Annotated in this window: 47 protein-coding genes (1 of these 47 only partly in view); 29 read left to right on the top strand and 18 right to left on the bottom strand. The window is 59.6% G+C overall.

Annotated features, from left to right (window positions below; translation table 11 throughout):
• Together ACRER8_RS07085 and ACRER8_RS07080 are read left to right on the top strand one after the other, a co-directional pair.
• Window positions 1-230 (top strand): hypothetical protein (locus ACRER8_RS07085; RefSeq protein ID WP_431745634.1); only part of this gene is annotated, 230 nt, incomplete at its 5' end.
• A gap of 175 nt (window positions 231-405) precedes the next feature.
• Window positions 406-1,743, top strand: a complete 1,338-nt coding sequence (locus ACRER8_RS07080) for an MATE family efflux transporter (protein ID WP_431745633.1) — start codon at window positions 406-408, stop codon at window positions 1,741-1,743.
• A gap of 173 nt (window positions 1,744-1,916) precedes the next feature.
• Here the strand turns inward: ACRER8_RS07080 and ACRER8_RS07075 are convergent, their stop codons facing one another.
• The 6 genes from ACRER8_RS07075 to ACRER8_RS07050 form a co-directional block, all read right to left on the bottom strand.
• Window positions 1,917-2,801 (bottom strand): alpha/beta hydrolase, encoded by an 885-nt coding sequence (locus ACRER8_RS07075; protein ID WP_431745632.1) that lies wholly within the window; start codon window positions 2,799-2,801, stop codon window positions 1,917-1,919.
• A gap of 126 nt (window positions 2,802-2,927) precedes the next feature.
• Window positions 2,928-4,148, bottom strand: coding sequence for a contractile injection system protein, VgrG/Pvc8 family (locus ACRER8_RS07070; RefSeq protein WP_431745631.1), 1,221 nt, complete (start codon window positions 4,146-4,148; stop codon window positions 2,928-2,930).
• Window positions 4,149-4,449: 301 nt separating this feature from the next.
• Complete coding sequence (gene speA, locus ACRER8_RS07065) at window positions 4,450-6,363, bottom strand: arginine decarboxylase (RefSeq protein WP_431745630.1); 1,914 nt, start codon at window positions 6,361-6,363, stop codon at window positions 4,450-4,452.
• 184 nt (window positions 6,364-6,547) lie between these two features.
• A complete protein-coding gene (locus ACRER8_RS07060; protein ID WP_431745629.1) occupies window positions 6,548-6,919 on the bottom strand; it encodes a translation initiation factor Sui1 in 372 nt (123 codons plus the stop codon).
• Window positions 6,920-7,107: 188 nt separating this feature from the next.
• A complete protein-coding gene (locus ACRER8_RS07055) occupies window positions 7,108-7,653 on the bottom strand; it encodes an NUDIX hydrolase (RefSeq protein ID WP_431745628.1) in 546 nt (181 codons plus the stop codon).
• A 3-nt stretch (window positions 7,654-7,656) separates the two neighbouring features.
• Window positions 7,657-8,751, bottom strand: coding sequence for a DUF2333 family protein (locus tag ACRER8_RS07050; protein WP_431745627.1), 1,095 nt, complete (start codon window positions 8,749-8,751; stop codon window positions 7,657-7,659).
• Between the two features lie 460 nt (window positions 8,752-9,211).
• Here ACRER8_RS07050 and ACRER8_RS07045 point away from each other — a divergent pair, with 460 nt between their 5' ends.
• On the top strand, window positions 9,212-10,870 hold the full coding sequence (locus tag ACRER8_RS07045; protein WP_431745626.1) for a diguanylate cyclase: 1,659 nt from the start codon (window positions 9,212-9,214) through the stop codon (window positions 10,868-10,870).
• Window positions 10,871-11,018: 148 nt separating this feature from the next.
• Here ACRER8_RS07045 and ACRER8_RS07040 read toward each other — a convergent pair whose 3' ends face one another.
• Window positions 11,019-11,390 (bottom strand): hypothetical protein, encoded by a 372-nt coding sequence (locus ACRER8_RS07040; protein ID WP_431745625.1) that lies wholly within the window; start codon window positions 11,388-11,390, stop codon window positions 11,019-11,021.
• Window positions 11,387-12,358 carry a hypothetical protein gene (locus ACRER8_RS07035; protein ID WP_431745624.1) on the bottom strand — a complete coding sequence of 324 codons (972 nt, stop codon included), beginning with the start codon at window positions 12,356-12,358 and terminating at the stop codon, window positions 11,387-11,389. Before ACRER8_RS07035 ends, ACRER8_RS07040 begins: the two co-directional genes overlap by 4 nt.
• A gap of 320 nt (window positions 12,359-12,678) precedes the next feature.
• On the opposite strand from ACRER8_RS07035, the gene ACRER8_RS07030 reads away from it, so the two are divergent.
• From ACRER8_RS07030 to ACRER8_RS06975, 12 genes are all read left to right on the top strand, one after another.
• A complete protein-coding gene (locus tag ACRER8_RS07030; protein WP_431745623.1) occupies window positions 12,679-14,520 on the top strand; it encodes a protein-disulfide reductase DsbD in 1,842 nt (613 codons plus the stop codon).
• A gap of 153 nt (window positions 14,521-14,673) precedes the next feature.
• Complete coding sequence (gene aroQ, locus ACRER8_RS07025) at window positions 14,674-15,126, top strand: type II 3-dehydroquinate dehydratase (protein ID WP_074751988.1); 453 nt, start codon at window positions 14,674-14,676, stop codon at window positions 15,124-15,126.
• A gap of 80 nt (window positions 15,127-15,206) precedes the next feature.
• Entirely contained in the window at window positions 15,207-15,665 is a 459-nt protein-coding gene (gene accB / locus ACRER8_RS07020; protein WP_431745622.1) for an acetyl-CoA carboxylase biotin carboxyl carrier protein, read from the top strand.
• Between the two features lie 17 nt (window positions 15,666-15,682).
• On the top strand, window positions 15,683-17,032 hold the full coding sequence (accC, locus tag ACRER8_RS07015) for an acetyl-CoA carboxylase biotin carboxylase subunit (protein WP_431745621.1): 1,350 nt from the start codon (window positions 15,683-15,685) through the stop codon (window positions 17,030-17,032).
• Between the two features lie 313 nt (window positions 17,033-17,345).
• Window positions 17,346-18,224: a 50S ribosomal protein L11 methyltransferase gene (gene prmA / locus ACRER8_RS07010; RefSeq protein WP_431745620.1), complete on the top strand. Its 879-nt coding sequence runs from the start codon at window positions 17,346-17,348 to the stop codon at window positions 18,222-18,224.
• Between the two features lie 49 nt (window positions 18,225-18,273).
• Window positions 18,274-19,644, top strand: a complete 1,371-nt coding sequence (locus ACRER8_RS07005) for a DUF3426 domain-containing protein (protein WP_431745619.1) — start codon at window positions 18,274-18,276, stop codon at window positions 19,642-19,644.
• 291 nt (window positions 19,645-19,935) lie between these two features.
• The gene (gene dusB, locus ACRER8_RS07000) at window positions 19,936-20,949 is read left to right on the top strand and encodes a tRNA dihydrouridine synthase DusB (protein WP_431745618.1); all 1,014 of its coding nucleotides are present in this window, start codon (window positions 19,936-19,938) and stop codon (window positions 20,947-20,949) included.
• On the top strand, window positions 20,946-21,266 hold the full coding sequence (gene fis / locus ACRER8_RS06995) for a DNA-binding transcriptional regulator Fis (RefSeq protein ID WP_007907419.1): 321 nt from the start codon (window positions 20,946-20,948) through the stop codon (window positions 21,264-21,266). The genes dusB and fis overlap by 4 nt, the downstream gene beginning before the upstream one ends.
• 70 nt (window positions 21,267-21,336) lie before the next feature.
• Entirely contained in the window at window positions 21,337-22,944 is a 1,608-nt protein-coding gene (gene purH / locus ACRER8_RS06990) for a bifunctional phosphoribosylaminoimidazolecarboxamide formyltransferase/IMP cyclohydrolase (RefSeq protein ID WP_431745617.1), read from the top strand.
• Window positions 22,945-23,146: 202 nt separating this feature from the next.
• Window positions 23,147-24,442: a phosphoribosylamine--glycine ligase gene (gene purD / locus ACRER8_RS06985; protein WP_431745616.1), complete on the top strand. Its 1,296-nt coding sequence runs from the start codon at window positions 23,147-23,149 to the stop codon at window positions 24,440-24,442.
• Window positions 24,443-24,536: 94 nt separating this feature from the next.
• A complete protein-coding gene (locus ACRER8_RS06980; protein ID WP_431745615.1) occupies window positions 24,537-27,332 on the top strand; it encodes a response regulator in 2,796 nt (931 codons plus the stop codon).
• 65 nt (window positions 27,333-27,397) lie between these two features.
• Window positions 27,398-27,994, top strand: a complete 597-nt coding sequence (locus ACRER8_RS06975) for a MarC family protein (protein ID WP_431745614.1) — start codon at window positions 27,398-27,400, stop codon at window positions 27,992-27,994.
• Window positions 27,995-27,997: 3 nt separating this feature from the next.
• On the opposite strand, the gene ACRER8_RS06970 is transcribed toward ACRER8_RS06975, so the two are convergent.
• The 10 genes from ACRER8_RS06970 to ACRER8_RS06925 form a co-directional block, all read right to left on the bottom strand.
• On the bottom strand, window positions 27,998-28,642 hold the full coding sequence (locus tag ACRER8_RS06970) for a hypothetical protein (protein ID WP_431745613.1): 645 nt from the start codon (window positions 28,640-28,642) through the stop codon (window positions 27,998-28,000).
• Entirely contained in the window at window positions 28,639-29,367 is a 729-nt protein-coding gene (locus tag ACRER8_RS06965; protein ID WP_431745612.1) for a hypothetical protein, read from the bottom strand. The genes ACRER8_RS06970 and ACRER8_RS06965 overlap by 4 nt, the downstream gene beginning before the upstream one ends.
• Window positions 29,368-29,419: 52 nt before the next feature.
• Entirely contained in the window at window positions 29,420-30,190 is a 771-nt protein-coding gene (locus ACRER8_RS06960; protein WP_431745611.1) for a hypothetical protein, read from the bottom strand.
• A 334-nt stretch (window positions 30,191-30,524) separates the two neighbouring features.
• Window positions 30,525-32,237, bottom strand: coding sequence for a precorrin-3B C(17)-methyltransferase (cobJ, locus tag ACRER8_RS06955; RefSeq protein WP_431745610.1), 1,713 nt, complete (start codon window positions 32,235-32,237; stop codon window positions 30,525-30,527).
• Window positions 32,237-32,971, bottom strand: coding sequence for a precorrin-2 C(20)-methyltransferase (locus tag ACRER8_RS06950; RefSeq protein ID WP_431745609.1), 735 nt, complete (start codon window positions 32,969-32,971; stop codon window positions 32,237-32,239). Before ACRER8_RS06950 ends, cobJ begins: the two co-directional genes overlap by 1 nt.
• Complete coding sequence (locus ACRER8_RS06945; protein WP_431745608.1) at window positions 32,968-33,594, bottom strand: precorrin-8X methylmutase; 627 nt, start codon at window positions 33,592-33,594, stop codon at window positions 32,968-32,970. Before ACRER8_RS06945 ends, ACRER8_RS06950 begins: the two co-directional genes overlap by 4 nt.
• A complete protein-coding gene (gene cobG, locus ACRER8_RS06940) occupies window positions 33,587-34,939 on the bottom strand; it encodes a precorrin-3B synthase (RefSeq protein ID WP_431745607.1) in 1,353 nt (450 codons plus the stop codon). Before cobG ends, ACRER8_RS06945 begins: the two co-directional genes overlap by 8 nt.
• A gap of 225 nt (window positions 34,940-35,164) precedes the next feature.
• Entirely contained in the window at window positions 35,165-35,539 is a 375-nt protein-coding gene (locus ACRER8_RS06935) for a hypothetical protein (protein WP_431745606.1), read from the bottom strand.
• 266 nt (window positions 35,540-35,805) lie between these two features.
• Entirely contained in the window at window positions 35,806-36,180 is a 375-nt protein-coding gene (locus ACRER8_RS06930) for a hypothetical protein (protein WP_431745605.1), read from the bottom strand.
• The gene (locus ACRER8_RS06925) at window positions 36,173-37,147 is read right to left on the bottom strand and encodes a hypothetical protein (protein WP_431745604.1); all 975 of its coding nucleotides are present in this window, start codon (window positions 37,145-37,147) and stop codon (window positions 36,173-36,175) included. Before ACRER8_RS06925 ends, ACRER8_RS06930 begins: the two co-directional genes overlap by 8 nt.
• Window positions 37,148-37,378: 231 nt before the next feature.
• On the opposite strand from ACRER8_RS06925, the gene cbiE reads away from it, so the two are divergent.
• From cbiE to urtE, 14 genes are all read left to right on the top strand, one after another.
• Window positions 37,379-38,581, top strand: coding sequence for a precorrin-6y C5,15-methyltransferase (decarboxylating) subunit CbiE (gene cbiE, locus ACRER8_RS06920; RefSeq protein ID WP_431745603.1), 1,203 nt, complete (start codon window positions 37,379-37,381; stop codon window positions 38,579-38,581).
• On the top strand, window positions 38,581-39,678 hold the full coding sequence (locus ACRER8_RS06915; protein WP_431745602.1) for a cobalt-precorrin-5B (C(1))-methyltransferase: 1,098 nt from the start codon (window positions 38,581-38,583) through the stop codon (window positions 39,676-39,678). The genes cbiE and ACRER8_RS06915 overlap by 1 nt, the downstream gene beginning before the upstream one ends.
• Window positions 39,675-40,397, top strand: coding sequence for a cobalt-precorrin-6A reductase (locus ACRER8_RS06910; protein WP_431745601.1), 723 nt, complete (start codon window positions 39,675-39,677; stop codon window positions 40,395-40,397). Before ACRER8_RS06915 ends, ACRER8_RS06910 begins: the two co-directional genes overlap by 4 nt.
• Before the next feature lie 108 nt (window positions 40,398-40,505).
• Window positions 40,506-40,808: a type II toxin-antitoxin system RelE/ParE family toxin gene (locus ACRER8_RS06905; RefSeq protein WP_431745600.1), complete on the top strand. Its 303-nt coding sequence runs from the start codon at window positions 40,506-40,508 to the stop codon at window positions 40,806-40,808.
• 2 nt (window positions 40,809-40,810) lie between these two features.
• Complete coding sequence (locus tag ACRER8_RS06900; RefSeq protein ID WP_431745599.1) at window positions 40,811-41,098, top strand: addiction module antidote protein; 288 nt, start codon at window positions 40,811-40,813, stop codon at window positions 41,096-41,098.
• An 86-nt stretch (window positions 41,099-41,184) separates the two neighbouring features.
• Window positions 41,185-41,601 (top strand): DUF2946 domain-containing protein, encoded by a 417-nt coding sequence (locus tag ACRER8_RS06895; RefSeq protein ID WP_431745598.1) that lies wholly within the window; start codon window positions 41,185-41,187, stop codon window positions 41,599-41,601.
• Window positions 41,602-41,654: 53 nt separating this feature from the next.
• Complete coding sequence (locus ACRER8_RS06890; protein WP_431745597.1) at window positions 41,655-42,128, top strand: copper chaperone PCu(A)C; 474 nt, start codon at window positions 41,655-41,657, stop codon at window positions 42,126-42,128.
• Between the two features lie 38 nt (window positions 42,129-42,166).
• Complete coding sequence (locus tag ACRER8_RS06885; protein WP_431745596.1) at window positions 42,167-42,613, top strand: DUF2946 domain-containing protein; 447 nt, start codon at window positions 42,167-42,169, stop codon at window positions 42,611-42,613.
• An 85-nt stretch (window positions 42,614-42,698) separates the two neighbouring features.
• The gene (locus ACRER8_RS06880) at window positions 42,699-44,072 is read left to right on the top strand and encodes a PepSY-associated TM helix domain-containing protein (RefSeq protein ID WP_431745595.1); all 1,374 of its coding nucleotides are present in this window, start codon (window positions 42,699-42,701) and stop codon (window positions 44,070-44,072) included.
• A gap of 523 nt (window positions 44,073-44,595) precedes the next feature.
• Window positions 44,596-45,861, top strand: coding sequence for an urea ABC transporter substrate-binding protein (gene urtA, locus ACRER8_RS06875; RefSeq protein ID WP_431745594.1), 1,266 nt, complete (start codon window positions 44,596-44,598; stop codon window positions 45,859-45,861).
• Window positions 45,862-46,035: 174 nt separating this feature from the next.
• Window positions 46,036-47,625, top strand: a complete 1,590-nt coding sequence (gene urtB / locus ACRER8_RS06870; RefSeq protein ID WP_431745593.1) for an urea ABC transporter permease subunit UrtB — start codon at window positions 46,036-46,038, stop codon at window positions 47,623-47,625.
• Window positions 47,625-48,704, top strand: a complete 1,080-nt coding sequence (gene urtC / locus ACRER8_RS06865; RefSeq protein ID WP_431745592.1) for an urea ABC transporter permease subunit UrtC — start codon at window positions 47,625-47,627, stop codon at window positions 48,702-48,704. Before urtB ends, urtC begins: the two co-directional genes overlap by 1 nt.
• Window positions 48,701-49,555: an urea ABC transporter ATP-binding protein UrtD gene (gene urtD, locus ACRER8_RS06860; RefSeq protein ID WP_431745591.1), complete on the top strand. Its 855-nt coding sequence runs from the start codon at window positions 48,701-48,703 to the stop codon at window positions 49,553-49,555. Before urtC ends, urtD begins: the two co-directional genes overlap by 4 nt.
• A 144-nt stretch (window positions 49,556-49,699) precedes the next feature.
• A protein-coding gene (urtE, locus tag ACRER8_RS06855) for an urea ABC transporter ATP-binding subunit UrtE (RefSeq protein WP_431745590.1) crosses the window boundary here: on the top strand, window positions 49,700-50,371 show its 5' portion. Its footprint extends 27 nt past the window's final position; 672 of the gene's 699 nt are visible here — the first part of the coding sequence; it begins with the start codon at window positions 49,700-49,702; its stop codon lies beyond the right edge, outside the window.

Genomic DNA, 50,371 nt, shown 5'->3' with positions numbered 1-50,371 from the left:
CGGTGGGTCAGTCGCCGTCTTCGTCGCTGAACCGCCGCATTCGCCAGCAAGCCGGCTCCTACACAGTTGATACTCGTCACAGCCTCTCGATACGGCGCAAAACCCTGCAAGCGACGTCGGAGGTTACGACGGCAGCGAACTCGGTGGGTCGGGCGCCATCTTCGTCGCTGAACCGCCGCATTCGCCAGCAAGCCGGCTCCTACACAGTTGATACTCGTCACAGCCTCTAGGTACGCCGCAAAACCCTGCAGGCGACGTCGGCGGTTACGACGGCAGCGAACTCGGTGGGTCAGTCGCCGTCTTCGTCGCTGAACCACCGCATTCGCCAGCAATGCCGGCTCCTACAGTTTGACTGCGCTGTGGTCGGCATATCGCTACAATGCCGCCCCTTGCCCAGGAGTCTACATGTCCAACTTCTTCACTGACTGGCGCCAGCGCGTCACTCATCGACAGGTGTGGGCGCTGGCAGCGCCGATGATTCTGTCGAATATCTCAGTGCCGCTGGTTTCGCTGGTAGACAGTTCGGTGATAGGCCATCTACCTCATGCCCATCAACTCGGTGCGGTGGCAGTGGGCGGCACGCTGTACAGTTTTCTGGCCTGGGCGATGAGCTTTCTGCGCATGGGCACCACTGGTTTCGCAGCTCAGGCGGCGGGGCGTAACGATGGTGCAGCGCTGCGTCAGGTGCTGTTGCAGGGGCTGTTGCTGGCATTGGGTTTTGCGATGTTGCTCGGGCTGATCGGTTTGCCGTTCCAGCATCTGGCCCTGCAAATGATGCAGCCCTCCCCCGACCTCAATGACCTGACCCGTGACTTTTTCCACACCCGTCTGCTTGGCCTGCCCGCGGCGTTGGCGAGCTACGCGCTGGTGGGATGGTTTCTGGGCCTGCAGAACGCACGAGCGCCGCTGGCCATTCTGCTGACAACCAACCTGATCAACGTAGCGCTCAATCTGTGGTTCGTGCTCGGGCTTGATTGGGGCGTAGTCGGCAGCGCTCGCGCGTCAGTCATCGCCGAATGGACCGGTGCTCTGCTGGGCCTGTTCCTGACCCGCAAAGGCCTGCTCGATTATCCTGGGCAACTGGCGCTGGTCGCCCTCAAACGCTGGCACAGCTGGAGGCCGCTGCTGGCGGTCAACCGCGATATCTTCATTCGCAGTCTAGTACTGCAATCAGTGTTCTTTCTGATCACGGTGCAAGGTGCGCGGCTGGGCGATGCCACCGTGGCGGCCAACGCGCTGCTGCTCAACGGCCTGCTGCTGACCGCCAACGCACTGGACGGATTGGCGCACGCAGTAGAAGCGCTGTGTGGACACGCAATTGGTGCGCGAGATCGTGAGGCGCTGCGTCGCTCGTTGAATGTCGCCACAGGTTGGTCGTTGATCTGCAGCGTGGCGTTTGCGGTTTTCTTCCTGCTTGCCGGGCATTTGTTCGTCGAGCTGCAGACCGACATTGCCGAAGTTCGCGACATCGCCTTCGTCTACCTGCCTTACCTGGCCGTGCTGCCCTTGGTGGCAGTCTGGAGTTATTTACTGGACGGCCTGTTCATCGGCGCCACCCGCGCTCGCGAAATGCGCAATGCGATGGTGGTGACTGCGCTCATCACCGCGCCTCTTGCCTGGTTGGCCAACGGGTTTGGCAACCATGGGCTGTGGGTGGCGTTTCTGCTGTTCATGGCGTTGCGGGCGCTGACACTGGGGTATATCGCCAGGCGGTTGAATCGCGGTGGTGGGTGGTTTCAATAGTGGTGAGAGGTGCCGCAATTCGGAGCATGCGCCCACAGTTTTTTGCCAAATCATCAAAGCTGCAACACCCGAGATCCATTGTAGGAGCCGGCTTGCTGGCGAACAGGGGGGCAGTCGCAGATGAGGCGCCTGACACCCTGTTCGCCAGCAAGCCGGCTCCTACAGGTTTCACATCAATCCTTTGCAGTCAACCGCGCCTGATCCTGCGCATGAATGAAATCCACCACCTCATCCAGCACCGGCGCCAGCCCGCGCATTGGGCGGGAGAATGCCGCTACCAGTGTTGCGTGCCCTGGCTTTGAGAAATACAACTCGCGCACCGGCACACCCAACGCTCTGAGGCGCCTGGCCATCCCACCGGTATTACGTTCGGGATTGACCACCGTGTCGTCTCTGGCAGCGATCAACAATGCAGGCGGCGATGCCGCGTCGACATGGTTGATGGGTTGAGAATCAGGTGGTGAATCCGGGAAGAAGAACACCGGCTTCACTTCCGGGTTTTCGATCGGCAGAAAGTCATAAGGCCCGGCCAGACCAATCCAGCCGCTGAGCATCGAAGGTTTCATGCTCACCGCCGCAAGCCATTTGGGGTCAAGCGCCAGCATCGCCGCGTTGCAGCCACCGGCGCTGTGCCCCATCACATAAAGCCGACTCGGATCGCCACCGTATTGACCGATATGATCGCGGGTCCAGCTCACTGCTTGTGCGCTGTCTTCGAGAAAGCCCTGGTAATGCACCTGTGGATAAAGCCGGTAGTCCGCCAGTACCGCAACAATGCCACGGGACGCCAGCGCCTCGCCGACGAAACTGTAATCACTGCGCGAGCCGCTGTTCCAGCTGCCACCATAAAAGAACACCACCACCGGGGCATCCGCTGGCGCATCGATCGGGGTGTAGACGTCCAGGCGGTTGCGCGGATCGCTGCCGTAGCTCAAGTCCGCGTTCTTGTTGAATGTGCCGCCCGGCGTGAAGGCATTAAGCACCTTCAGCGGCGAGCAGCCCATCAACAGCCCCAGCAGTCCACCTGCGACAAGTATTCGAAGTGCAATCCTGATCATGATCGCTCGCTTGGGTATGTGAGAAAACGGTCGGTAAGCATGTGTCTGTGGCTGTACGGCTCGGCGGCGGTAATGACCTCAACAGCGCATTCACCGGCGAGCCGTACAGTGCAAATCCACCTGGTTTTACGACTGTGGACCACCACCCGAATTCAGGACGTTTCTCTCAGCGCCATCACTTTCGGCCTCGGCGATGGAGGAAAGCATGATCCTCAAGCCGCTGAGAGAAATGCTTTTCGAGTCGATGGTCACCAGACTGGCCCCGACGCGGAAATGCATTTCATTGTGCTCGGCCATGCGAACAATCATTTGATCGTCGATCGAGAACTGCTGCGACTCGTCCAGGAACAGCTTCTTGTCGATTCGCGTAGTGAGCACCCGACGAGAAAGACAAGCAGGATCAGGCAGTGCGCGGGGGTTGATGTCCGGATCCCACAATCGATCACTGATGTAGGGCGAGCTGGGGTTGCCGTCACGGAAGTTCACCACCACCTCCATTCCCCCCCACCATGACTGTTCACGTTGGCTCAGGGCAGGATCGATGGGGATCCAGCAGTCATTGAAGCGCGCGCCGTCACCCTGATTGCTCCATTCGAAACGCACTTTGATCCGGCCTCTGTCGTCCAGCCTGGCAGGCTCGAACAGACCGCCGACCACACAGGCCCGCTGCATGCACATCCTGGGCGCCAGGGGTGGTATCGACGCTTTCAGTCTGGACACGGGCTCTGACACCGCTTCCTCGGCTTGCTCGATGTCCACGTCGTTTGGCAATTCGTCGGTGAAAACCACAACGTGCCGGGTGCGCGTGTGCAGGAAGTAATAGTGCATGTCCTCCTCCTTGCACAAACGCTGCACCAGTTGTAGATCGCTCTCGCAATACTGGGCGCAGTAGTCGCGCTCGATACAAGGCTGCTTGCGGTGCCAGAAGAAGGCGCCATCGTCGATGCCGTGTTCGCCAAGCACCTGAGTGATGATCTGTTCGGCACACATCCCCTGAAAGATTCGTTGGTTGTGTCGGTACGCCATCAGACCGAGCCGCGGTCCGAGGGTGATCAGATAGCGCATCGGCGTGCTCTGCGACAGGTTGCTCGTGGCAGGCTCGGTGGTACTGCGCACGATGCTCTGGATATGGCCGTGGATACCTGAATTCGAACCCTTCACGTGCAGATAACCGGCGCTGAATAGCAACTCGTGAGCATCCAGCGACCCGGCTGGACTCAGGATCTCGAGCTGGAAGGTGTACGGGCGATCAGCCGCTTCGCGCCCCTCACAGGTCAACACCTCGAATGATCGTTTGGGGCGGCTGATGTCCAGACGCAGGTGCAGGGCGTTGTCGAACGGGTGCATGGCGCGGAGTTCCTCGGCAGGGCAGTTTCAGGCGGGCCGGGGATTCTGTAACAGAAGATGCGCGAAGTAGAGGGGGTAAATGCAGAACAGGAATTGACCTACACAAAGGGCTGGAAGCCTTCGGTAAATCTGTAGGAGAGCGGCGAGAGCATCCGATAAGACAAATGTCCTCGGCCTTGCAGGAGCCGGCTTGCTGGCGAAGGCGGTGGTTCAGGCAATTTGATGCTGATTGACCCAACACGTTCGCCAGCAAGCCAGCTTCTACAGGTTTTGTGTCATGCCGGACGGGCCGGCACTTGAATCAAGACGACAGATAAGACGACCGCGTCAGCCCCAGACGCAGCGCATCCAAATACTGGGTACGTTCACGCGGGCTGATTCGGGCGCTGGCGACCTTATCCCGATAGTGCGTCATCAGTTCTTCCGGCGACAGGTGCACGTAACGCAGCATGTCCTCGATGGTGTCGTGGGTTTCAATTCCCGCCGAATATGCGCTGCCGTCCTGGTTCTGGTAGATGTTCACCGAGTCGGTATCGCCGAACAGGTTGTGCATGTCGCCCAGGATTTCCTGATACGCGCCGACCAGGAACACACCCAGCAGATAATCCTCGCCTTCGTTCAGGGCGTGGACCGGCAGGCTGGTTTCGATGCTCTGTTCGTCGACGTATTGGTTGATCTTGCCGTCGGAATCACAGGTCAGGTCTTGCAGCACGGCGCGGCGCAGCGGCTCTTCATCCAGACGATGCAGCGGGATGATCGGCAGCACCTGATCGATCGCCCAGGTGTCCGGCAGGCTTTGGAACACCGAGAAGTTGCAGATGTACTTGTCGGCGAGCTTGTCGTTGAGCTCGTCCAGCACCTGGCGGTGAGAACGCTGACGCGCTTTCAGAGAGTTGTGCAGGCGACGGCAGACCGCGAAGTAGCACTGCTCGCCCAGGGCTTTCTGCGCGAGGGTGATCTTGCCATCCGAATATTGAGCAGCGATGTCACTCATGTAGTGAGTGGCACGCCAGTAGGTCTCGGTGACCATCTCGATGTCGGTCGGACCAAGCAGGTCGACCATCCATTGCAGCGTTTCCGGCAGGCTTTCCTTGTCTTCGATGACCGGCACTTCGTCGTTGTGGCGCTCGACATCGGTGACCTGAATCACCAGCATCGCGTGGTGCGCGGTCAGCGAACGGCCGCTTTCCGAGAAGATGTGCGGATGCGGCAGACCTTGCGCGTCACAGAATTCCTTGAGCATGCCAACCACGACACCGGCGTAATCGTCCATGTCGTAGTTGATGGAGCTGGCGTTACGAGAATGAGTACCGTCGTAGTCGACGCCCAGACCGCCACCCACGTCGATGTGATCCACCGGCAGGCCCAGATTGCGCAATTCGCCATAGTAACGAATCGCTTCCTTGAAACCGTGCTGATAGTCCGCCAGGTTGGCGATCTGCGAGCCCATATGGAAGTGCAGCAGACGAATGCCCTGATCCAGACCGGCTTTGGTAAAGCGCTCGACCACCGATAGCAACTGCGCGGCAGATAGACCGAATTTGGACTTCTCGCCACCGGTATCGGCCCACTTGCTCGATGCCAGCGACGACAGACGCACACGCAGGCCGACCTGTGGCGCGACCTTCAGCTCAGCGGCCTCTTCGATCACCAACGCGACTTCGGATTCTTTCTCGATAACGATGAAAACGTTGTGGCCCAGCTTCTGGCCCATCAAGGCCAAGCGAATGAATTCGCGATCCTTGTAACCGTTGCAGACGATAGTGCCGCCTTTCGGAGCCAATGCCAGCACGGCCATCAGCTCGGGCTTGGAGCCGGCTTCCAGGCCGATGGACACGTTCTGCGTGGCGATGATGTTCTCAACCACCGCTTCCTGCTGGTTGACCTTGATCGGGTACAGCGCGGTGTATTTGCTCTGGTATTCCAGACGCGCGATGTTTTCGTCGAACGCACCGGTCAACTGACGCACGCGGTCCTGCAGGATGTCCGGGAAACGCACCAGCAAAGGCAGGGACAAGCCGCTCTTGCGTAGCTGATCTACCTGCTCGTAGAGGTCGATGGGCGAGCTGCCTGGCCCGTTGGGGCGAACTTCAACGCGGCCGGCTTCGTTGATTGCAAAATAACCAGCCCCCCAATGACGAATCCCATAGACACTGCGGCTGTCCGCCACGGTCCATTGGCTGCCATCGTCTTTGCGTGTGCGTCGTACGGACATCGAAGTCCCCTATATATAGAAGTCATAAAGCCCCGGCCTGACCGGCTGGGCGCAGTGTATAGAGTGGAAATGACGGTTTGGCGCCAGCTCGCATGGCTCAGTAGACCCATGACGCGAACCAGAGTTTGTTTTGAAAACAGGCACCCGACCGACTACGAAACCAGAGAAGGTATGAAAGGACGGCTCAACCGCCCGATTTTTTCGTCTTGAAGCCCTGTTTGGCCAGTTCCGCCAGCAGCGTCTCGACGTGATCGCCTTGAATCTCGATCACGCCGTCCTTGAGCGCACCACCGGTTCCGCAACGACGTTTGAGCGTAGTCGTCAGTTCTTTGAGTGCATCTTCAGGCAAAGGCACGCCGGTAATGGTAGTCACTGTCTTGCCGCCGCGGCCCTTGCTTTCGCGTCGCACACGGGCAATGCCATCACCTTCGGGGATAACGGATTTCTTGCAGACACAGGCATCGACGGGCTGACGACATTCAGGACAATGCCGTCCCGTATCGGTCGAAAATACCAGGCCACCGAGGGCAGCGAAGGATGCGGCTTTTTTGGCCACCGGCAATCCTCTTCTTGAGGACCAAAGTCTGGTCGGGCAGAACGGTTGGAAACCACTCGGCAGAACCGACCGCGAAGCCCCACTCAGGCAGGGGCAGCGCAACCGGACCCTAATGATGGTCCGGCCTTGAAAAGGCCGCGCAGTGTAACGGCAAAAAGCGCAGATGCTAAGTGCAAATATGCGCCAATTTACGGAACATTTGCGACGTCGCCCAAATAGCGCTTCAACGCCGCCAGAGAGTCCGGGCAATAAGGCTTTTCGGCGGTTTCGCGCAGCACCTGTTCGATGCCGATAAAACGCGCTTCAAGCACCTCTTCAGGCTGCAGTTTCAGCGGCCCGTCCCAGACTGCGGAAAACACTGCACACCAGAGTCGATTACCGGGCTGATCGAAGAAAAACTGCTCATGAGCGGTCAGTTCGACACCCGAAACGCCCAGCTCTTCTTCCAGCTCGCGCGCGGCGGATTCGACGTAGCTCTCATCGGCCTGGACCATGCCGCCAGCAGCGACGTCCCAGAAGCCGGGATAGATCGCCTTGCTCAGGGTTCGGCGATGCACACACAACTCGCCCGCGGAATTGAACAACAATATATAGGTGCCGCGACCAATCAAACCGCGCTCGCGCAATTCACCGCGGGGCAGCGAACCGAGCAATTGATCCTGACGGTCGACCCAGGCAATGAGTTCGGCATCCGAAGCCGCGCGGTGCGCGACTTCACTTTCAGAGACCGACACCGATCAACCCTGAGACAGCAACTGGCGCAGATCGATAACCGCTGCGTTGGCGCGCGACAGGTAGTTCGCCATAACCAGGGAATGATTGGCGAACACACCGAACGGGCTGCCGTTGAGAATCACCGGGCTCCACATCGGCTCCTGGGAAGCTTCAAGCTCGCGAATGATCTGGCGCACACTCACCGTGGCATTCTTCTTGGCCAGCACATCGGCGAAGTCGACCTCGATGGCACGCAGCAGATGGGACAGCGCCCACGCCTGACCACGCGCTTCGTAGAACACATTGTCGATCTGCATCCATGGAGTTTCGACGATTTCTTCATCGACCTGCGGCACTTCACCAGGCTTGACGGTCACCGTGGACTGCGCTTCGGTTTTCAGTGTGCTGTTGAGCTTGACCCGGCCGACGCTGGCCGACAGGCGCTGGGACAGCGAGCCCAGACGCGTGCCGACATCACCCAGCCAATTGTTCAGGTTGTCGGCGCGGGTGTAGAACAGCGCGCCTTTCTGATTAGGATCGGACAGGCGCGCCTGATAACGGCTCAGCGCAGCGATACCTTCGCGGTATTGGGATTCGCTGGAAGGGAGCACCCAGCTCCGATTATCGAAGTTGAACAGCGGCTCGGCACGGGCCAGATCGCCGTCTTCGGCCGATTGCGATTGTGAACGGGCGAAATCCTTGCGCAAGGCGCGGCTCAGATCACGCACCTGAACCAGCACTCCGTATTCCCAGCTCGGTGTGTTATCCAGCCACAGGCCAGGGGGGAAGCGGTCGTTGGAAATATAACCGCCGGGCTTATCAAGCAAGGTCGAGGCCACGGTCTTGAGGGTTTCGACGGTGGTATAGCCGATCACCATCTGCTTGCCTTCGCGCTCGGCGGCGGCCTGAGCCTGTTGTTGGACCGGAAACAAAGCGGGTTCACTGCTCCACCAGATGCCAAGCACCACGGTGACCACCAGATAGATACCGACCACCGCGCCTACTGCACGGCTAAAGAACAGGCCGCTCCAATACCCGCGTGGCGCCTTGCCTACCGGTCTCTGATCAACACGCTCACCCCCGCCCGCGGTATCCGAGCGCTTCTTCCAATCCAGCATGGCCTTGTCCTTTTCAATCACGGAATTCAGTGCTTCTGACCGCAACCTTACAACAAGGTGCGTTTGGCAGGAACGCGAAGGATGGCTCAAATGCGTAATCGGCGGGTCCGCGCGCGTCATCGCTGATGCGACAGGAGATCGGCACTCAAGGGAACGAATTCATTCCTGAACCCTCTTTTCAGACGCGACATTTGTGGCTGCCCAGAAAAACAATCGCGAATGAACGGGCTATCAGGGAAAACGACAGCCCATCTAGGGTAATCCCTGAGCACCCCGGATCGAACGCACAATTATTTTCACCGCAAGACTTGGCACGCATTCGGCTAGATAAGGCAGAAACTTGACGCAAAGTACCTGGAAAAATGACAACAAAATGACTTGCGACACACTTGCGCGCGAAAAGTAGTGCTAGCATAGCGCCAGCATTTTTATCAGGGTTTCCCCTAGAAGTAGTCAGGACATGACCGAAGCAGAAGATCCGAGCCGAGACCGCCTCAAGCACCATTTCGCCCAACGCGTCATCCATCAGGCACGTCAGATCCTGGAGGTATGGCAGCGCCTGCAACAAAGCGAATGGTCGGCCGCGGACCTGGAAGAACTCAGCGAATCCAACCAGCGTCTGCTGCGTTTCGCCGAGCGTTTCGAACAGGCCGAGCACGCTCAGTTGGCTCGTGGCATCAGTCAGTCCCTGATGGAAGTGGAGGCCAATCGCGGCCGTCTGAGCAGTTCGCTGATCACCGATCTGAACCGCTTGATGCAACGCCTTTCGCGCACCGGTTTGCGTCATGGCGATCGGTTGGAGCACACCTCCTTGCCACCCCTGCGCAAACCCATTTACGTGATGTTGCAAGATCACGACCGTGGGGAGCGACTGGCCAAGCAGCTGGAGTTCTTCGGCCTGAGCGCGCAATCACTGGAAAGTACCCAGGCTTTTCACGCCACGCTGGCCGAGCGTCTGCCCGCTGCTGTGGTCATGGATGTGGACTTTGGCGGCACTGGCGAAGGCCTGAAGCTCGCCGCCAAGATGCAGGAAGGCCTTGAGCAGAAACTGCCCCTGCTGTTTTTCAGCCATCACGAAACCGACACGCCGACGCGGCTGGCGGCGGTGCGTGCCGGTGGCGAGGAATTTTTAACCGGAACACTGGAAGCGTCGAGCCTGCTGGAGAAGGTCGAGATCCTGACCCGGGTCGCTCAGTACGAGCCTTATAAAGTGCTGATCATCGACGACTCACGCGCCCAGGCCACGCACACCGAGCGGCTGCTCAATAACGCGGGCATCGTGACGCGCACGCTGTTCGATCCGATCAAGACCATGTCCGAACTGGCTGACTTTCAGCCGGACCTGATCATTCTCGACATGTACATGCCCGGCTGTACCGGTACTGAGCTTGCGAAGGTGATCCGCCACAACGACCGTTACGTCAGCGTGCCGATCATTTATCTGTCGGCCGAAGACGATCTGGATAAACAGCTCGATGCCATGAGCGAGGGCGGCGACGACTTCCTCACCAAGCCGATCAAGCCGCGCCATCTGATCACCACTGTGCGCAACCGCGCCGCTCGTGCACGTAATCTCAAGGCACGAATGGTGCGCGACAGCCTGACGGGCTTGTACAACCACACGCACATCCTGCAGTTGCTGGAGGATTGCAGCTTCCGCGCGCGCCGGGAAAACAAGCCGTTGAGCTTCGTGATGCTGGACATCGACCACTTCAAGAAGGTCAACGACGGCCACGGCCACCCCATGGGCGACCGGGTGATCAAGAGCCTGGCGTTGTTCCTCAAGCAGCGTCTGCGCAAGACCGACTACATCGGGCGCTACGGGGGCGAGGAATTCGCGGTGGTCATGCCCGATACCGACCTTAAATCCGCCTATAGCGTGCTCGACGAAATTCGCCGCCGGTTCGCGGAAATTCATTACCCCGCGCAACCTGTGGACCTGTTCTGCACCTTTAGCGCTGGCGTGGTCGAGCTGGACGAAGGTGACGATGCGTTGATGATGGCCTCGCAAGCCGACGAGGCCCTGTACCTGGCGAAAAAGGCCGGACGCAATCAGGTCCACACTCTGCGCGAAGACATCATGTTGGCGAAGCGGCATACGCCGGTGGACGTGGTTTAGTCCGAATCGAAACAGACTGACTTCACCCTGTAGCAGCGCGGCTTACCGTCGGTAGCGACCTTGAGATCGCCGCCGCCGGCAAGCCGGACTGCTATAAATTCGGAAGGTATCGTCTCGATGCGACTTCTTGAACCACGCATCAGCGCTTTCAAAGATCAGGCCCGAAGGCTATCAAAATCCACATCGCTGCCACCGAGCCTGCGATACAAAGTAATGGCAGCACAGCCAGTATCTTCAATCCCTTGGGAAACTCCGCCAGATCAGCGGGTTCAAGCAGTCCGCGATTCACGTAAAGCCGTGGATGGATCAAACACCCGGTAATCATCCCTAGACGAATCTGTCGACCCAATAATCCTGTACCCAAGACGCGGCGATTTACGTCGTCAATGATTCTACTTCTGCCTAGGTAGCTCTCCATTTTTTCGAGCTTGCCGAACATGGCATAGGCCATAAAAACACCGGCGACTACAAACACCGCAGCAAAGGCCAGATACACCACATCAATCACTTCCAGCTTCATTGTTCGAACCACGAAAAAAGATGTTTTCCCGTTACTGCACCGATCGGGCTGCCTGCTTCTGCGCCCCCGATAGCACCAGCGACGCCAAACACGACTGCACAACCAATCGTTACCGTCCCTCCAGAAGGAAGACCGAGGGCTGCGCAAATACTCCCTGAAACCGAAGCGCCAATGCCGCCGCCCGCCCAGGAGCCTATGATGCCGCCAGCAGCCCTCCCGCTTTCCACATACTTGGCCTCGGTACAAACATCCTCCCTGCCCACCGAGCATGCCTCCTGAATTTCCAAAGCACCCACGCCGACATCCAAAGCAACCCCCACGTACGTCCCTCTACTCAGCACCTTGGCCGTCGTGGAAATCCGCCTGACATTGTGCGCATACCCTCTAAGCTCCCCCGTATGCAGGTAGCTTTTGGTGGAAATGCCGAGGATGTTCTTGATCTTGCCCCGGTTGTCGAACCCGGAACCCAAGCGGCCAATGTTCTGCAAACGGGTTTCGATCCTGGAAAACAGGACTTTCCTCTGGGCAAAGAACTGGTCGTTGGTGAGAGCATTTGATCGCCAGCGCTTCATCAACGCCTCGACCTCTTTGAGCAGACTTTCCAGCTCACGCAGATGCGCACTCCATGCGCCCGTGGTGCTACCTATTTCAATCGAGCCATAGCTCATGATGCTTTGCAGCACATCATAGTTCTGGACCATGACCCGACTGCTTCTGGGGTCCAGCCCCACCATCGACATCCGGACATTGCGAGCCAACGCCATTAACTCATTCTCTTCCGGTGTGCACAGATGGGCGGGGCCATCAGTCATGATCACTACCTGGCCGGGCAGAATCAGATGAGGATAGAGATGGGCGTTGAGTTGATCGAATTTGGCGCGGGCACTAGCGGGAACCTTCAGTGTGTAATCGCGGAACTGGCAATAGTCTCGAACTTCGTCATTGATGAACGCATAAGGCCCGGACAATAGCTTCCTTCCTCAGGTGTAGGCTCAAGGGAGGAACATTGATTTGGAATGGCGGCGTTGTCAGTAAACAACGCGTTGAATCTGGCCCGACTACGATTTATTCAGAAAGGACCTACAACCTCCACGACCACCTTCGTAACGGTCCGGCTCGCTGGCTGCAGCGATTCTTGATGCCTCAACCCTGTAGCAGCACGGCTTGCCGGCGGTAGCGCTTTCAAGGACGCCACCGCCGGCAAGCCGTGCCACTACGGACCAACGCTCACCTGCATCCCCACAAACCCTGCGCTATCATGCGCGGACTTTTGTGATGCGAGACCGCCATGCGCCGCCTGCTTTGTCTGATATTGCTGACCCTTGCCCTGCCCGCTTTCAGCGCAAGCCTGTTGGACAGTCGGCCGAGCGCAGGATTGGGTGGTTCTGGTCTCGGCAGCTCTGGACTGGGTGGCGCAGCACTCGACAACAGCAAAGACTTCCTGCCGGTTCGCCAGGCTTTTCAACTGAACCTGATCGACACGCCCGCCGACTCGATCAAACTGGAGTTCGTTGCTGCCGAAGGCTATTACCTCTATCGCCACCGCTTCCAGTTCCGCACTGAACCCGCCGATATCGGCTTGGGGGCGGCGCAGTTGCCAGATGGCGAGAAGAAGCACGATGAGTATTTCGGCGATGTCGAGGTCTATCACGGCATTCTTGACATCAATCTGCCGCGCAACACCAATGACAACCGCCCTTTCACTCTGGTGGTGACCTACCAGGGCTGCGCCGACAAAGGCCTGTGCTATCCGCCTGAAACCCAACGACTGAGCATCGAAGGCACCGGGTCGCAAATGTCTCAAGTTACGAGCACCGCCCCCGCCCCCGCCCCCGCTAATTCGGAAAGCAAAACACCTTTCAGTTGGAAACAACTGGCGCTGTTTTTCCTCGCAGGCATCGGCCTGACATTCACCCCCTGCGTTCTGCCCATGCTGCCGATTCTTTCCGGCGTGGTGTTACGCGGGCAAATTGGCGGGTTGCGCGGCTTCTCGCTGTCTCTGGCCTACGTACTGCCGATGGCGATTTGCTTTGCAGTTCTAGGCGCACTGATGGGCATGTTCGGCGCCAGCCTCAATCTGCAGGCACGCCTGCAATCGGCGTGGGTGCTGGTACCGTTTTCGCTGTTCTTCGTGGTGTTCGCCATCGCCATGTTCGGGGTGTTCGAACTGCGCCTGCCACGTGCGCTGAATGATCGTCTCGATCGCATCGCAGGCAACACCCAAGGCGGATCGCTGTGGGGCGCCGCGGTGCTGGGGGTGGTATCGAGCCTGTTGGTTTCCCCGTGCGTATCCGCCCCGCTTGCCGGTGCGCTGCTATATATAAGTGCCAGCGGCGACACCCTGGGCGGCGCGCTGAAGCTATTCGCGCTGGGGCTGGGCATGGGCGCGCCACTGCTACTGGTCGCCACGGGCGGCGCGGCCTGGCTGCCAAAAAGCGGCCCCTGGCTGGTCACCGTTAAAAACGCTATCGGCGTGTTGCTACTCGCGCTGGCGATCGGTCTGCTCAGCCGGGTGATTCCCGGCCAGGCCACGCTGCTGCTGATCGGGCTGTTGTGGGCCGGGGTCGCGCTATTCCTCGGCGCATTGGAATTCAGCGTCAAGACTACTCGCGGCCGTCTCGTCCAACTGCTCGGCCTGTTTCTTCTGGTCTACGCTCTGTCCTGCTGGTACGGCGCATTTAGTGGCCAGACCGATCCGCTTCGTCCCCTGGGGCGAACCCAAACCGCGCAGATCGCCAGCGAATCCAGCGATAAATCAGCGCAGCAATGGCAGACCGTGACACAGGTCGCCGAGCTGAATCAGATCCTCGCAGACTCGAAAATCAGCAAAAAACCGGTGCTGGTGGATTGGTACGCGGACTGGTGCATCAGCTGCAAGGTGATCGAGCATGAAGTGCTGCCCGATCCGAAAATTGTCAGTCAACTCAAAGGTTTTCGTCTGATTCGCTTCGACATGACCGACAGCAGTGGCGAACAGCGCGCCCTGCTGGATCATTACAAACTGTTCGGCCCACCCGCCTTGCTGTTTTTCGGAAAAGACGGGAACGAGCTGACAAATGTGCGCGTCGTCGGCGAACTCGACGTGGAAGCGCTCTCTGAGCGGCTTTCTAGAGCAAATGACCAAATTTAGCCTGCTAGTCACAAACTTTGCGCGAACATCGGTCATCGTGCCGAATATTGTCGGTAACTGGACAGTCTATTGCGCTTTCCGGCATAGTCGCTGCGCATTAGCCGCTCGCACCTGCGTATGAGCGTCGACAGGGCACAAAACAAGGAACACACGATGGCGACTTTTCTGGTTCTTCACGGACCTAACCTGAACCTGCTCGGCACCCGCGAACCGGGGATCTATGGCTCGATCACGTTGGCCGATATCAACCAGGACCTGGAAAAGCGTGCGCGCGAAGCCGGTCACCATCTGATGTATCTGCAAAGCAATGCCGAGTACGAGCTGATCGACCGCATCCACGCTGCGCGTGATGAGGGCGTGGACTTCATTCTGATCAATCCGGCTGCTTTTACTCACACAAGTGTCGCAATACGTGACGCGTTGCTGGGAGTGAGCATCCCATTCATCGAAGTGCACCTGTCGAACGTGCACAAGCGCGAACCTTTCCGCCATCACTCCTACTTTTCAGATGTCGCTGTAGGCGTGATCTGCGGCCTTGGCGCCAGCGGTTACCGACTGGCCCTGGAGGCTGCCCTGGAACAACTGGCCACCCGTTCGAAGGCGTGAACGGCGCAGTTTCGCACTGAGCCACACGGCCTGAACCGGCTACCAAATACCCCTGACCGTCCTTTGGGAGTTGATGATTAATGGATATCCGTAAAGTCAAGAAACTGATCGAATTGCTGGAAGAGTCCGGCATCGACGAACTGGAAATCCGTGAGGGCGAAGAATCCGTACGGATCAGCCGTCACAGCAAGACTCCAGCACAGCAGTACTACGCGCCAGCTCCTGTCGCAGCGCCAGCCGCGGCACCCGCTCCAGCCGCTGCCCCGGTTGCAGCCGCAGAGGCGCCATCGGCACCTAAACTCAACGGCACTGTCATCAAATCGCCAATGGTCGGTACCTTCTACCGCACTCCGGCGCCTGGTTCGCCAGCGTTCGTCGAAGTCGGCAAGACCGTCAAGAAAGGCGACACCATCTGCATCGTTGAAGCGATGAAAATGATGAACCACATCGAAGCTGAAGTCAGCGGTGTGATCGAATCCATCCTGGTAGAAAACGGTCAGCCGGTTGAGTATGACCAGCCGCTGTTCACCATCGTTTGAACCGGGGAGAGCCTGCGATGTTGGAAAAAGTCCTGATCGCCAACCGCGGCGAAATCGCCTTGCGTATCTTGCGTGCCTGTAAAGAACTGGGTATCAAGACCGTTGCGGTACATTCCACGGCAGACCGTGAGCTGATGCACCTGGGCCTGGCAGACGAGACCGTCTGCATCGGTCCGGCGCCGGCCAACCTGTCGTACCTGAACATTCCCGCCATCATTTCGGCTGCCGAACTGACCGGCGCCACGGCCATTCACCCAGGCTATGGTTTTCTTGCGGAAAACGCAGACTTTGCCGAACAGGTGGAGAAATCCGGTTTCGCGTTCATCGGCCCCAAGGCTGAAACCATCCGCCTGATGGGCGACAAGGTTTCCGCCAAGGACGCCATGAAGCGCGCCAGCGTACCAACCGTTCCTGGTTCCGACGGCCCGCTGCCGGAAGACGAAGAAACCGCGCTGCGCATTGGCCGCGAAGTTGGCTATCCAGTGATCATCAAGGCCGCTGGCGGCGGTGGTGGTCGCGGCATGCGCGTCGTGCACAAGGAAGAAGACCTGATCGAAGCGGCCAAGCAGACCCGCGCTGAAGCGGCTGCGTGGTTCAGCAACCCGATGGTGTATCTGGAGAAATACCTGACCAACCCACGCCACGTGGAAGTCCAGGTCATTTCCGACGGCCAGGGCAATGCCATCCATTTGGGCGACCGCGACTGCTCCCTGCAGCGCCGTCACCAGAAGGTTCTGGAAGAAGCGCCGGCGCCGTTCATCGACGAAGAAGCACGTCAGGCTGTGTTCGCAAGCTGCGTCAACGCTTGCATCGACATCGGCTATCGTGGTGCCGGTACATTCGAGTTCCTTTACGAGAATGGCCGTTTCTACTTCATCGAGATGAACACCCGCGTCCAGGTGGAGCACCCGGTTTCGGAGATGGTCACCGGTATCGATATCGTCAAGGAGATGCTCAGCATCGCCGCTGGCAACAAGCTGTCGTATACCCAGGATGACGTGAAGATTCACGGCCACGCACTCGAGTGCCGGATCAACGCGGAAGACCCGAAGACCTTCATTCCGAGCCCAGGCCTGGTGAAGCATTTTCACGCGCCAGGCGGCAATGGAGTTCGCGTCGATTCGCATCTGTATAGCGGCTACAAGGTTCCGTCCAACTACGACTCGCTGATCGGCAAGCTGATCACCTGGGGCGCAACCCGCGACGAAGCCATGGCACGCATGCGCAATGCCCTGGACGAAATCGTGGTCGACGGGATCAAGACCAACATCCCGCTGCACCGTGATCTGACCCGCGATGAAGGCTTCTGCGAAGGCGGCGTCAACATCCACTACCTGGAACACAAACTGGCCGAAGAGAAGCACTGATCAGCCCGGTTGTGAGATAGATCAACAAGGCCGCTTTCGAGCGGCTTTGTTGTTTCTTGAGTTTGCAAAACTCGACAGCGCAGCCTGGAATTCATGGGGCGATGACGAATTAACTGTGGGAGTGAGCTTGCTCACTCCCACAGGAGGCATTCATACGGCCGATGATCAGCAGCCCCCTTGACGGCCTTCGGCCAGATTCAAAAGCGACGTGCGTGCCCACACCCTCTTTGTTGTTTCTTCCCGAACCCGTAAACTTGCCGGTCTTTCGCGGCGCTGTGCCGCCTGTCATTTTTCAATTCGAAGGTAATCCGCCATGCCTTGGCTGCAAGTCCGTCTCGCCATCAGCCCAGAACAAGCCGAAACCTACGAAGACGCGCTTCTCGAAGTCGGCGCCGTGTCCGTGACCTTCATGGACGCCGAAGATCAGCCCATTTTCGAACCTGAACTGAACACCACGCCACTGTGGTCGCACACGCACTTGCTCGCGCTGTTCGAGGCCAATACCGATGCCGATCAGGTGCTGGCTCACCTGAAGTTGCTGACCGGCGCCGAACTGCCTGAGCACACCCACGAAGTCATTGAAGATCAGGACTGGGAACGCAGCTGGATGGACAACTTCCAGCCGATGCGCTTCGGCCAGCGCCTGTGGATCGTACCGAGCTGGCACGCAGCACCCGAGCCGGACGCGGTCAATCTGCTGCTCGATCCGGGGCTGGCGTTCGGCACCGGCACCCACCCGACAACCGCTCTGTGCCTGGAATGGCTGGACGGTCAGGACCTGAGCGGCTGCGATGTGCTGGACTTCGGCTGCGGGTCGGGCATCCTCGCCATTGCCGCGCTGCTGTTGGGGGCCAGACACGCAGTCGGCACCGACATCGACGTGCAGGCGCTGGAAGCCTCCCGCGACAATGCCGGGCGCAACAATGTCCCGGCCGAGAAATTCCCGCTCTACCTGCCCGAAGATCTGCCGAAAGAGCCAGCCGACGTTTTGGTGGCTAATATTCTGGCTGGGCCACTGGTTTCGCTGGCACCCCAGCTGGCAAGCCTGGTCAAACCCGGTGGACGCCTGGCGTTGTCCGGCATTCTTGCCGAACAAGGCGAAGAAGTAGCGGCAGCTTACGCCGACGCCTTCGATCTGGACCCGATCGCCAACCGTGAGGGCTGGGTACGAATCACCGGTCGTCGTCGCTGAAGCCACTGATCACACACCTTTAGGCGCTCGCTAACCCCCGGATACTCGCATGACCGACAGCTTCGTCACTCAGTGCCCTCACTGCCAGACCAGTTTCCGCGTCAGCCATGCTCAGTTGAGCATCGCTCGAGGCATGGTTCGCTGCGGCTCCTGCCTGCAAGTGTTCAATGCCGCGAAACAACTGTTGGAACAAAGCGCCGGGACCAAGTCCGCCGAGCCGGTTGTCACGCCTCGGACGAGCCCCGAGCCCGCCGCACCGAAAGTCGAGACGGTCGAGCCACGGACAGTAGCGATCACGCAGCCGGCGCCACTGCCAGTCAAGCACAAGGATCGAACTGTCGATCTGGACAGCCTCGACCTGGACGACCTCGATATCGAACTCGCACGCCTTGAGCAGCGGGAAATCCAACTGCCCGAATCCTTCGGCCGTGCCAGCCACGCCATTGACCACGATGAGGTCGAGTCTTTCAGTGCCCGTCGTGACGAGCCCGAGGTCACCGCCGAGCGCTGGGATGCCGGCCTGAGCCACGACGACGTCAGCCAGCTGCCGGAACTCCACGCCGAAGTCATCGAAGAGCATGACGAACATGATGAACCCGATTCGCTGATCGAGCCGTTGGCCAGCGATGAAATCGAGCATGACGACCACCGCACTGAGCCATCGTTTTCCATGGCACCGGCTGATCTGGACAACGAGCCGCATGCTGCGGACCGCATGCACGCCGATGCCGAACCGCAGGAGCGGTCTTCATCCGAACGCTTCTCGGCACTGGACGGCGATGCGGATCGTGCTCGGCACCACCACGACGATGACGAAGAAGACGAGCCGCCCAAGACGAACGGCAAGCGCGCGCGCAACGAACCCGGCCTGCGCGACCAGGCACTGCTTGATCTGACCGATGACCCTCTGCAACTCGCCTGGCAGAAACCCAAGCCGCGCTGGGGGCGACGCCTGCTCTGGATACTGTTGGCGCTGATCGCACTTGCCGGTCTGGCGGGGCAGTACGTCTGGTACCACTTCGACGAACTGGCGCGCCAGGATCAGTACCGCTCCTGGTTTCAGGACATCTGCCCACAGGTCGGCTGCAAAGTGCCTTCGAAGGTCGACATAAAACTGCTGAAAAGCAGCAATCTGGTGGTGCGCAGCCATCCCGAGTTTCAGGGCGCACTGGTGGTCGACGCGATCATCTACAACCGCGCCTCGTTTGCCCAACCATTCCCGCTGCTGGAGCTGCGTTTTGCCGATACCAATGGTCAGTTGATTGCCAGTCGTCGGTTCAAACCCGGCGAGTATCTGAGCGGAGAACTGGCGGGCAAGGAGGAAATGCCGCCACAGACACCTATTCACATTGCCCTGGACATCCTCGACCCAGGTCCCAAGGCGGTGAATTACAGTTTGAGTTTCCGCTCCCCGGAGTAAACTCTGACATCGTCCTGACCGAATAAAGTGCCCTCGCGCGCCTCCCGTCCGCACTGAAATGCGGCACAGAGCTATCAGAAGCCTGCCGACATTTTTATGACAACGAGAACCGGCACCTAACCGTTGGCGATAAGAAAGTAACTGTTCAGATTTTATCCAATTCAGCCTTTATCCAGTCATCGAGAGCGGGTATCATGCCCACCCTTTTTCATACTCTGGGTCCCGTCTGAATTGCTGCCAAAGCACTTTTCGGACCAGGCTTCGTGATTCGGCCCCACAACAGGTCACCCTATGTCGGCGGTACGCATCGGCCCCTATACATTGCAGAACGGCTTGATCCTCGCCCCCATGGCGGGCGTCACTGACCAGCCCTTCCGGCAGCTCTGTCGCCAACTCGGCGCGGGCCTGGTGGTCTCGGAAATGGTCACCAGTGACATGAGCCTGTGGAACAGTCGCAAATCGCGGCTTCGCATGATTCATGAAGGTGATCCCGAGCCACGCTCGGTACAGATCGCCGGTGGAGATCCGCAGATGCTGGCGGATGCGGCACGCGCCAACGTCGAACTTGGCGCGCAGATCATCGATATCAACATGGGCTGTCCGGCAAAAAAGGTCTGCAACAAGGCTGCCGGTTCTGCGCTGTTGAAAGATGAGCAGTTGGTGACCGAAATCCTGCACGCAGTGGTCGCGGCAGTCGAGGTACCGGTCACCCTGAAGATTCGAACCGGCTGGGACCGGGCGAACAAGAATGGTCTGACGGTCGCCAGAATCGCCGAGCAAGCGGGCATTCAGGCGCTGGCGGTGCATGGGCGAACCCGTGCGGACCTCTACACCGGCGAAGCCGAGTACGACACGATCGCCGCGATAAAACAGGCGGTGTCGATTCCGGTGTTTGCCAATGGCGACATCGATTCACCGGAAAAGGCCCGGCGCGTCCTGGATGCGACCGGAGCCGATGGGCTGTTGATTGGTCGGGCCGCCCAAGGGCGCCCATGGATTTTTCGCGAGATAGAACACTACCTGCGCACCGGGGAAAAACTTCCCGCGCTGGCGCTGGGTGAAGTGGAACGCATTCTGCTAGAGCATCTGGCCGCGCTTCACACGTTCTATGGCGACGTGATGGGCGTGCGGATTGCCCGTAAACACGTCGGCTGGTATCTCGCAACCTTGCCGGGCGCCAGGGAGTTTCGCGCCCAGTTCAATCGTTTGGAAGATACGGAAGCACAGTGCGCCAACGTTCGGGAGTTCTTTGCCGAACGCGATAAAAGCCCGGAAGCAGGGAACGAACAAGAGGTGGCCGCATGACGATGATGACAGAGACTTTAGTGAGTGGAACAACACCCGTGAGCGACAACGTCAATTTGAAACAGCACCTCAATACGCCGAGCGAAGAGGGTCAGACCCTGCGCGGAAGCGTCGAAAAGGCGCTGCACAATTATTTCGCTCATCTTGAAGGTGCCGCCGTCACTGATGTCTACAACCTGGTGCTCTCGGAAGTCGAGGCTCCGTTGCTCGAGTGCGTGATGAACTACGTCAAGGGTAATCAGACCAAAGCCTCCGAGCTGCTGGGTCTGAACCGTGGCACGTTGCGCAAGAAACTCAAGCAGTACGATCTGCTGTAAGCATCCCCAAACAAAGCGACCTCAGTTCCTGCGGTCGTTTTTTTTGCCGAACCTTTTGATGGAAGTTGAGATGACCGACCAGACTACCCGCCTGCCGATCCGCCGCGCCTTGATCAGCGTTTCCGACAAGACCGGGATCCTTGAATTCGCCCGTGAACTCGAAGCCCTGGGCGTCGAGATTCTCTCCACCGGTGGCACGTTCAAGCTGCTCAAGGACAACGGCGTCGCAGCGGTAGAAGTCGCGGATTACACGGGCTTTGCGGAAATGATGGATGGCCGGGTCAAGACCCTGCACCCAAAAATCCACGGTGGCATCCTTGGCCGTCGCGGCACCGACGACGCCATCATGGCCGAGCATGGCATCAAGCCGATCGATCTGGTTGCGGTGAACCTCTACCCGTTCGAAGCCACTGTCTCCAAGCCAGGTTGCGACCTTCCGACCGCCATCGAAAACATCGACATCGGCGGCCCGACCATGGTCCGTTCGGCTGCGAAAAACCATAAAGACGTGGCTATCGTGGTCAATGCCAGCGACTACGGCCAAGTGCTCGAAAGCCTCAAGGCCGGGGGCCTGACCTACGCTCAGCGTTTCGACCTGATGCTCAAGGCCTTCGAACACACCGCAGCCTACGACGGCATGATCGCCAACTACCTGGGCAGCGTCGATCAGAGCGCAGAAACCCTCTCTACCGAAGGCCGCAGCGAATTCCCGCGCACCTTCAACACCCAGTTCATCAAGGCGCAGGAAATGCGCTACGGCGAGAACCCGCATCAGAGCGCGGCGTTCTACGTTGAAACCAAACCGACCGAAGTGGGCATCGCCACCGCGATCCAGCTGCAAGGCAAGGAACTGTCCTACAACAACGTGGCTGATACCGACGCTGCGCTTGAATGCGTCAAAAGCTTCGTCAAGCCAGCCTGCGTCATCGTCAAACATGCCAACCCGTGCGGCGTCGCGGTCAGTCCGGACGCCGAGGGCGGCATTCGTCAGGCCTACGAACTGGCTTACGCCACCGACAGCGAGTCGGCCTTTGGCGGCATCATTGCCTTTAACCGTGAGCTGGATGCCGAGACTGCCAAGGCGATCGTCGAGCGTCAGTTCGTTGAAGTGATCATCGCTCCAAGCGTCAGCGCCGAAGCTCAGGCCATCGTCGCCAACAAAGCCAACGTACGCTTGCTGACCAGCGGCCAGTGGGCTGCCGACCGCGCACCGGCATGGGACTACAAACGCGTCAACGGCGGGTTGTTGGTGCAGAGCCGTGACATCGGCATGATCACCGCCGATGACCTGAAAGTGGTGACCAAGCGCGCGCCGAGCGAGCAGGAAATCAACGACCTGATCTTCGCCTGGAAAGTGGCCAAATACGTCAAATCCAATGCCATCGTCTACGCAAAGAATCGCCAGACCATCGGTGTCGGCGCGGGCCAGATGAGCCGCGTGAACTCGGCGCGCATTGCCGCCATCAAGGCCGAACATGCTGGTCTGCAGGTACAAGGAGCGGTCATGGCCTCCGACGCGTTCTTCCCGTTCCGCGACGGCATCGACAACGCGGCCAAGGTCGGCATCACCGCAGTGATCCAGCCAGGCGGCTCGATGCGTGACAACGAAGTGATCGCAGCGGCGGACGAAGCAGGCATTGCGATGGTATTTACCGGTATGCGCCACTTCCGTCACTAACGAGACAACGGCCGCACTGACTCGCGCGGCCGGCTGACAAACCTGATCGTTCCCACGCTCTGCGTGGGCACGCAGCCCCGGATGCTTCGCGCCCACCAACAGCGGACACAAAGCGTCCAGTAGGGCATTTCCACGCAGAGCGTGGGAACGATCAGCGTCAGGTTTGACACCCCACAGAATTAGCGTCATCGAGGTTTTTGAAATGAACGTACTCATCATCGGCAGCGGTGGCCGTGAACATGCCCTGGCCTGGAAAGTCGCGCAGGACCCTCGTGTGCAGAAGGTCTTCGTTGCGCCGGGCAACGCCGGGACTGCCATCGAAGCCAAGTGCGAGAACGTCGACATCGACGTGCTGGCGCTGGAGCAACTGGCCGACTTCGCCGAGAACAACGTCGCGTTGACCATCGTCGGCCCTGAAGTGCCGCTGGTGGCCGGTGTGGTCGACCTGTTCCGCTCCCGGGGCCTGGATTGCTTCGGTCCGACCAAGGGCGCGGCGCAGCTGGAAGGCTCCAAGGCCTTCACCAAGGATTTCCTGGCGCGTCACAAGATCCCGACTGCCGACTACCAGAACTTCACCGAGATCGAACCTGCGCTGGCTTACCTGCGCGAAAAAGGCGCTCCGATCGTAATCAAGGCCGACGGCCTGGCAGCTGGTAAAGGCGTGATCGTCGCCATGACCCTGCAGGAAGCCGAAGAAGCCGTGCGCGACATGCTCGCGGGCAATGCTTTCGGTGATGCCGGTTCGCGCGTGGTGATCGAAGAGTTCCTGGATGGCGAAGAAGCCAGCTTCATCGTCATGGTCGACGGCAAGAACGTGCTGCCCATGGCTACCAGCCAGGATCACAAACGTGTCGGCGACGGCGACAGCGGGCCGAACACCGGCGGCATGGGCGCTTACTCCCCCGCCCCCGTAGTCACCGCCGACGTGCATCAGCGCGTGATGGACCAGGTGATATGGCCGACCGTCAGAGGCATGGCGGACGAAGGCAACGTTTACACCGGCTTCCTCTATGCTGGTCTCATGATCGACAAGGCGGGCAACCCCAAGGTCATCGAGTTCAACTGCCGTTTCGGTGATCCGGAAACCCAACCGGTGATGCTGCGTCTACAATCGAGCCTGGTCTTGCTGGTCGAGGCCGCTTTGGCGCAAGCGCTGGACAAAATCGAAGCTCAATGGGATCCGCGTCCCAGCCTTGGCATCGTACTGGCCGCTGGCGGCTATCCTGGCGATTACGCCAAGGGCGCGGCGATCAACGGCCTGGACGCCGCAGCAGCGCTGCCGGGCAAAGTGTTTCACGCTGGTACGGCATTGAAGGATGGTCAGGTGGTCACTTCCGGCGGCCGCGTTCTGTGTGCGACCGCATTGGGTGACACCGTCGGCGATGCGCAGAAACAGGCGTATGAACTGGCTGCAACGATTGATTGGGAAGGTTGTTTCTACCGCAAGGACATTGGCTATCGCGCCATTGCCCGGGAACGCGGCGAACATCTGGAGTAAGTCTGGATCCGGACAGTCGCTTTAGCATCAGCGACTGTCCGATCATCCGGAGCCGCACCAGAGTTACTGGCTACATTCACGAAGGGATTTCGCCGTGCGCTGGCTCAGGATTGCCACTTGTTTGATCATCGCCATGATGACCCCGCTCTGTGTGCCCACGGCATCCGCCGAGGTCAGTGCAGGATGGTCGACTCTTGTCGACGATCAGGCCAACCTGCAACTCAGCGACATTCGCTCACCCCACTACGACACTCAATTCAGCCCTGTCGAACTCGACAAGGTTCGCGCCACTGATCGCGACTCCGCTTTGTGGTTGCACTATCGCCTCGCCCCGACTGATCACGAACAGCTAATACGCATCTTCGCCCCGGACCTGGCGACCGCGGACCTGTACGTGCTCGATGGCGAATCGCTGATCGATCATTCGCGCTCCGGCAATAAAGTCCCACGATCCGCGCAACCTTTGCCTTCCGTGGATTTCCTGTTGCCCGTTCCGCAATCCGAACGGCCGCTGGACCTTTATCTGCGCCTGAAATCCGAGCAGGAATTGCGGCCGAACATTTCACTGGAATCCGCCGTTTCCAGCGCCGCCGATGAGCGTCGTCCGCTGCTGCTGGGGTTGTTCTTCGGCTCGCTGTTCATGCTGATCGTGCAGAACATCACGCGTTACGCTCAGTCCCGCTCGGCCAGCAGCCTGTGGCTGGCGGCGTGCGAGGCATGCCTTGGGCTCAGCGCGCTGTTGCTGTTGAATCTGCAAGCACCGTGGCTGTCACGCTGGCATCTGGCGCAGACGCCGAGCGCCCACCTGGCATTGTTGATGGCTGCGGCGACCGGGCTGATGTACGCCTATTGCTTCTTCATTCAGCGAGGCGCCGAAACACTCGATCGCCTGTTGATGGGCGTGTTGCTGATCGTCGGCTTTGGCGGACTGTTGGTGCTGTTCGTCGACACCCTGCCGCTGAACGTCCTGACGTTCCTGCTGGTGGCCCTCACTACGCTGACCATTACCCTGGTGTCGATCTATCACCTGCAAAAGGGTTATGCCCCGGCGCGGCCGTTCGTCATCGCGATGATCGTGTTTAACCTGGGCAATCTGGTGGTTTTGCCGGCGCTGCTCTGGCTGACTACGATAGCCGCGCAATCGCTGATCATCGCGGTGTTGGCCATGTTCTGCGTGTGCGGACTGCTGATGAGCATCGCCCTGAGCGAGCGCCATCGCAGCATCACCGAAGACAACTTCAGCGTCAGCCGCGAACTGGCAGCGAGCACCGCCGAGATCAACGCCAAAGCCGAGTTCCTGGCCAAGATCAGCCACGAAATCCGCACACCCATGAACGGCGTGCTGGGCATGACCGAACTGCTGCTGGGCACGCCGCTATCAGTCAAGCAGCGCGACTACGTACAAACGATCCACAGCGCGGGCAACGAACTGCTGACCTTGATCAACGAGATCCTCGATATCACCAAGCTGGAGTCCGGCCAGATCGAGCTGGATGACGTGCAGTTCGACCTCAACGCGATGATCGAAGATTGCCTGAGTATCTTCCGCGCCAAGGCCGAACAGCAGAGCGTCGAGCTAATCAGCTTCCTCCAGCCCCAGGTGCCGCGCGTGATCAGCGGCGATCCGACCCGACTGCGTCAGACGCTGCTGAGTCTGCTGGAAAACGCATTGAAAAAGACCGACGAGGGCGAGATTCTGCTGGTCGTGGCGCTTGATTCGCGGGGCGGCAAACCGCGCCTGAGAATTGCCGTTCAAGACAGTGGCACGCCGCTGACCGCCAAAGAGCGTGACGCCCTGCTGCACGCCGAGCTGCACAGCAAGAATTTCCTGGCAGCCAGCAAGGTAGGCGGTCACCTGGGGCTGGTCATCGCCCGGCAACTGATTCTGTTGATGAACGGCGAGTTCGGCATTCAGAGCGGCAGCAATCAGGGCAGTACCCTGTGGCTCAGCCTGCCACTGGACCCGGAGCGCCTGGAGCAGCCGCCGTCGGACCTCGACAGCCCGCTCAAGGGCGCAAGGGTCCTGGTGGTGGACGACAACGACACCTGCCGCAAAGTGCTGGTCCAGCAGTGCAGCGCCTGGGGCCTGAATGTCAGCGCCGTGCCCTCTGGCAAAGAAGCCTTGGCCCTGCTGCGCACAAAAGCGCATTTGCGCGACTACTTCGACATCGTCTTGCTCGACCAGAACATGCCAGGCATGACCGGCATGCAATTGGCCGCCAAGATCAAGGAAGACCCCAGCCTCAATCACGACATTCTGCTGATCATGCTCACCGGCATCAGCAATGCGCCGAGCAAGGTCATCGCACGTAACGCAGGGGTCAAACGCATCCTGGCCAAACCCGTGGCGGGCTACACCTTGAAGACCACGCTGGCAGACGAGCTGAACCAACGCAACAAGGGGCAAGCGCAGTTTCCTCCGGCTCCAACCGTCCTCGGCGAAGTCGACGTTCCCAGCGACTTCCGCATTCTGGTGGCCGAAGACAACAGCATTTCCACCAAAGTGATTCGCGGCATGCTGGGCAAGCTCAACCTGCAACCGGACACTGCCAGCAATGGCGAAGAGGCACTGCGAGCGATGAAAGCACAGCGCTACGATCTGGTGTTGATGGACTGCGAAATGCCGATCCTCGACGGTTTTTCGGCCACCCAGCAGTTGCGCGCCTGGGAAGTCGGCAATCAGCGGACTCGTACGCCGGTGGTGGCATTGACCGCGCATATCCTGGCTGAACACAAGGACCGCGCTCGCCAGTCAGGCATGGACGGGCACATGTCCAAACCGGTCGAGCTGTCGCAGCTGCGTGAGCTGGTCGAGTACTGGGTCGAGCAACGTGCTCGCACTCAGATCGATGTCCACAGCGATGATCAGGATCGCTATCAGCAAAACTGAACCTCCCTCCTCGGCGGCGCCTGATAGACTTCCCCCGTCCGAGTCTGCCGCCACGAGCTCAAACCATGCTTCATGTGCTGTTCAGCGTTTATCTGAAGATGCTGGTGCTTTACAGCCCGTTCTTCGTCCTGTCGTGTTTCATCAGCCTGAGTCGCGGCTACTCGCGCAAGGAACGTCGTTATCTGGCGTGGAAGATTGCCTTCGCCACACTGGTATCCAGCGTCTTGCTGTATCTGTTCGGCCGGGTGATCTTCGGGGTTTTCGGCATCACTGCCGACGCCTTTCGTATCGGTGCCGGCAGCGTACTGTTCATCTCGGCGCTGGGCATGGCGCAGGGTAAATCGGGCGTTCAGACCGACAACGTGCAGCAGGATGTGGCCATCGTGCCTCTGACCATTCCAATCACCGTCGGCCCCGGCACTATTGGTGCCCTGTTGGTCATGGGGGTCAGTCAGCCCCATTGGGACGACAAGCTGACCGCCATCGTCAGCATTGCCCTGGCCAGCTTCACCGTGGGTGTGGTGCTTTTCCTGTCTAACAGCATCGAGCGCATTCTGGGCGATCAAGGCCTGCAGATCGTCAGCCGTCTGATGGGCCTGTTCGTCTGCGCACTGGCTGCACAGATCATCTTCACCGGCATCAAGGGCTATCTGGTGCCATAGCCATCAGATAGGAAATTGCTCGATCGCCCGATCGGCATTGCTGTTCAATTGCGTTCGGATCAACGTTCGATAGCCGGCATAGACCGCTCGGTCGAAGCGATAAACACCGCCGCTGATGCGCAGGAGCATTTCCCGCCGGGTATCGGTCCAGAAATCGAAGTCTCGGGTATCCACGCTTTCGGTCAGGCGAATGGCGCAGATCAATAGCAATACATCGCCGTTCGAATCGCTCACGCACGGCACCATCTGAAAGCGTCCCAGCTCGCCGTCACGCGAGCCGTTTCTGAAAAACCGCTTTGCGTGGCCGCTGACTTTCAAGGAACGCCAAGAGGCACCGGCTAGATCCGCGAGCGCCCGCGATCCCGCTGAATCGATGATGTCGAAGGTCACGGCGTCCAGATCCGAGGCCTGAAAGATCACCTGGGGCGTGTGGAGGATCGGGTTAACGAGTATGCAGCCGCGGTTTTCAAGCCGAGTACGGTAGCGGAACATCCAGTTGGAATAGTCGTCCCGCTGATCGTGATATCGACTGGCGAAAGCGTGAGCATGCGACAGGCAATCGAGGATATCTTCGCGGTCTTGCCTGCCGATCCCATCGTATAGAGACACCAGACTGGAGCCGACAATAGCGCCGGTTGCCTTGTTCACGATTGTTCTGCCGTGACGGGGAATGCCTTGCAAGGAAAGCAAAGCGCCGCGCGCTTCTCCGCCAGCGCCTTATCGATTCGCTGCCGAAACGGTGAATATCTCAGATCGTCCAGCACGCCGACGAACGCAAATGCCCTGAAATCGCCTGCCAACTGGCTGTTCATCAGGCGCTGAGCGAATGGATTCGCATCGACGGTTTCCAACGTTTCAAAGGCCACGCACAGCAGTACCATCTCGCGGGTTGGCAGAACGAAACCGATCTGAAGCACGACTGAACTTAGAGGTTCAGCGTGGGCCTGTATCGCATTACGGGTGTCGGTCTGGGGGGCAGTTACTTCAACGCAGCGTTCGATGATCGCCGCCGCGACATCATTGCCAGGAGCCTGGAACAACGATGCGAGAAGGTTATCCAGTCTCTCGCCGCGCCAATCGCTGAGTGCATCAGGCAGTAACTCGGACAACACCTCGGCGATAGCAAGAGTTTCACCGCTCGTACCCTGCTTGTCGGCAAGGTCGAGTCTAAGCCATCCAAATGCTGCCAAGGCTTTGATCAAGGTGGTCTGCCAATCGCGATAATCGGTGAATTTGCTGAACTGCCTGGCCGCTGCCAACTGCGTATACAGGCTACAGTCCATGACATCGCGCCTGAGGCTCGGGTCCACAGGCGCAACGAAGACCATCAGCAGCCCATCGTTCAAGTAAGTTTCCACGGCTTCCTGATTCATCAGGCTAACTCCTGTAAAAGAAGGCCGCGACAGCGTACGCGGCCTGAACTCCTTAAATCGGGAATTCCATCAAGGCAGCGTCGGACGAATTCAGCAGCGCTCTACGAACTCGGTCGCGACGTTGTGCATAGAGCGATTGGTGAAATACGAAGACGTCCGCGCTTCGGTTCAGGTCGACGGCCAGCGAGTTCCAGTTGACGAACAGGACGTTGGTTACGTTGACTCTGCTTTTGACCTCAACGGCACCGACCGCCAGCACGATGACGCCATCAGCACTTTCGTTACACCCGCCGACGAGGAACCGCGCGCCACCTGGTTTCTTTGTCCGGCTGTTGAACAGGCGGGCAGGTTCGTCCTGACCTCTCAAGGCCTCGATGGCGTCCTGAGCCACTTGCAGCATCAACGGTCCCGCCGCGCCACCCGTTCCGGCGGCGGCAATCGTAGAAGCGATGAGCTGCAGGCCGACCTGATCCATGGTCAATACCCGCTCACGGTTGGAGTGACTGATGTAGGCAATATCCTGTGGTGTCCAGTTCAGGGCTTTGGTCATCGCGCCGCGGAAGGTCTTGTACCATTCGCCATTCTGGGTAACCACGTCGTAGCGCTTGTCGGCAGCCAGCGTCGCGTAGGTCACCGTATCCAGAACGTCTTCGCGCGCCTGTTGGCTCATGCCTTCGACGAAGCCGATCAGGGCTTGACCCGTCACTGCGGCACTGGCGGGCTCAGCGGTGTTCAACTGCAAGTTGCGAGCAGTGTCTGCGGGAAGAATCGAGTCCAGGGAAGGGACATCGGCCAGATGTTTCATGAATGCTTCGTTGTTCATTGCTAAGTCCTTTTAAAAAATCGTCCGTCATGGACACCGGTACCCTAGCGCACCCCGACAGCTCGCGATCAGACGACTTACTTACATGCGGACAAGATTCGGTAGCTGAAAGAAAGGTATGCAAATGCGTGCTCATGTTCGCAGTGCTTGTGCGGCAAGGGATGCGAGCGCTTGAGGGATGAAGCTGACATTTACGGGTCAGGAACAGGGAAAAGATTTACCCGTGATCAGCTGACAGTTCCACAGGATCCAGGCGTCAACTCTCGCCTGACAGAGGCGCATTCCTACGCACACACGGAGGGATTCCGAGGCTCCCTCCATTCGGGTCAGTGAATCAGGAGGCGGGTTTAGCGCCATACCAACGCGGCGTATAGACCCAGTGTCGTCCCTCGGAGCGGGGAACTGTGGCGGTCAGCGAAGAGCCGACCAACACCATCGTGCGCATGTCCACCTGCTCCGGGGTCAGTTCACCCAATGTGATGACACGCAAGGTCTGCCCCGGACGACCGATGTCCCGCCCCAGCGTCACCGGAGTTTGAGGGGTGCGGTGCTGACGCACTATTTCCAGTGCTCGTCCGAGTTGCCACGGACGAGAGCGAGAGATCGGGTTGTAGAACGCCAGCGCAAGATCGGCCTGGCAGGCCAAGTCCAGACGCTTTTCGATGATGTCCCATGGTTTGAGGTTGTCCGACAGGGACATCACGCAGAAGTCGTGGCCTAGCGGCGCGCCGGCTTGTGCCGCCGTGGCCAGCGAGGCCGAGACGCCCGGCAGGATTTCCAGATCGACTGAATGCCATTGCGGATCGTCGGACTCGTGCAGCGCTTCCAGCACGGCCGCCGCCATGGCGAACACGCCTGGATCGCCCGACGAAACCACCACTACCGAACGCCCCTGAGCCGCCAGTTCGAAAGCGTGGCGGGCGCGTTGCATTTCTTCGCGGTTGTCGGTGCAATGCAGCACCTGATCGGCACGAAACGGGCCGGCCATGCGCACGTAGGTTTCGTAACCCAGTACATCATTGGCCCGCGCCAGTTCGGCCTTGACTGCCGGGATCATGAACTCGGCAGCACCCGGACCGAGGCCGATAACCGCCAGCCGCCCTCTTGTTCGACCGATGTGTTCGATGTCCAGCGGTTGCGGCGCGACGGCAATGGCTATCCCGTCGCGCGGCGTGATCGGCGGCAGCAACTGCGGCAAGGCCTGTCGCGCCATGTCACTCGCCGACGCTGCTTGAGTAAAGCGCAGCGGCACACCCAACTCCTGCGCCGCCATGTGCAGCGTCGAATTGGCCATGTGCACTTCGCTCGCCAACAGACAGGCCAGCGATTGCAGTGCGATGCGTGAATGGTGCAGCGTCGCTCTAACAACGTCAGCCAGATTCTCAATGCCCGCATCGACCGCCACCAGCACATTGCGCGGGTAGATCAACAGTTCGTTCGCAGAAGCCTCGCGCTCGGCATAACCGACATGAATTGCCAACTGGGCATGATCGTCTTCTGGCAACTGCGCTTGCGCCAACCAAGGTGCCGCGCCTTCGATGCGCACGCTTTCGCCTGACAGCAAATCGGACACGAAACGCTTGCCCAGCTCCAGATCGCCCAAGGCATAACCGGCCGGAGGATTGAGCAGGCAGGTGCCAAAGCGCAGCTCGCCGCTGGTGGTGATGGCAGCAGTGGTCTTCAGGCCCGCCGCAATTTCGCGAGCCATGACGTTGACGCCGCCCAACCCACCCAGCAGCGGCACCACGGCGCTGCCATCTTCGGCCACCGCCAGCACCGGCGGCTCGGCACCCTTCTCCAGCAACACCGGCGCAAGCGTGCGAATGACAATGCCCGCCGCACACAACGCGATGATCGGCGTGTCTTGTTGATACAGGCCACGCAACGTCGCGCCGAACTCGGTATAGCTGCGGTCAACGCCTTCAACGCGCTCGGCCAGCCCATGAATCAGCGCATCCGGGTACAGCTGTTGAATCCGTCGCGCCGTGCTCAGCGCGCCCTTGCCGAGAATGACGATGGCCGGGGCCTTGGTGTTCGAAGCGCCCATCAGCCTTGCCACCTTTCGCCGGGAACGATGATCAACGAGAAATACGGCGACGACATCGGATCGACTTCCGCCAGCGGCACGATCTTCTGATTACTCATCGTCGCGCGCTCGACGTACAGCGCACGTTCGGCCAGACCGGTGTCGACTAGCACTTGCCGCACTTTCGGCAGGTTGCGGCCCAGCTTCATGATGACCGCCGCGTCGGCGTTCACCAGTTTGCGCTTGAGTTCATCGGCCGACAGCACGCCCGACAACACCGACAGGCTCTGATTGCGATATACCAGAGGCGCGCCCAACACTGAGGCGCCGCCGAGCATCGAACAGACGCCCGGCACCACTTCAGCTTCGTAGCGCTCGGCCAGGCGATCGTGCAAATACATGTACGAACCGTAGAAGAACGGGTCGCCTTCGCAGATCACTGCGACATCGCGACCGGCATCCAGGTGCGCGGCGACATCGAGGCTGGCGCTGTCATAAAAGTCGCTGATGATCTGCTCGTAGGACATCGGCACCGGCAACGCTTCGGTGGTCACCGGATACACCAGCGGCATCAGCGTCTGCGCTTCCTGCAGGTGCGCTTCGATGATGCCGAATGCGTTGCCCTTCTTGCCCTTGGCAACGAAGTACGCCACCACCGGCGACTCGCGCAGCAGACGCAGCGCCTTGACGGTGATCAGCTCGGGATCACCGGGGCCGACGCCCAGGCCAATCAATCGACCGCGAGCGTGCATCATTCGATCTCCGCGGCGAGGGCGTTGACCGCGGCGGCGGCCATGGCGCTGCCGCCACGACGTCCCTGCATGATTACGTATGGCACGCCGCGGCTGTCAGCAGCGAGCATGTCCTTGGATTCGGCAGCGCCGACGAAGCCAACCGGAAAGCCCAGAATCAATGCAGGTTTCGGCGCGCCGGCATCGATCATTTCCAGCAGGTAGAACAGCGCGGTCGGCGCATTGCCGATGACCACCACTGCGCCTTCCAGATGCGGACGCCATAGCTCCAGCGCGGCGGCGGAGCGGGTGTTGCCCAGCTCGCGTGCCAGTTCGGGAACGCCTTCGTTCTTCAGCGTGCAGATCACCTGATTGTTCGCTGGCAGGCGGGCGCGGGTCACGCCTTCGGCCACCATGTGCGCGTCACACAGAATCGGCGCCCCGGCGGCCAGCGCCTGACGTCCCGCAGTCCCGGCGCCCGGCGAGAAACGCAGGTCCTCGACCGCATCGACCATGCCGCAGGCATGAATCACCCGAACGGCGAGTTTTTCCAGGTCGGCCGGGATGGAGTCGAGCCGGGCTTCGGCACGAATGATCGCGAAGGAGTTGCGATAGATCTCCTGGCCGTCGCGGATGTAATCAATCATCGGTGTTGCTCCGTGAGTCGGCGGTCAACAACGCACCGACTGCTTCAATAGTGAGGTCACGCCCGCGCAACTCGCCGAATCCCGGCTGATCTGCGTGGCGAAAATACAAGTCATAACGGCCAGCGCAAACCGCCAGCAAAGTGATCGGCGCAACGTGGGCAGCGGCGCAGGATCGGCTGCAACCGGAAAGGTGTACGGCCTGGCTGACGCCCTGCTGTTGCAGGTGCGCGGCCAGTTGCAGTGCATCGGCCTTGGTGTCGGACAGGCCTTTGCCACAGGCGGCAGAGCCGGTGCAGGCGATCAACTGCGACAGCGCCTGCTCGGCATCGCACAACAAACCCGCACCGCGCAGCCCCTCCAGCGCAAATTCGGACTGATCCTGAGTGACGTTGCGCAGCATCACGCTTTGCCAAGGAGTCATCGCCAGCGAACCATCGCCCCGTTCAACCGAGAGCGTTGCAACGCGGCGCAACATGGACGGACTCAGTCGCCCCAAAGGCACGACACCGCCGACCGAGGTCAAGCCGGGTTGCCGTTGTGGATAACGCCCGATGTGAGCGTTGGGCTGAATCGGCGAACGACGCTTTGTGGTTATTTTCTGATCAAGTCGCAGGGGATGCCGCAAACGCTTCGAGAGTTGTTCCAGGAAGTACGTGACGGGCATTTCCTGCAGCAGGTGACGCATGCGGGTCTGCTCGGGCCGGGCATGCTCAAGGAACAGCTCCAGCACCGCCACCACCAGATCGTGGCCCGTTTCCGGTGTTACGGCCGCCAGCGGCGACTCGGTGGCAGCACAACCTGCCAGGCCGAAACCCAACAGTGTTTCCCCGTTCACGTTCAACGCCGACAGCCACAGGTCGTGGGGGTGTTCAAGCATCGCCAGGCCCTCGCCCGCATCCAGCGACACCGCGAATTTGGGCGACAGCTCATGGAAACGAGGGTGAGTCTCCAGCGAATGAAGTATCTGTGCCGCCAGTGGACGCGCGTCCAGCAGTTGCAAAGGGTCGATACCCGCAGTGGGGCTGAGCATCAGATTGCGCACGTCATCGCTGGCCGGATTCTTCGGCCCCAGCCCGGCGTCGAGCAGGGTAGCAATCAAGCCATCATGGTCCGTCCCGACGCCGCGAATCTGCAGATTTCCGCGATTGGTCGCCTCGATCACCCCACCCGCGAAGCGCTCGGCGACATCAGCCACGGCGAACGCCTGCATGGCCGAAATTACCCCGCCCGGCAGCTTGATCCGGCAGATACCACCGTCCAGCGCCGGGACGATACGCAACAACCCCGGACAGGCCGAGGGGCGCAAAGGCGTGACGGGCATGCGAGCGGACAGCGGCTCGGTCAAAGGGTCACCTGACGTGGACGGGGTGGGCAAATGGGAAACGAATGGTTACAGGCGCCGTATTATGCCTGCTTTGGCGGTTGGCATGAAAAGGCGGTCTGTCGGATGGGCTCTGACGCGGAATTAGATATGGATATATAGCCGTCCTGGCGACGGTGGCGTCCTGAAAAATGCTCGCGTCGGTGATCCGGACGGCTGAAGGAATGCTGATCAACTGTTGATAGGTGGTTACCAGAGCCTTCCCGCAAGCGCCATGGCTGTCAGCAATGTGACGAGGCCAGTTCCACCGAGCCGCGACGGAATATATATCCATCGCCGAAGCCTCAAAGAAAGATTGTTAGCTTGATCAACATCAATCAAGCCATGCTTATGCAGAAGACGGGGGGATGTCAGCACCAAGCTGGCCATCGAGTAACGGTACATCTTCCCGGGATGGCTGTACTCTCCCCAAAAAGCTTTGGCATCCGTGATGAGCTTACAGTTAGACAACTGCTCCTCGATTTCGGGAAGGACAAAATAGGCCGCGTAAAGCGCGAGAAGGTGTCCAACAAGCAGGAAGCCGGCTGATATGACAGCCACACACAGCAAAAAGATGTCATTCATCGTCAAGGATCTCGTAAAGCATTGTACTTAACGACTCTCCAACGGCCGAACCGCCTTTACCTGCGCCCCATCCAACAATGGCACCGCCAGCGATGCCACATGCAATGATGCTAGCGCCTCGAGACGGTCCAGCCATTTTCAGGCACAGCCGAGCTGCGGCAGGCCCTCCCAACGCCCCTGCTCGCCCAGCCGCAGGAATTCCCACCATCATCTTCCCCACCTCCACAAACTTGGCCTTCGTACTGTGATGGTTATGGATAAGAGGGTTACCAAAGCTTGTCGAGCAGCGCCAGAGCGGTGATGCCAACGATGAAGGCCGTCACACCAGCTCTTTCGGGAATACAAATCCATCGTCGCTGACTGACAGAGATGCTGTTCACCTCATCTATATCGACCAGATCTTTTTGTCGCAGAAGTTCAGTTGAGGTAAGTGCCAGGTTCACAGCCACAAGTCGATAGCGTCGACCGATAAACCCAGAGTTATCCCAACTGCGCTTCGCATCAATCACGATCTGGCAGTTCTTTAGCCGTACTTCTATTCCAGGGAGGATGAGGTATTTCACATACACATCTGCGCAAAAGCTGACAACTCCGATAACACAGGAGCCGATGACCACTCCCCCTAAAAAGCCGTCACTCATCGCCAGTCAACTGATAAAGCCAGTTACCCCCGTACGCTCCCAATTTGCTACCACGGGTTCCACCCAGCCATCCGCCAGCAGCACCACCTGCGATACCACAAATGGCTAAACTGGCACCCCGAGTAGGCCCGGCCATCCTGAAGCACATTGATACTGCTACCTTCGCGCCGGCCCCACCCGTCGCGCTCGACATCGGAATTCCCGCCATCATCTTCCCCACCTCCACAAACTTGGCCTTCGTACACTGTTGCTCTCGCCCGGCCGAGCACGCTTCTCGGATTTCAAACACACCTGCGCCGACATCCAACACAACACCTATCGGTGTTCCGTTGCTCAAATAGCGGGCTACGTTGTTGATGCGTTTGACGCTCCTCGCATAGTTTGCGACCTCGCCTGAGCGCATGAAACTCTTGCTGGAAATGCCCAGCATCTTCTTGATCGTTGAGTTGTTCTTCAGCCCTGTTCCCCAGTGCCCGATACCCCGCAGCTGACCATCGAGGACGTTGAATAACCTCTGACACTGGGCCACAAACTGATCCTTGCTCAGCCCGCCGGCACGCCAACGCTGGTAGGCGTCGTTGATGTCTTTCAAAGTACTTTCGACCTGATTCAGGTGCGTGCTCCAGGCCGAGGTCACACTGCCAACGCCAAGAGATCCGTAGGACATGATGCTTTGCAGCAGATCATAGTTCTGTGTCAGAACCCTTGCGCTGGCGTCATCGGTTGCGATCAGGGACTGACGTACGTCACGAGCGTACGACGCCAGCAGATTATCCTCGGGCGTGCACATGCTGGTCGAGCTGTCGCCCACGACAATCAGCTCACCCGGCATGACGATAGAAAAGGCGGTGACGTGGGGATTGAGCCGGTCAAACTTGGCCCGGGCACCGCTGCCATTAGGCAAGCTGTCTCGAAAGGAGGAGAGATTCTGTTTTTCACGATTGATAAACGCGTAGGCCCCGGACATGCGCTCAACATCCTGATCGGCTTCATGAGCGGCGCACGATAGATTTGCGCCTTGGGCGGTGTCATTACTACGAGAGTTTCAGAAATGTCCCACAAGCAAGCTGCCACCCCCCTACAAAATGAGGCTGATTGGCCCCAGCACGACGGGGCACCCTCAGCGCGGTATCATGCCGAGTTTATTCGTAGGCCAATGAATACGGCCTGTCGCAAGCATTGGGTCTGAGGGCAATACATGTCGCCGTGGCTGACAGTCGTGGGAATCGGTGAGGACGGCTACAAGGGTCTGGGCAGGAACGCCCGGCACGCGCTGCTGCAGGCACGACAGGTGTTTGGCAGCGCTCGTCAACTCGATTTGCTACCGCCGTGCATTGCGGCCGAACGTCGTCTTTGGCCGAGTCCGTTTTCATTGCAGCCTGTCCTTGAGCAGCGCGGCGAACCGGTTTGCGTGATTGCCAGCGGCGATCCGATGCTGTTTGGCGTGGGGGTGAGCCTGTCGCAGCAGGTGCCGTTCGAACAGATGCGCGTGATTCCGGCTCCCTCTTCTTACTCTCTCGCGGCAGCTCGCCTGGGCTGGGCGTTGCAGGATGTGCTGACGCTGTCGGTGGTCGCTCGGCCATTGGCGGCATTGAATGCACAGCTGCATCACGGTTTGCGTCTGTTGGTGCTGAGCAACGATGGAAGCAGCCCCTCCTCCATCGCGGCCTTGTTGCGTGGGCGCGGTTTTGGCCCGAGCCACATGACGGTTCTCGAACACCTTGGAGGCCCAGCGGAACGGCGAGTTGATGGCACCGCCAACGACTGGTCAAACCCTGAAATTGCCGCGTTGAATCTGGTGGCGATTGACTGCCGCGCAGCACCTGACACCTTGCGTTTATCGCCGCTGGGTGGGTTGCCAGACGACGCTTTTCGCCACGACGGCCAACTGACCAAACGCGACGTGCGCGCGATCACCCTCGCCCGCTTGGCCCCTGTTCCCGGCGAGTTGTTGTGGGACGTCGGCGCGGGATGCGGCTCCATCGGCATTGAGTGGATGCGCGCGCACCCCACATGTCGCGCCGTAGCGATCGAGGCCAATGAAGAACGGCAGCAATTGATCGAATTCAACCGCGATGCGCTGGGTGTTCCCGGCTTGCAATTGATTCGTGGACGTGCGCCCGATGCCCTTGAAGGGCTTGACCAACCTGATGCAATTTTCATTGGCGGCGGCATTACCCGCACCGGCGTACTGGACAGTTGCTGGCAGCATCTGCGCTCCGGCGGCCGGCTGGTAGCCAACGCGGTCACGCTGCAAAGTGAGGCGATGCTGGTCAACTGGCGCGAACAACATGGCGGCGAATTGGCCCGAATTCACCTTGCGCACTCCAAACCGCTGGGCGAGTTCGACACTTGGCGTCAGGCCCTGCCGATTACGTTGCTCGAAGCGATCAAGCCCTGATGCGTGAAGAAACCGCCGAACAACCCGCGCCGCTGCGCAGCGGCCTGACTACTGGCAGCTGCGCCACGGCCACCTCGCTAGCCGCGGCGCGTCTGTTGTTGGGCGGCGAGATGTACGACGCCATCGAGATCACGCTGCCCAAGGGCAAGCAAGTGCAGATGCGTCTGGAATTCTGCCGTCTTTCTGCTGACGGCGCTGAAGCCGGAACGATCAAGGACGCCGGCGATGACCCTGATGTGACCCACGGCGCGCTGTTGTATTCGCAGGTGCGACTGAGCGCTGACATCGGCGTGCGTTTCATCGCCGGTCCCGGCGTCGGAACTGTGACCCGGCCCGGCTTGGTGCTGGGCGTGGATGAACCGGCGATCAATCCGGTTCCGCGCCGAATGATGACCGAACACCTGACGCGACTGGCGCACGAATTCGGTTATACGGGCGGTTTCGAAGTCACGGTCTGCGTGGAAAATGGCAGCGAACTGGCTCTCAAGACCATGAACCCGCGCCTGGGCATTCTCGGCGGCCTGTCTATTCTCGGCACCAGCGGCATTGTCCGGCCGTTTTCCTGCGCGGCCTATATCGCCTCGATTCATCAAGGCATCGACGTTGCCAAAACCAATGGCTATCAACACATCGCCGCCTGCACCGGCAACGCTAGCGAAGACACGATGCGCCGAGTCTATGACCTGCCCGACATCGCGCTGATCGAGATGGGCGACTTCGTCGGCGCCGTGCTCAAGCATTTGCGAAAAGTGCCTGTGGATAAACTCAGTCTGTGCGGCGGCTTCGGCAAGATCAGCAAACTGGCGGCCGGGCATATGGATCTGCACAGTCGCCATTCCAGCATCAATCTGGAACAACTGGCGCAGTGGGCCGCAGATGTGGGCGCCGATGCCGATCTGCAACAGAAGATTCGCGCGGCCAATACCAGCCAGCAGGCGTTGGCGATGTCGGCTGCTGTCGGCGTCGCGCTGGGGGATGCGGTCTGCCGGCACGCGCTGGATTTCGCCCGCAGCGTGGTTCCAACCCAAGTCCAGGTCGAAGTGTTCGCCATCGACCGGCAAGGCGGGATCGTCGGCCACGCGGGGGCCTTCGAATGAAACGTATCTTGCTGCTGGGGGGCGTTACCGAAGCACTGATCATCGCCCGAACACTGGGGCCACAGCATATTTACAGCCTGGCCGGCGTGGGGCGTGTTCCGAACGACTTGCAGTGCCAAGTGCGCGTAGGCGGCTATGGGGGCGCTGAGGGTTTGGCGCAATTCGTACGCGACGAGGAAATCGGTCTGATTCTCGATGCGACCCATCCCTACGCCGCGCAAATCAGCCAGAACGCAGCCACCGCCGCCAAACTGACGGGTGTTCCCTGCTGGGCCTTGCGTCGTCCGGCATGGCAAGCCGGGCCGAATGATGACTGGCGCGAAGTGGCGGACTGGGCCGAACTCATCGCCGCTCTCGCCCCCTTCAAGCGCCCCCTGTTTACCTTGGGCCGCGAGCCATTGGCGCACCTACACGAAATCCCCGAGCACCAGTTTTGGACCCTGCGCGCCCTCGACGTCTATCCCGGCAATGCCCGCTGCGAAGTCATCGGCGCCCGGGGCCCTTTCGACCTTGAGGGTGAGCGCGAGTTGTTCGAGCGCCGCAACATCGATGTGCTGATCAGCAAAAACAGCGGTAGCACCGCGACCGAACCCAAGCTGGAAGTGGCGCGGGAGCGTGCGGTGCCGGTGTTGGTTTTGCAAAGGCCGGTTTTGGTGGGGGTGGATCGGGAGCTTTGGAGTGTGGGAGAAGTTTTGACGGGATTGCAGGATATTTCATAAGGACGCTTCATCGTAATGTAAGGTCGTTAGCGTGGCGACGAAAGATCCGACCGCGCCTGTCGAGGCCACCTGACAGCGGAAAAGTATCCGGAAAGATACATTTCCCGTATGATTTTTTTCGAACGATCTACCTCATTTAACCAATGGTTGAAATCCTTGAGGGACAAAACCGGACAGCGCCGCATCATTGCGCGAATCAGGGCAGCGGAGCGAGGCAATTTTGGCGATTGTGAATCAGTCGGTGGAAGCATTTACGAAATGCGTATCCACTGTGGCCCCGGTTACCGGATCTATATGACCCACCACAAGGAAGTCGTTTATCTACTACTGGTCGGTGGCGATAAGTCGACGCAAAAACGGGATATCAAACGTGCCAAGGAAATGGCTGACGACCTCAAGGCGAGGAAATAACAATGAAAGAAGAATTCAAACCTTTCGACGCAGCTGAATACCTGGAAACCCCTGAGGACATGGCGGGCTATCTGGATGCTTGCTTTGATGAAGACGCAGGGGATGGTGTTCTGGTCCGTAAAGCTCTTAATGATATTGCTCGGGCATATGGTATGACTCAAATAGCCCGTGACACCGGCCTAGGGCGGGAAAGTCTCTATAAGGCGCTGGGTAGTGCCGGCAACCCGGAATTTGCCACGATCATGAAAGTGATCAAAGCGCTAGGTCTGAAACTGCACGCGTCCACCTGAACTTTCCCTGAACCGAACCGCACCCGCGACACATCGCCGCGGCTGTGCTTTTTACATCTCCCGGCCATTCAGGCTAAATGGCCGACATGAAAGAACAACAAAAGAAGATCATCAGCCTCAAGCGGCGCCGGGCCTTTGCCTGGGTGGCGTGCTTTGCGATGTTGTTCGCCCTGTTGGCGATGCCGATGACGCCGACGATGCCGCGTACGCAAGGTGAGCAGCTGGTGTGGGGAAGTTTGTGCAGCGGCAGCGGGACACGTCTGGTGGCGACGTCCATCACGGCTGTGGGTCAACGCAACCCCGACCGCAGCGATCATGTGCTCATGCAGCATTGCCCTTGTTGTTCCGGGTCGCTGTCGATGGTGGCGGTGCCGGCGGGAAATCAGCTTGGTTTTATCGTGTTCTTACAGCCCCTCCGTCTGCCGGATGGCATATTGGTGTTCCATGGGCCACCCCGGGCGCTGTGGCCACATCTCAACCCCCGCGCCTCACCTCGAGTCTGATCGTTCGTTCACGCTGCACTTCGCGTACCTGAATGAATTGGAGACTCCTGCCCATGTTGAAAAAGATTCTGCTGCTGTCGGCCTTGCTGCTGCCCGCCTGCCTTGTTGAAGCTCATGACTATGTAAAAGGCCAGCTGTCCATCACCCATGCCTGGTCGATGGAGTTGCCGCCGAATGCGCCCACGGTTGCGGCGTATTTCGTGATCAGCAATAAAGGGGCCGATGCCGACCGTCTGCTCACTGTCGACAGCCCCATCGCCGGCGCCGCTCAATTGCATGAGCATGTCACCAAAGACGGCTTGATGAAGATGCAGCAGATTGAAACCGTGGACGTGCCAGCCAGCGGCACAGTGACGTTCGCGCCGATGGCTTACCATGTCATGCTGCTGGATTTGAAAGACCGCTCGAAGCTGACCACCGGCCAGACTTTTCCGCTGACGCTCCACTTCGAGAAAGCCGGAGACGTTACCGTTCAGGTGATGGTGCAGAAACAGGCACCTGACGACGCTCCGGCGCACGCCCATTGATAGATGTTGATCATCGAAGCTGAACGCCATTGAGCCGCATGTTCGCGACACGCAGCCGCCGCGCCACCGCTCCCCGCAAGATGCCGGGTGCATGGCTGAGCCTGTTTGCCATGCTGATGATCTTCATTGGCCCACTGATTTCGCAGTCGATGCCGATGGAGCATCACACGGGCATCCCGGCGCGCGTATCGATGGCGGCGGACATAGGGCTGTCTGCGCCGATGGACATGTCGGCCGATGGCCACAGCGCACACCACGCAAACTCAGCCGATGCTGCTGGCGTCGATCATGTGCTCTGGGCCAAGTGCGGCTATTGCACCCTGCTGTTCAGTTGCCCGGCGCTGAGTCAGACCTTGGCAGTCGCGGCGCCTGTTCCGCCGAAACCTGCCGACTTCTACAATGCGGTCCCGCAACAGGGCCATGCCCAACGCAGCGTCTTCCCCAACGCACGCAGTCGCGCCCCGCCGCTCTCTTCCGTCGCCTGAACCTTGAAAAGATTCGTATCCGCTGACCGCCGATGAGTGGTCCGCGTGCTGCGCCGTGCTTATCCCTGACGGGGAGTGTTTCACCATGTCCAAACCAAACGTGTCGTTTTATAACCTGGCGTGGCGCTGGCATTTTTATGCCGGGTTGTTCGTCGCGCCTTTCATGATCGTCCTGTCGCTGACGGGGATCGTCTATCTGTTCAAGCCACAGCTCGACTCGCTCATGTACAGCGACCTGCTGACGGTCAAACCCGCTCACCACATGCTCAGTGCCGACGCGCAGCAACAGCGGATCTTCGACGCCTACCCGAACGCGCCAATCAGCAAATACCTGCCACCTGTAAATGCCGAAAGCAGTGCGCAGTTCGTGGTGAACCAGGAGGGTCGTGACCTGAACCTGTTCATCGACCCCTACAGTGGCAAGATCCTCGGCACTCAGGATGCCAAGAACAATCTGCAAGCTATGGCCCGCGAGCTTCACGGTGAGCTGATGATCGGCACCGTGGGCGACCGTCTGGTGGAACTGGCAGCGGGATGGGGCATCGTCCTGGTGATCTCGGGTGTGTACCTGTGGTGGCCGCGCGGGCGTTTGTCCGCGGGCGTGCTCTGGCCACGCCTCAACGCGCGGGGTCGCCTGCTGTGGCGGGATTTGCACGCGGTGACCGGTTTCTGGGGCTCGGTGGCGCTGTTGTTCATGCTCCTGAGCGGCATGACCTGGACCGGCATGTGGGGGAAGGTGTACGCGGATGTGTGGAACACATTTCCGGCAACAATGTGGAACGAGGTGCCCAAGTCCGAGAAACAGGCTGGCGAGCTGAATACCGCGAGTGTGCAGACCGTGCCGTGGGCCATGGAGAACACGCCGATGCCGGTTTCTTCGGGGGATCACGCCGAGCATATGAATCATGCTGGCATGTCCAACGAACCTGCTGCTCCGATGATCACCTTGCAACGGGTCGTCGATATCGCCAGAGAGCGCAAGATCGAGTCCGGCTACAGCATCACTCAACCGACCACCGCTGACGGCGTATTCACGGTGTCGGTGTTCGCGGACGACCCGCACAACGACGCAACCCTGCACATTGATCAGTACACCGGCAAGGTGCTGGCAGACGTGCGATACCAGGATTACAGCGTGGTTTCTCGCGCTACCGAGCTTGGCGTGATGCTGCACGAAGGCAAGATGTTCGGCTGGCTGAATCAGTTGGTGATCCTGTTCATCTGCCTGATGGTGCTGCTCAGTTCGGTGAGCGGGATGGTGATCTGGTGGAAGCGTCGGCCGCAAAACGGCTTTGGCGTTCCGCCGCTGCGACACGGCCTGCCACGCTGGAAAGTTGCGACGGTGGTGATGATTGCACTAGGCGCTGTCTTCCCGCTCGTCGGGATTTCGATGGTGGCAGTATGGTTGCTCGATCGGATAGCCCTTTCGCGCTTTGCCAAATCGGCGGCAACAGCTTAGATTGCGTCGTGCGGGGCCTGGAACCCTTTGGGTGGTTTAGTGATGAATTCCTCCTCATTTCCGGCTTCAGGCCCCGTCTTCTTTTTTTCTCTGTCCTCATTCTCGATCAATCCCGATTCCCGCCGAATCATCGCCTTCTGTAGAAGCCTGCTTGCTGGCGAACCCGGCGGGTCAAATCCTGAATTCGTCGCAGCCAGATCGCGTTCGCCGGTAAGCCGGCTCTTACAGTGGACTGTGTGCGCACGATAAATCCGGACATTTCGCCAGGACGCCAAGACCCCAGAGCTGCACACAAACCGAAATCTGTCGCCCCAGACAGCTTTGGCACCAGAAAAGCGCACAGCCCGCACCACAGAACCGGCGCTATCCCACATTGGTGCACCCCCTCCTTCACTCGCGACGCTTTCATTCGATTTTGCGACGTTTTCAGCCTTGGCCCAGCCTTTGCTAAAGCCTAAGCAGACCTGACCTCTGCATCGCCAACTGCAGGCATACCAAAAAAATCGAAGAATGGAGCTAGCCAATGAAGCGTCGTAGTTTGCTTAAAGCGTTCACCTTGTCCGCGTCGATCGCAGCTATGGGTTTGACCTGGACCGCGCAGGCCGCCGATACCATCAAGGTCGGAATTCTTCATTCTTTGTCCGGCACCATGGCCATCTCCGAGACGTCGCTCAAAGACATGGCGCTGATGACCATCGACGAGATCAACGCCAAAGGCGGCGTCAACGGCAAGAAACTGGAGGCGGTAGTCGTCGACCCGGCTTCCAACTGGCCGCTGTTCGCTGAAAAAGCCCGCCAGCTAATCACCCAGGACAAAGTGTCTGTGGTCTTCGGTTGCTGGACATCGGTGTCGCGCAAATCGGTACTGCCGGTATTCGAAGAGCTGAACAGCCTGCTGTTCTACCCGGTGCAATACGAAGGTGAGGAAATGTCGCCGAACGTGTTCTACACCGGCGCGGCCCCCAACCAGCAGGCGATTCCTGCGGTCGAGTATCTGATGAGCGAAGACGGCGGCGGCGCCAAGCGCTTCTTCCTGCTGGGCACCGACTACGTTTACCCCCGCACCACCAACAAGATTCTGCGCTCGTTCCTGCACTCCAAAGGCGTGAAGGACAGCGACATCGAAGAGGTCTATACCCCGTTCGGCCACAGCGATTACCAGACCATCGTGGCCAACATCAAGAAGTTTTCCGCAGGCGGCAAGACCGCTGTGATCTCAACCGTCAACGGCGACTCCAACGTACCGTTCTACAAAGAACTGGGTAACCAGGGTCTGAAGGCTACCGACGTTCCGGTGGTTGCGTTCTCGGTAGGCGAAGAAGAGCTGCGTGGCGTCGACACCAAACCGCTGGTGGGCAACCTGGCCGCGTGGAACTACTTCGAGTCGGTGAAGAATCCGGTCAACACCAAGTTCGTCGCTGACTGGAAAGCCTACGCCAAGGCGCACAACCTACCGAACGCCGACAAGGCGGTGACCAACGACCCGATGGAAGCCACTTACGTCGGCATCCATATGTGGGCGCAAGCGGTCGAGAAGGCCAAGTCCACCGACGTGGATAAAGTCCGCGACGCCATGGCCGGCCAGACCTTCGCCGCGCCGTCGGGCTTCACTCTGGAAATGGACAAAACGAACCACCACCTGCACAAGCCGGTGATGATCGGCGAGATCAAATCGGACGGTCAGTTCAACGTAGTGTGGAAAACCAAAGAGCCGCTTCGCGCGCAGCCGTGGAGTCCGTTCATTCCGGGCAACGACAAGAAGCCTGACTATGCGGTGAAGAGTAACTAAGCAGTGTTGCGGGTCGCCCTTGGGTTTGTAGCAGAGCGATCCGCAGCGTCGCCTGAACATTTTCGCGAATGAATTCGCTCCCACAGTAGATCGCGCACCCTCTGTGGGAGTGAATTCATTCGCGATAGCCTCAACACGGTTTCTCTGCTGTACGCCGACACCAAGGCCAACGATATGCCCACATCTCTCTACCGCCTCATTCTCGCCCTGGGCCTGCTGCTACCCCTCGCAGCTCATGCCAGCGATGCCGGCGACTTTGTCGCGGCCGAATCTTCCGAACGCGCTCAATTGCTGGAAGCCTGGGCTGCCAAGCCCGACCCGGCGCGCGTTGAGTTGCTGGTTGCCCTGCAGGAAGGCCGCGTAGCCGCCGACAGCAGCAATCGCGCCTTCATCCAGAACGGCGACAGCTTCACCGCCGTCGACCCGAACGCCCCGGCAATGGCCGACGCGCCCAACCCGGACGAACCTGAGGCGATCAGCCTGAACAACCGTCTGCGCGGGCTGGTGGAAACTGCCCTCGCCAGTCACCAATTGCTCGCTGCCGACGCCAAACTGCGTCTGACAGCCGCGCTGACTCTGCAAAAGAGCGCCCGGCCTGATCAGCTGCCACTGCTCATGCAGCAAGTTGCGAGCGAGCAAGACGACGCCGTGCATTCAGCGCTGAACCTTGCGCTGGCCAATCTGCAACTGGTGGACAGCAGTCCCAACGTGCGCCTGGCCGCTGTTCGCTTGCTCGGTGAGACCGGCGACCCGCTGGCCCGGACACGTCTGGAAAACCTGCTCGAACCCAACGTCGAGACCGATCCGAGCGTGCGCCTGGCCGCCGAAACCAGCCTGGCCCAGGTCAAGCGCAAGCTGATGATCGGTGAGGTGATCGGCCAAGTGTTCGGCGGCATTTCACTGGGCTCGATCCTGTTGCTGGCAGCTCTGGGCCTGGCGATCACCTTCGGTCTTCTGGGCGTGATCAACATGGCCCACGGCGAGATGCTGATGCTGGGCGCCTATGCGACCTACGTCGTGCAGATCATGTTCCAGCGTTACGCTCCCGGCGCGATCGAGTTCTACCCGCTGGTGGCGCTGCCGGTGTCGTTCTTCGTCACGGCCTGTATCGGCATGGCTCTGGAGCGCACCGTAATTCGTCACTTGTACGGTCGCCCTCTGGAAACCTTGCTCGCGACCTGGGGCATCAGCCTGATGCTGATCCAGCTGATTCGCGTGGTATTCGGTGCGCAGAACGTCGAAGTGGCCAACCCCGAATGGCTGTCCGGCGGGATTCAGGTGCTGCCCAATCTGGTCCTGCCGTACAACCGCATCATCATCATTGCCTTCGCGCTGTTCGTGGTGGTACTGACCTGGCTGCTGCTGAACAAGACACGTCTGGGCCTGAACGTGCGCGCCGTTACCCAGAACCGCAACATGGCCGCCTGCTGCGGCGTGCCCACCGGGCGCATCGACATGATGGCTTTCGGGCTCGGCTCGGGCATTGCCGGGCTGGGTGGCGTGGCGTTGAGTCAGATCGGCAACGTCGGCCCCGATCTGGGCCAGAGCTACATCATCGACTCGTTCCTGGTGGTGGTGCTTGGCGGTGTCGGTCAGCTTGCCGGTAGCGTGACGGCGGCTTTCGGGCTGGGCATCGCCAACAAGATTCTCGAACCACAAATCGGCGCGGTGCTGGGCAAGATTCTGATCCTGGCGCTGATCATTCTGTTTATCCAGAAACGTCCGCAAGGGCTGTTCGCGCTCAAAGGACGGGTGATCGACTGATGAACCAGCCACTGATGATTACCGCCGCGCAGCGCGCAGGCACCAAAGTCACGATCTCGGTGGGGGTTGTCATCCTCGCCCTGCTGATCGCCTTGCCGCTGTTGTCGCTATTGCCCGAAAGCAACGGCCTGCAGGTGTCGGCCTACACCCTGACGCTGGTGGGCAAAATTCTCTGTTACGCCATCGTCGCCCTGGCGCTGGATCTGGTCTGGGGCTACGCAGGGTTGCTGTCGCTGGGGCACGGCTTGTTCTTTGCCCTGGGCGGTTATGCGATGGGTATGTACCTGATGCGTGAAGCTTCGGGCGACAGCCTGCCGGCGTTCATGACGTTTCTGTCGTGGACCGAGCTGCCGTGGTACTGGGTCGGCACCGAGCATTTCCTCTGGGCCATGTGCCTTGTGGTGCTGGCGCCGGGCTTGTTGGCGTTGGTGTTCGGCTTCTTCGCCTTCCGCTCGCGGATCAAGGGCGTGTACTTCTCGATCATGACCCAGGCCCTGACATTCGCCGGGATGTTGCTGTTTTTCCGCAACGAAACCGGCTTCGGGGGGAACAACGGCTTCACCAACTTCCGCAGCATTCTGGGTTTCAGCATCACTTCCCAGGGCACCCGCGCGGTGTTGTTTTTGCTGACGGTAGCCTTGCTCGTCGGCAGCCTGTTCGTGGGCTGGCGTCTGGCGCGCAGCAAGTTCGGACGGGTATTGACCGCGGTGCGCGATGCGGAAAACCGCCTGATGTTCTGCGGCTACGACCCGCGCGGCTTCAAGCTCTTCGTCTGGGTCTTGAGCGCGGTGCTGTGCGGCTTGGCTGGCGCGCTGTACGTGCCGCAAGTCGGGATCATCAACCCGAGTGAGATGTCGCCGACCAACTCCATCGAAGCCGCTGTCTGGGTCGCCTTGGGCGGTCGCGGCACGCTGATCGGCCCGTTGCTCGGCGCGGGTCTGGTCAACGGCATGAAGAGCTGGTTCACCGTGGCCTTCCCGGAATACTGGCTGTTCTTCCTCGGCGCGCTGTTCATTGTGGTGACGTTGTACCTGCCCAAAGGTGTGATTGGCCTGATCAAGAAAGGGGGCGAACAATGAAAAGCACTCCGACTCCCGCCTTCGATCCGGTGCTGGACCCTAACAGCGACGCAGGCACCAGCCGCGACACCATCGGTCTGGGGCAGGTTGCTGGCAAGGGGCTCAACACCTTGCACGGCACCATCCTGACGCTGGAAAACATCAGCGTCAGCTTTGATGGCTTCAAGGCGCTGAACGACCTGAACCTATACATCGGCGTAGGCGAGCTGCGCTGCATCATCGGCCCCAACGGCGCGGGCAAGACCACGCTGATGGACGTAATCACCGGCAAGACCCGCCCCAGCCACGGAACGGCCTGGTTCGGCGAGACCCTGGACCTGACCAAGATGAGCGAAGTGCAGATCGCTCAGGCCGGCATCGGTCGCAAGTTTCAGAAGCCGACGGTATTCGAGGCGCTGAGCGTGTTAGAGAACCTGGAACTTGCCCAGAAAACCGACAAATCGGTATGGGCCAGCCTGCGGGCCAGGCTCAATGGCGACCAGCGCGAGCGCATTGAAGAGGTGTTGGAAACCATTCGCCTGACTTCATCGATGTCGCGTCCTGCGGGCTTGCTGTCCCACGGTCAGAAGCAGTTTCTGGAAATCGGCATGTTGCTGGTCCAGGACCCGCAACTGCTGCTCCTCGACGAGCCGGTGGCGGGCATGACCGACGCCGAAACCGAATTCACCGCCGAACTGTTCAAGACGCTCGCGGGCAAGCACTCGCTGATGGTGGTCGAGCACGACATGGGCTTCGTCGGCACCATCGCCGACCACGTCACCGTGCTGCACCAAGGTAGTGTTCTGGCGGAGGGCTCGCTGGAAGACGTGCAGGCCGATGAGCGGGTGATCGAAGTTTATCTGGGACGCTGACGCAGATTTCGGATGATCTCAGTGAGCGAATCATTCGCGATGCGTGGGTACATCCGGCACATCTTCAACGCCTGAAATACAGCATCGCGGATGAATCCGCTCCCACAGTGGATCGCGGGCAGCCACTACAGACGAGAACGAACCATGCTTCAGGTTGAAAAGCTTCATCAATACTACGGCGGCAGCCACATTCTGCGGGGTCTGTCTTTCGACGTGAAAATCGGCGAAGTCACCTGCCTGTTGGGTCGTAACGGCGTGGGCAAGACCACGTTGCTCAAGGTTCTGATGGGCCTGCTGCCTGCAAAGGAAGGCGTGGTTCAGTGGGAGGGCAAACCGATCACCGGTTTCAAACCCCACCAGCGCGTGCATTCCGGCATCGCTTACGTGCCGCAGGGGCGGGAGATTTTTGGACGCCTGACAGTCGAGGAAAATCTGCTGATGGGTCTGTCCCGTTTCCCCGGCTCCGAAGCCAAGGAAGTGCCCGCCTTTATCTACGAGCTGTTTCCGGTGCTGTTGCAGATGAAGCAACGCCGTGGTGGTGATCTGTCAGGTGGTCAACAGCAACAGTTGGCTATCGGCCGTGCCTTGGCCAGTCGCCCTCGCCTGCTGATTCTAGACGAACCCACCGAAGGCATTCAGCCCTCGGTGATCAAGGAAATCGGTGCGGTGATCAAAAAGCTCGCGGCCCGCGGGGACATGGCGATTCTGTTGGTCGAGCAGTTCTATGACTTCGCCGCCGAACTGGCCGATCAATACATCGTGATGTCTCGCGGTGAGATCATTCAGCAAGGTCGCGGCGAGAACATGGAGACCGAA

Origin of the sequence: Pseudomonas sp. (assembly GCF_050739935.1) — a bacterium.
Classification (GTDB): Bacteria; Pseudomonadota; Gammaproteobacteria; order Pseudomonadales; family Pseudomonadaceae; genus Aquipseudomonas.
The sequence above is the reverse complement of the archived record's forward strand: the minus strand, read 5'-3'. Positions and strand labels throughout refer to the sequence as shown.

Bases quoted from the DNA above. Each gene is read 5' to 3' on its own strand.
- ACRER8_RS07080 (WP_431745633.1), top strand. From the start codon at position 406: ATGTCCAACTTCTTCACTGACTGGCGCCAGCGCGTCACTCATCGACAG.
- ACRER8_RS07075 (WP_431745632.1), bottom strand. From the start codon at position 2,801: ATGATCAGGATTGCACTTCGAATACTTGTCGCAGGTGGACTGCTGGGG.
- ACRER8_RS07070 (WP_431745631.1), bottom strand. From the start codon at position 4,148: ATGCACCCGTTCGACAACGCCCTGCACCTGCGTCTGGACATCAGCCGC.
- speA (WP_431745630.1), bottom strand. From the start codon at position 6,363: ATGTCCGTACGACGCACACGCAAAGACGATGGCAGCCAATGGACCGTG.
- ACRER8_RS07050 (WP_431745627.1), bottom strand. From the start codon at position 8,751: ATGCTGGATTGGAAGAAGCGCTCGGATACCGCGGGCGGGGGTGAGCGT.
- ACRER8_RS07045 (WP_431745626.1), top strand. From the start codon at position 9,212: ATGACCGAAGCAGAAGATCCGAGCCGAGACCGCCTCAAGCACCATTTC.
- ACRER8_RS07040 (WP_431745625.1), bottom strand. From the start codon at position 11,390: ATGAAGCTGGAAGTGATTGATGTGGTGTATCTGGCCTTTGCTGCGGTG.
- ACRER8_RS07030 (WP_431745623.1), top strand. From the start codon at position 12,679: ATGCGCCGCCTGCTTTGTCTGATATTGCTGACCCTTGCCCTGCCCGCT.
- aroQ (WP_074751988.1), top strand. From the start codon at position 14,674: ATGGCGACTTTTCTGGTTCTTCACGGACCTAACCTGAACCTGCTCGGC.
- accB (WP_431745622.1), top strand. From the start codon at position 15,207: ATGGATATCCGTAAAGTCAAGAAACTGATCGAATTGCTGGAAGAGTCC.
- accC (WP_431745621.1), top strand. From the start codon at position 15,683: ATGTTGGAAAAAGTCCTGATCGCCAACCGCGGCGAAATCGCCTTGCGT.
- prmA (WP_431745620.1), top strand. From the start codon at position 17,346: ATGCCTTGGCTGCAAGTCCGTCTCGCCATCAGCCCAGAACAAGCCGAA.
- ACRER8_RS07005 (WP_431745619.1), top strand. From the start codon at position 18,274: ATGACCGACAGCTTCGTCACTCAGTGCCCTCACTGCCAGACCAGTTTC.
- dusB (WP_431745618.1), top strand. From the start codon at position 19,936: ATGTCGGCGGTACGCATCGGCCCCTATACATTGCAGAACGGCTTGATC.
- fis (WP_007907419.1), top strand. From the start codon at position 20,946: ATGACGATGATGACAGAGACTTTAGTGAGTGGAACAACACCCGTGAGC.
- purH (WP_431745617.1), top strand. From the start codon at position 21,337: ATGACCGACCAGACTACCCGCCTGCCGATCCGCCGCGCCTTGATCAGC.
- purD (WP_431745616.1), top strand. From the start codon at position 23,147: ATGAACGTACTCATCATCGGCAGCGGTGGCCGTGAACATGCCCTGGCC.
- ACRER8_RS06975 (WP_431745614.1), top strand. From the start codon at position 27,398: ATGCTTCATGTGCTGTTCAGCGTTTATCTGAAGATGCTGGTGCTTTAC.
- ACRER8_RS06965 (WP_431745612.1), bottom strand. From the start codon at position 29,367: ATGAATCAGGAAGCCGTGGAAACTTACTTGAACGATGGGCTGCTGATG.
- ACRER8_RS06960 (WP_431745611.1), bottom strand. From the start codon at position 30,190: ATGAACAACGAAGCATTCATGAAACATCTGGCCGATGTCCCTTCCCTG.
- cobJ (WP_431745610.1), bottom strand. From the start codon at position 32,237: ATGGGCGCTTCGAACACCAAGGCCCCGGCCATCGTCATTCTCGGCAAG.
- ACRER8_RS06950 (WP_431745609.1), bottom strand. From the start codon at position 32,971: ATGATGCACGCTCGCGGTCGATTGATTGGCCTGGGCGTCGGCCCCGGT.
- ACRER8_RS06945 (WP_431745608.1), bottom strand. From the start codon at position 33,594: ATGATTGATTACATCCGCGACGGCCAGGAGATCTATCGCAACTCCTTC.
- ACRER8_RS06935 (WP_431745606.1), bottom strand. From the start codon at position 35,539: ATGAATGACATCTTTTTGCTGTGTGTGGCTGTCATATCAGCCGGCTTC.
- ACRER8_RS06930 (WP_431745605.1), bottom strand. From the start codon at position 36,180: ATGAGTGACGGCTTTTTAGGGGGAGTGGTCATCGGCTCCTGTGTTATC.
- ACRER8_RS06925 (WP_431745604.1), bottom strand. From the start codon at position 37,147: ATGTCCGGGGCCTACGCGTTTATCAATCGTGAAAAACAGAATCTCTCC.
- cbiE (WP_431745603.1), top strand. From the start codon at position 37,379: ATGTCGCCGTGGCTGACAGTCGTGGGAATCGGTGAGGACGGCTACAAG.
- ACRER8_RS06915 (WP_431745602.1), top strand. From the start codon at position 38,581: ATGCGTGAAGAAACCGCCGAACAACCCGCGCCGCTGCGCAGCGGCCTG.
- ACRER8_RS06910 (WP_431745601.1), top strand. From the start codon at position 39,675: ATGAAACGTATCTTGCTGCTGGGGGGCGTTACCGAAGCACTGATCATC.
- ACRER8_RS06905 (WP_431745600.1), top strand. From the start codon at position 40,506: ATGATTTTTTTCGAACGATCTACCTCATTTAACCAATGGTTGAAATCC.
- ACRER8_RS06900 (WP_431745599.1), top strand. From the start codon at position 40,811: ATGAAAGAAGAATTCAAACCTTTCGACGCAGCTGAATACCTGGAAACC.
- ACRER8_RS06895 (WP_431745598.1), top strand. From the start codon at position 41,185: ATGAAAGAACAACAAAAGAAGATCATCAGCCTCAAGCGGCGCCGGGCC.
- ACRER8_RS06890 (WP_431745597.1), top strand. From the start codon at position 41,655: ATGTTGAAAAAGATTCTGCTGCTGTCGGCCTTGCTGCTGCCCGCCTGC.
- ACRER8_RS06885 (WP_431745596.1), top strand. From the start codon at position 42,167: ATGTTCGCGACACGCAGCCGCCGCGCCACCGCTCCCCGCAAGATGCCG.
- ACRER8_RS06880 (WP_431745595.1), top strand. From the start codon at position 42,699: ATGTCCAAACCAAACGTGTCGTTTTATAACCTGGCGTGGCGCTGGCAT.
- urtA (WP_431745594.1), top strand. From the start codon at position 44,596: ATGAAGCGTCGTAGTTTGCTTAAAGCGTTCACCTTGTCCGCGTCGATC.
- urtB (WP_431745593.1), top strand. From the start codon at position 46,036: ATGCCCACATCTCTCTACCGCCTCATTCTCGCCCTGGGCCTGCTGCTA.
- urtC (WP_431745592.1), top strand. From the start codon at position 47,625: ATGAACCAGCCACTGATGATTACCGCCGCGCAGCGCGCAGGCACCAAA.
- urtD (WP_431745591.1), top strand. From the start codon at position 48,701: ATGAAAAGCACTCCGACTCCCGCCTTCGATCCGGTGCTGGACCCTAAC.